This window comes from Lysinibacillus sp. NPDC097231, from assembly GCF_044761885.1.
In the GTDB taxonomy this organism is placed as follows: Bacteria; Bacillota; Bacilli; order Bacillales_A; family Planococcaceae; genus Lysinibacillus.
Genome location: NZ_JBIWDH010000035.1, coordinates 1 through 54,581 on the forward strand (window position 1 = coordinate 1; position 54,581 = coordinate 54,581).

Below are 54,581 nucleotides of genomic sequence, written 5' to 3' on the forward strand. Positions count from 1 at the left end.
CGTTCGTCCTGAGCCAGGATCAAACTCTCCATAAAAGAAATTTGATTAGCTCAAATTGTTTTGCTGGCATCTTTATGATGTCCAAAATTTGTTTTATTCACTAACTCAAGGTTAGCTACTAAAAACTTTATTGATTACGTTTTGCTTGTTCAGTTTTCAAGGTTCATATCATTATCTTGTAGTGACAACTCTTATATCATACAACGCAAAAGCTTGTGTGTCAATAAGATTTCAAAAGTTTTTTTGGAGCGGGTGATGAGAATCGAACTCACGACATCAGCTTGGAAGGCTGAGGTTTTACCATTAAACTACACCCGCAATATATTTTATAAAAAATGGCGCGCCCGGCAGGAGTCGAACCCACAACCTTCTGATCCGTAGTCAGACGCTCTATCCAATTGAGCTACGGGCGCATATATTTAGTGAATTGGTTTGGTGCGGCCGAGAGGACTTGAACCTCCACGGGGTTGCCCCCACTAGGCCCTCAACCTAGCGCGTCTGCCGTTCCGCCACGACCGCATTCAATTAGTAACTTTTTTATTATACTATAATAATCATAAAAGTCAACTTTCTTTCTTAAAGAGATGAGCCATGAAGGACTCGAACCTTCGACCCTCTGATTAAAAGTCAGATGCTCTACCAACTGAGCTAATGGCTCGATTTAAGAATTGAATGGCTGGGGTACTAGGATTCGAACCTAGGCATGACGGAATCAAAATCCGTTGCCTTACCGCTTGGCTATACCCCAATAAGTGGCGGTCCCGACCGGGATCGAACCGGCGATCTCCTGCGTGACAGGCAGGCATGTTAACCGCTACACCACGGGACCAACGTTGCTATATTTTCATAAATAAAATCAATGAAATGACCCCTACGGGATTCGAACCCGTGTTACCGCCGTGAAAGGGCGGTGTCTTAACCACTTGACCAAGGGGCCATGGCTCCGAAGGCAGGACTCGAACCTGCGACAACCTGATTAACAGTCAGGTGCTACTACCAACTGAGCTACTTCGGAATAATCCATATATTTCGTCGTCGTTATCTTGTCGACTTTTACTATTATAGGGACATCTCCAACAAACGTCAAGCCCTTTTATTAAGTTTTTTTATTCTATTAGTTTCAAACGTCCTAAACACTTGCTACAGCAGTATTTCTCCACATTCATTCTAATTTTTCTTACATATAATTGTTGGCATTTCACACATGTATATGTATAAAGACTGCGCTGTTTTTTTTGAGAAGCTTTAGGTGCTTGTAATACTGAGCAAAAACGAGGTGCATTCACTTTTATTAATAACTCTCGAAAATCTTTGTCTCTATGCTGATACCCCTTACCTTCCATATGTAAATGATAATGGCATAATTCGTGTCGAACTATTCCCTCTACTTCTCTAATTCCATACAATTCATAAGCTTTTGGATTAATTTCAATATTATGCGATTGTAAAAGATAACGTCCACCCGTTGAACGTAACCTTGAATTGAAATATGCTTGATGCATAAATGGCTTCTGGAAACTTTCTAACGATATTCTACTAACAAGCTTTTGTAGTTCCTCGTTGTTCATATCAAAATCACCTCGTACAACAAGAATACCACACTGCCTAGTATAGACAGTGTGGTATTAATTTATCCCACTTTAACGGACAGTAATTTATTGAAAACGAAGCGACCAGATATAAGACTCCCACCTTAAAATTTGGCACAAGAGAAAAACTGCCCGTAAAAGCGCGATTGGTAAAGACTAATAATCAGTGGGGGATGAAGAAAATCCCACTGATTAAAGTTTCACTTTATTACACTTCGATAGTTTGATCTTTAGGAGGAAGCATTGTTAATGAAATGCGCCCTTTATTGACATCTATTTGTTCTACCCAAACCGTCACAATGTCACCGAGTGCTACAACCTCTAATGGATGCTTAATACGTCTTTTTTGTAATTTTGAAATATGCACAAGCCCATCCTGCTTCACCCCAATATCAACAAATGCTCCGAAATCAACTACATTTCTCACCGTACCTTGCAATTCCATTCCAACTTGTAAATCTTCCATTTTTAATACATCTGTTTTCAACAAAGGCTGAGGGAATGCATCACGTGGATCTCGGCTTGGTTTCATTAATGTATCTACAATATCTTGAATCGTGATAACCCCAATATCTAAAATCCCGCTTAAATTTTGTACGTTTAGAGATGCAATAGCTTCCTCTGCCTTTTGCGTCCCAAGCTCTGCTTTCTCAATATGTGCTACCTCTAAAATCCGCTCTGCTATATTGTAACTTTCTGGGTGAATACCAGTCGCATCAAATGAATTTTTTGCTTCTGGGATTCGTAAGAAACCAATTGCTTGTTCATACGTTTTGGCACCAAGGCGTGGTATCTTCTTTAGTTGTGCACGGGTAGAAAATTGCCCGTTATCTTCTCGCACCTTCACAATATTCTCGGCAACTGTTTTCGATAATCCTGAAACATATTGCAGTAGTGAAGCTGAGGCTGTATTAACATCTACACCAACTTGGTTAACAGCTGTTTCAACTATAAACGTTAAGGACTCAGTCAATTTTTTTTGAGAAACATCATGCTGATATTGACCTACTCCTACTGCTTTTGGTTCAATTTTTACTAACTCTGACAACGGATCTTGTAAGCGTCGTGCAATAGAAACAGCACTACGTTGCTCTACTTGTAAATCTGGAAACTCTGCACGTGCAATATCAGATGCTGAGTAAACAGATGCCCCTGCCTCATTGACAATTACATAGGCTACATCTGTCTCAACCTCATTTAATACATCTGCAATAAATTGTTCTGTTTCGCGCGAGGCAGTACCATTACCTATAGCAATTATAGAAATCGGATATTTTGCTAAAATCTGTTTCACAACAGCTTTTGATTTTGCTACATCTGGCTTTGGAGGGTGTGGATAAATGGCTGTAACCTCTAACATTTTCCCTGTTTCATCTACAACCGCTAGCTTACAGCCGGTGCGGTATGCAGGATCGACACCCAACACAAACTTCCCTTTCATTGGAGGCTGTAGTAAGAGATTGCGTAAATTCTCCGAGAAGATGTGGATAGCCTGCGCCTCTGCCTTTTCTGTCAGCTCATTTCGTAACTCTCTTTCAATAGAAGGCTGGATTAGACGCTTGTACGAATCCTCAATTGCTAGCTTCACTTCAGCAATAGCTGGAGAGGAACCAGTAGCAGGAATCCATTCCTTCCACATAATCATTAATACTCGATCTACTGGTACATGAATAGAAACCTTTAAGATTTCTTCTTTTTCACCACGATTTACAGCTAAAATACGATGTGGGACAATTCGATTGACCGGCTCTTCGTATTCATAATACATTTCGAAGACGTTTTTTTCGTCTGTCTCTGCATTTTTTACACTTGTTACTAGTACTCCATCTTTCCATGAATACGTACGAATTTTCTCACGGATTGCTGCATCATCAGCAAAGCGCTCTGCTAAAATATCACGTGCTCCAGCGAGTGCATCCTCTACATCGGTAACTTTCTCCCCATCTACGAAATCCACCGCTAATTGTTCTAGTGCAACACTACGATATTCTAATAGAAGATTCGCGAGAGGCTCAAGCCCTTTTTCTTTCGCTATCGTCGCCTTGGTTCTACGTTTTTGTTTATAAGGTCGATATAAATCCTCTACACGCTGTAAAACAGTTGCTGCTCGAATAGCTTGTTCTAATTCAGGAGTTAGTTTATCTTGTTCTTGAATTAATCGAATAACCTCTTCTTTGCGTTGCTCAAGCTGCTGTATGTAGTGATAACGATCCTCTACGGCTTTAATCTGCACCTCATCAAGGGAACCAGTAGCTTCTTTTCGATATCGTGCGATGAACGGCACGGTGTTTCCTTCTTCTAATAATTTAATAACTGCCTCGGCTTGGCCTGGCTTAATAGCTACATCCTTTGCAATGAGCTGTAACATCTGCTTTTGTTCCACATCATCACTACCTTTTTTCTTTTCATTTTACCATTACACTTTACTAAAAATGCAAAAAAATAGTCTACTCTGAAAGAAGAGTACACCATTTCAATCAAAATAAGAGACGTTTATTACTTTTCGATAGCTTATAGCAATAAACGCCTCAATCTAAAATTTTAGAACGAAACACTACCGCTTGCTAGGATAACTTCCTGTAATTTCTTTATTGCTTTCCTTTGTATTCTGGATACATGCATTTGAGAAATCCCCAATCGTTCTCCAACTTCTTTTTGACTAAGTTGCTCTAAATATGTAAGCTTAATTATTTGTTTTTCTCGGTCATTTAAAACTTCCATCGCATCAGATACGATCATTCTTTGGTTGGTCATTTCAAAACCGTCATCATTTTTTCCAATAATATCAAATAACGTTACTGTACTACCGTCAGAATCCGACTCTATTGAATGATTCATAGAAAGAGCCTGATAACTACGGCTCATCTCCATAGCCTCTAGAACTTCTTCCTCTTCAACTTCTATTTGATCTGCAATTTCTTTAATAGAAGGAGAGCGTTGCAATTCTATAGTTAGCGCTTCAACAGTTGTTTTAATTCGCGGTCCTAACTCTTTTATCCGCCTTGGTACGTGAACATCCCATGTTTTATCTCGTAAAAAGCGCTTGATCTCTCCAACAATAGTTGGCACAGCAAATGCTTCAAAGCTTCGACCAACATTAGAATCAAAACGTCTGATTGCACCTAGTAAACCCAACATCCCAACTTGAACAATATCATCATAATTAGATTTACCATTCGAATATTTACGTGCAATGGACTCAACTAAATATTGATAATGAATCACTAATTTTGTTTGTGCTTCATCATCCTCCGTTGACTGGTACAATGCAATCCATCTTAGTACTTCTTCCTTGGATGAAGATTTATGTAGTGATTCTTTCGACATTTTTTTTCACCTGCTCTCTAGTGACATACTTTGTCATGAAAACAGTTACGCCACCATCGTTATTTATCATCACCTCATCCATCAAAGTTTCCATTAAATAAAGTCCTAAACCACCTTCGCGTAGTCCCGCAATACTCTCGCCAGCATGATACGGACCAATTTTTGACCTAACCTCTTCAAAATTGAAACTATTGCCGTAATCTGCAACCATCATTTCTATTTTATTGTCATACAGGGCACAACCAATGACGATTTCTCCTTCTTCCTCATCCTTGTATGCATGATGCACAACATTCGTTATCGCTTCACTTGCTGCGATTTTTAAGTCTTCAATATCGTCATAATTAAACCCAATCCGGCTAGCTAATCCAGAAACAGTTAAACGAATAACACTGACAAATTGCGGTTTTGCAGGAACCCTTATCTCAATATAATCAAATTCCTTCATCTTCGTAATTCCACCTTTATATCAGTTTCAATATCCATTATTTCGCTTAAACCAGTAATTTCAAATAATCTTTGTAATCTATTCGATAAACCAACAAGCTTTACTTTTCCATTTTCTCTTAATGCTCTTTTATAAAAAGCTACAAAAATTCCTAATCCTGTACTATCCATATAATTAACCTTTGATAAATTAAGCTCTATCTCTAATCCTTCAGTAATTTTCACAGCCTCTAATTCTTCTCTTAAGCCAGAAGCAGTAAAGGTATCTATTTCACCCTCGACAAAACCATATAATTTATTATTGATTTCTTTGAAATGTATTGTTACGTCCATACAGCACACCTCCACCATATTTGTTAGACTATTCTTCCTTTCCCGTAATTGCCAAAACTTAAACCTTTCATCTATTTTTTAATAATTACAACTGTAAAATCATCTGATAGTTTAAAATCCTGTATTTTCTCAATTTGCTTATAAAGAAGATTACATAATTGTTGCGCAGATAAATGCTTATTCTCGGATATTAATGATGTGATGACCTCTCGTGAATTTAATTCATCCCTCGATCTAAATTCTGTAACACCATCCGTCATAATTATGATGATGTCATTTTCTTCTAAAGAGATTTCCTTATACGAATACTTTATTTCAGGCATCACCCCAAGTAATAGTCCTTTCGCTTCTAAAGGAAAAAATGTATCATGTTTAGCACTATAATACAGCGCTGGCTCATGACCTGCAGAAGCAAAGGAAAAAATACTCTTTTGAATATCTAAGCAACCATAAAACATGGAAACAAACATACTGTCGTCCACACCTTTTTCAATTACTCGGTTGATGACCTCTAATACATATGAAGGATCTTTATAAGCGTATTCTAATGTTTCAAGGCCATATTTCACCATGGACATACATAATGCTGCTGGAACCCCTTTACCTACCACGTCTGTCACAGCTACACTCAAATAATCCTCTCGGTCATATAAAAAATGTACATAATCTCCATTCATCTTGCGGATTGGAATCGATATCATTCCTATATCGATGCTAGAAAGTTTTGGTACAACTGTTTTAAGTATTGTTTTTTGAATGTTTGTAGCGATTTTCATCTCCATTTCATACTCGGCTTGTTTTTGAAGCAAACTTTGATGCTCTCTATGCGCCATGCCATAATGCACCATTACTTCGATTAGAAAATCATATGCAGGTTGTTCCTCAATCATCCTATTTGGAAAAATTTTCTCGACTGCATTTTTATGAATACTTACAACATCCTCTGGCGAAATATTCTTTTGGATTAACTGACGAGTGAAGTTTTGAGCAATATACAAATTCTTTTCAGTTTGATCAGCCATATAATCCGATAAAATCTTCTTATATTGAGATTCTAATTGTTTCAATATTTCCACATCCTAATTCAGCCATTTTTCAGCTCTTATCGTTGTACCTTCTCCGATAACCGATTGAATGGTCATACTATCCATCAATCTGTTTACGCCTGGTAACCCTGCTCCAAGTCCTCCTGAAGTAGAGTAACCATCCTCCGTCACTTTTCGAACATCTTTTATTCCAGGGCCTTGATCAGTTGCAATTATGACAATTTTCTTTTCAGTGTCCGTCTCAACTCTTTCAATCTCAATGACGCCTATACTTGCATATAAATATATATTTCGAGCCAATTCACTAATAGCTGTGGTAATTCTAGCCTGATCAACAATGCCAAATCCAAGTGCCTTTGCTACATTGCGCCCCAGTTGTCTTGCTGTCACTATATCCCATTCAGTAATAATTTCAACCGAAGACTTAAATGTCACTGTTGTCCCCCCAATTTCTTTCGGAGTCATACTCTTACACTTTTATTCGACCCGATTGACTATCATTTATACCTTTATTTAATTTAATATTCTATGTATATTTTCTTAAACCTCTCAATAAACTTTTTAAAAATCTATTCCCAATATAAATCTTGTGTTTATCCTGTACCCCCTATTGATTCGGGACAATAGGATGTTGGTCATAATAGTATTTTCAAGGTTTTAGCTTGTATTCCTTTATCTATTTTTGGGATGATGGGCACCCCACCAATTGATACTTATCTTAAGTGTATTAATACCATTTTTGCAATGCAAATTCAATTTTATGGTAATGTAGTGTTAAGGCAATACAAAAAGCATCGAGATGAAAACTCATCCCGATGCCTCTATACACATATGTATATCAAAATTTTACAAGTCCTAAACTAATCATCAGTGCACCATCAACTTTCTCCATCACAGCATGATCAAGTTGCGTAATACGATCTGTCAATCTTGACTTATCAATCGTTCGCACTTGCTCTAGCAGAATAACCGAATCACGTTCAAAACCATACTTTTCAGCATTGATTTCAACGTGCGTCGGTAACTTTGCTTTTTGAATCTGTGCAGTAATAGCTGCGATGATGACAGTCGGACTAAATCGATTGCCAATATCATTTTGAATTATCAGCACTGGTCTAGTTCCCCCTTGCTCGGATCCAACTACCGGCGATAAATCTGCAAAAAAAACGTCACCACGTTTTACATTCAAAGTGTCATCCCCCGCTAACGAGACGCTCCACCGTATGTTGTGCTTCATATTCTGCATGCAAGCATTCACTCGCAATCATCAGGTTAATATGAGACATTTCAACATATCCTTTCATCATAGCTTCCCGTATTTGATTTGGTTGCTCCTGCATTAAAATTTTGCGCGGCAAAATGCGCACAAAAGATTCACCTTCAATTACTTCCTTTGTTTGTAGAAATAGTCTGTCTTGAACAACAATTGTAGCTTCTCTTAACTTTTTCTCGTACACAGCAAGCACCTCCAACGGGACCTTCCATTTTTCATTACTACCCATTCTACCATTGAAAGATATTGTTGAAAAGACATGAAATGACAAAATATCTGACAATTAAAAGTACAGATTGTAAAAATATGTTGGTTGTCGAAGGTATATGACGATTCATTCACCTTACTATGTAAATTGCTTAGTTTCATTTCTTGGTCAATTAAGATGGTTTATTCACCAGAATCTATAGTTTGCTTTAGTATTAAACATTAGGCTAACTATACAATTTCACTTCAGCATTGTGTAGAAGTAACTTCCTCTTAAGCTAAAGTCAAACGTATATTCTAGGAACTCTTGCTGTAATAATACATGGTACTTCATAATTAATGGTTTCAAGCTTTGCTGCCCATTCATTCATTGAAATAACATCCTGACCTTGACCACCAATGAGTGTTACTTTCTCACCTATAGCATATGCTTTTGGCAAGGCAACCATACATTGGTCCATACAAATTCGTCCAACTATCGGCATTCTTTTTCCATCAATCAACACTTCTTGTCCACCTAATTTACGAATTACCCCATCAGCATAACCTATAGGGATTGTCCCTATCCACATATCTGTAGGGGCCACAAATGTAGCTCCATAGCCAACCGAATCACCCGTTTGTAATTTCTTCACATGCACAAGCTCACTCTCAAGTGAAAATGCTGGCTGTAATGAGAAAGGTAAAATACCTTCCACATAAGACGATGGTGATAATCCATACATTGAAATACCATATCTAATGGCGTCATATTGCAATCGGGCATCCTTTACTAAGGAGGTAGCCGTATTGGAAGCATGGACTAGTCTTGGCTTTTCAGGTAATGCAGATACACATTGCTCAAAGAAGTAAACCTGTTTATCGAAATACGATGTATCCTCCTCATCTGCTGTTGCAAAGTGTGTGAAGATACCATCAAGCTCTACATTATCTGCAGTTTGGATTGTTTGGTATAGATCCAATAGTTCTTGTTCAGAACGAACGCCTATCCTACCCATTCCACTATCTACTTTTATATGTAGTCGTAAAGGATTTGCTTCATTAGCTATGAACGGAATAGCTTGCTGTACCCATTCACTAGCGAAAGCAGTAAGAATAATACGCTGTTGAGCTGCATAGGGTACAAACGACAGTGGCGAGGCACCCAATATTAGTATGTCTGGTTCTTCAAAGTTTGCTCGAATATGTAATGCTTCGTCGGGCGTTGCTACGGCTAGTATTGTTGCGCCAGCCTCAAGCGCCGCTTTTGCAACCGCTAGATCTCCATGTCCGTATGCATTTGCCTTTACTACAGCAATGATTTGAACTTTGGGTCGTAATAGCTTTTTCAAGTTTTTTATGTTTTGTTGAATTGCTTTTAAGTCTACAATTGCTTTAGTTGGTCTAAAATGCTGCTGTGTCTTCATTAGAATACCCTCTTTATTTTTTATTAAAACATTATGTATTGCCAAAACTGCTTTTAACCATTCTAGTACACAAGTTGTTCTCATTTAGACTATGTTCTGAGTAACCTCTATAATAGAATATACAACTTAACACTTTCTAAACAGTGTTAAATTACTTCCTCAACTAGGAGGAACCTACCATTTTTTTTATAAGCCACAGCTTTCTAAATAACAGAAAGCTGTAGCTAAAAAGATTACTTCATACTACTTATCGTCATAGAAGTGGCAACTTCTATCATTTCTTCACGAGATAATTTACTTGAAGCTACAAAGAATTCGACGCCATCTTTTTCCCAGCTAATAGATGTATCTGTAATAGCGCCAATTGTAAAGCCTAAGTCTACTGGATCACCAGGTGATGATACTGGTAACATAGACGTCTCTTTGGTAACCGGTTGTTGCATTACTGTAAATGCTTTATCACCTTGGAATGTTAAGATGACACGGTTAACTCCACCTTCTTGAATGACTTTTTCATCTGCCATCTTCGTATTCTCCCAATTTACAACAGGGTAATGTGTTTGGAATTCTTTATTTTCAATCTCTGCACCTAAAGCTTCTTTACCATCTTTTTGTTCTTTACCGTCTTTACCATCTTTTTCTGTAGGAGCAGCTTGTTCACCTTTTGTTTCATCTGTTTCCGTAAATTGCTCAACCGCATACTCTTTGGCTGAGTGCTGGACACCTAATTTTATATTTTTAAAAGTAATACGGATTTGTTCTTCCTTCACATCATTCATAATTACTACGGAAGTTGGGAGCAAAGTTTTCTTATCTACTGTAATAACTTGATGAGGCATACTATTTTTATAGCTATTTCTAGTAGCCGCTTCAAATATATATGCTTTACCTTCTTCTTTCATGACTAAATTTTTATCTTGAGCTAAATCTTCTGCTAGCGCACCGATTAAATATGCTTGACTATTTTTCTTAGGCCAATCACTTTGGAACTTATACATCTTGTTTAATGTAGGTGTAACAACAAAAACTCCATCTGCATTCCGTACTATCATTTGTGAAACGTCTTTCCCACTCTCTACTACTTCCACTCGATAGAAATCAGGTTTCGTATGCCAAACTGTAACATCATATTTTCTTGGCTCTCCACCAGATTTAATCTCCATCGCAGCGTTCAACTCATAACCATTTGTCTCTGCCCATTTACCATTAACTTTCTTCAACACTTTTTCCTGTGAGGCTGTACCACATGCCGACAGAAGTAATATCGTACAAAGTAAGACGAGCCATTTAACTATACGGTTGCCCACGCTTCCACCCTTTCTTCTTTCAAATCCACTACGACAATATATGAACCGTATTTGTCAGTTATGTCATTTGAAGAAAAGGCAATATATTTTCTTTACTGGGCAGATTATGTAATGAAAGTATAGCGGCTTTATAATATAGCGCAAAGCGTCTTATCATTGCTTACAATAGTAATATTACTTGTGCAGCCGCGTATTGCTTAGAATGTGTAATACTAACAAACCCATTTACAAGTTCTCCTTTGAAATATAAAACAGGATTACCAGCTTCCCCTCTTAAAATTTCAATATCATGAAGCTTACATTCTTCACCGATCCCTGTTCCAAATGCCTTAGAAAATGCTTCTTTGGCAGCAAATCTCCCAGCCAAAAATTCTATTCTACGAGTTTCTGAATGTGCTTCAAACAAAACTCTTTCCTTTTCAGATAAAATGCGGTCTTTAAATTTTTTTGTCCTCATCATTGCTTTTGCAATTCGGTCGATTTCTACAATGTCGAGACCAATTCCTTTAATCATTCGAACTTCTCCTTTTCCTATTTCCAAAAAGCCATGTATAATAATTGTAAATTGAGGTGGAGCCATGTTTAGTAGAACAGAAAATTTTAAGCAATATACAAAGTATTACCCTATCGTTTCAACGTTAATAGCGATTAATTTAATTCTTTATGTACTGACCCTTTTACCTGGAATAGGAACACTTGTATTGAATTACGGAGTCCATGCGAACTTCCTTATAGAAAATGGTGAATTTTGGCGTGTTTTTTCTTCAATGTTTTTACACGCTAACTTCATGCATGTGTTTTTTAATATGTTTTCCCTGTATTTATTCGGACCAGAGCTTGAGAAAATTGCTGGGAAGGCACGTTTTATTACGATTTATTTATTTTCGGGTATTGTAGGAAACATGGCAACCTATCTTCTTAATGATAGTAGTTATGTGAGTCTTGGTGCAAGTGGGGCGATTTTTGGAATTTTTGGTGCTTTTGGGGCACTTGTATATTATACTCGCCGCACAATGCCTATGTTGCGTAAACTCATATTGCCAATCATCGTTATCAGTGTCGTTATGACTTTTCTACAGTCAAATGTGAATATCTATGCTCATTTAGGTGGGTTAGTGGCAGGGTTCCTGCTGGGTCTAGTGTATTTACACCCAAAAAGAATTTTAAGCTGGCGTAAACAAAAGATGGCAGGTAAGTAGAAGCTACAAAGAGAAGCAGCCTAACGATGATAAATTATCACTGTCGACTGCTCCTCTTTTTAGCATACCTCTTCTTCAATTTTTACCATCATTAACTGACAGTAATTTATCTGTACCAAAGCGAAGCGTCAGGTACAGAACTCCCACCTCAAAATTCAGTGAAAGCAAGAAGATAGGTGGGAGATCAACTGCCAGTAATAGCATGAAAGGTTGAAGGAAAAACCCACTGATTAAGTTTCACTTTATTTCATAGAGCAATCATATTCTCTTTCGCATTCTTTATTTTTTTCCATTCAGCTGCAGTTAAGCCATAGACAACCTGGTCTACGTGATGATCATAAAGCCACTCTGCATCTCTTAAGCGTCCTTCTTCATTAAAGCCAAGTACTTTAGGGATTGTGCGGCTCCGAATATTTCCTACCGCTACACGTACTTCAATGCGATTTAATTTTAGATAACTAAAAGCATAATCAATAAATGCTTTCATAGAATTTGTGACTAACCCCTTGCCAACAAATTCGTTTCCTAACCAATATCCAACGCTTGTCCATTTATGCTGCCAATTCACTTGGTGATAGCCAATCACACCAGCAAGCTTCCCCTCATAATATATCCCCGCTTGTATGCCATTATTATTAGCATACTGTTGCATTGCATTTCGTACAAAACGCTCCGTATCCTCTACTGTTTTCACATCATCTACAAAGGGTAACCACTCTCGTAAAGTCTCCCTTGAACGATCAGTCAAAGCAAATAATTCATCTACATCACTTAAATCTAGCAATTTCAAATACGCATTCTCATTAATAATATATTTAAACAAATTACCACCCCTTTTGTTTAGTTTATTCTATTATAAACAGCATTTTTCTATATTTATAGATAAAAAAAGCTAACCCTTACTATTAATTGTAAGGATTAGCCAACTGTTCTAATTTAATGTTCATACCAGGATAATATTGTTTCAGTATCTTGCTGCTCTAAACTCGGTACATTCCCTGTCATACCAGTCATTCCTGACATTACTGTCGCTTTTACAGACATAACATTTTTTCTTTTTTGAAAATACGTTTGTGTACTTTCAATAGATTGTATACGTTTTTTCTCCATAAAAAATGTTATGCGACTGAAAACTCTATATTGCATAGTTAGTTGCTTTCCATCAATCATATAACCAGCTGTTTTATGTTGCCAAATACCAAGTATTATCGTGATTGGTATTAACAGCAACGAAAGTAGTCCATATGGATAAAAGAAATAACCACACGCAACAATTATAGGTGTAAGCCAAACAAAATCTATTCGATAAAAAAACGGACGAGCTCGTTTTGGTGATCGGATAAATTCTGGGTGCCAGTTCATATCTGGAAAAAGCTGTTTTAACGTGTGCTGACATTCCTGCTTGTGAATAAGTGGAAACAAGGTGATTTTTTTATCTTTCCCCTCTTCACCGTTTCCTCCTGCACTCTCAACAATAACAGTTGCAAAGCCAAATAATTGACGCACTGGATTCTCTACAATTCGAATCGCTTGTATTCGATTTAAAGGCAATGTAATTCGTTTTTTCTCAAGCAGCCCCTTTGTAATAATGAGCTTTTCATCCTCAATGCGGACTGTATATTGATAATAATTGATAAGTGTGATTACTACTGACACAACCCACGCTACAATGAGGATAAGCATTACTGTAAGTGCAACTAAAAATGCACCTACTTTTACAAAGTCAGCTAGCTCATGGAATAGCGCTTCATACGGGATTATATCTGAAAACTGAGAGGCGATTGCTGCAAGCCCGGACAGCACGACCCCAATACCACCTGAAGTTGTTGCCAGTAAAAGTAAATCGCGCATTGACATATGGTAAAGCGTCGGCATTAATACTTCCTCTGCTAGTGGAAGTGAGTGCTCATCATTAGCCTGTTCAATTACTTGATTTTTTGCACGACGCATTTCTAGCTCTATAGCATCTGCTGCTGCCTTACGTATTGCTGTTAACTCAACCTCAGGTTTTCTATCCTTCCCCCCCGCAGTTTCAACCTGAACCTTTACTAAACCAAATAAGCGATGAAAAATACCCTCATTGTAATTTAAGCTTTGTATTCGTTCAAACGGGATGTAACGCTTCTTTTTAACGAACAAACCGTACTTTACACGTAGTTCACCATCTTCAAACCAATATACAAAGGTACGCCATTTAACAATACCACTAACAAGTGCAAGTAACGTCGCTACTCCCCATCCACCAAATAAGAAAATCGTCCGCCAAAAATTATCACTATGGAAATTTAACGAAAAATTAAAACCATTCGTTACAGCAATAATCGCCAAAGGCAAAATCATACTTTTTAATGCTTTGGCACTTGTAATAATAGCAGATACTGGATGTAAACGATTAATTTCCTTAGACATCATCTTCCGCCACCCTTGCTAATTCCGATATACGAGCACGAAGTCCATCAGCCTCGTCCATCACAAGTGCAGGAATTGTATGTACCGTTGCTGCTGTAGATATTGAAATATTACCTAAACCATATTTTTTTAATATCGGCCCTTGTGTCGTATCAACATGCTGCACGCGCACCATCGGTATAAGCGTTCGTTTAACAACAAATAAACCATGTTGCACTTCTATTTCATTCTCACGTACCTCATAGCGCCAGCGTTCCCATCTTATTTTTGGAAATAAATAGGCAGATAAGATAGCACTAAGTATAACTACAGCAACTGCAATGATGTAAATAAATGGTGGCCATTCAAAATAATATGTGCAGTAGCATACTACAGCAGCTATGATCAATAGTAATAAAGTTTGTAATAAACCATATAAACGCCACACTGTTAACCCTTTTCGAGAAATTTTATGAATTGGTTCTACTCTCAAAGTCGTTCCCTCTCTTTCCATACCTTCGTATACGTAATCAGTAATCGTTTTGTTTCAATATATACGAAAAAAACCTTACAGTCACTTTGACTGTAAGGTTTAATCATTTTGATGAAGAAAAATTTAATCTTCGTGACGACGAGGAGCGCGAGAACGACCTTGTCCACCTTCACGACGACCTCCGTCACGGCGTCCGCCATCTCGACGATTTCCACTTCCTCCATTTCCTCCACGACGATCTCCGCCACGTCCGCCATCTCGACGTCCGCTAAAGTTACGGTTACCGCCACGTCCACGATCTCCACCACGACTGTTAGAACGCTCACGACGCATTGGTAATGGTCGCTCTTCAGTAATTGTTACTGGCGAGTCATCTGGCTCTTTTGTTAAAGCACGAAGTGCAGCAGCTACCACATCGATTGCCTCATGGTTTTCAAGTAATTCTGTCGCAAGTGTACGATAATCACCTAAATCGTTGTTCGCAATAAGACCTTCTAGTGTCTCCACAGATAGGCGTTGTTGTCCCACTAAAGCTTCGTCCGATGTTGGTGGTCGAAGTGGTGTCATACGTTTTTTCGTTGTTTCTTCTACAATACGTAAGTAGCCCATTTCACGAGGTGTGACAAACGTTACTGCAAGACCTGATTTACCTGCACGGCCTGTACGACCAATACGGTGAACATAAGACTCAGGATCTTGAGGAATATCGAAATTATAAACATGTGTTACACCAGAAATATCAAGCCCACGAGCAGCTACATCTGTTGCCACAAGAATATCAATTTTATTTTCTTTAAATTGACGTAATACGGAAATACGTTTCGCTTGGCTTAAATCACCGTGAATCCCTTCTGCTAGGTAACCACGGATTGATAACGCTTGTGCTAGCTCATCCACGCGACGTTTTGTACGTCCGAAGATAATCGCAAGTTCTGGTTGGTGAACGTTTAATAAACGAGATAAAATGTCGAATTTTTCACGCTCAGCAGATTTCACAAAATATTGATCGATGTTATCAACTGTTAATTCTTTAGCCTTAATTTTTACGATTTCTGGATCACGCATAAATGTCTCAGCAATTTTACGGATTGCTGGTGGCATTGTTGCTGAGAACAATAATGTTTGACGCTCAGAAGGCACGTTTTCTAAGATTGAATTAATATCATCGATAAAGCCCATATTTAACATTTCATCAGCTTCATCAAGTACCAATGTTTGAACATCTTCTAATTTCAAAGTACGACGATTAATATGGTCAATGATACGACCAGGTGTACCTACGATAATTTGAGGTTTATTTTTCAGCGCACGGATTTGACGGCCGATTTCTTGACCACCGTAAACTGATAACAATTTTACACGTTTATCATATCCAATTTTATATAGCTCTTCTGAAACTTGAATCGCTAATTCACGAGTTGGTGCAATTACTAATGCTTGGATATTTGGATTTTTTGGGTCGATTTTTTCGATAAGTGGAATCCCAAAAGCGGCAGTTTTACCAGTACCTGTTTGCGCTTGACCTAATACATCACGGCCTTCAATGGCAAAACGAATAGTACCTTCTTGGATTGGTGTTGCTTCTTCAAATCCCATACGCTTTACAGAACGTAATGTAGATTCGCTAATATTTAATTCTGAAAAATTTGTCAAACTTCTCAATCTCCTTTTTTTCCTTTTAAGTTGACAAATGGTTACATTTTCAGATGAAGTTGTCGGCAAATTCGAGCCTGTGTTGTGGAACGTTTCCGTTACTTAAAAATTTTCTCTATATGATGGTCACATAGAGCTCTCTTATATGAAAAGGAAAGCCCGGTCTTTACCGAGCGGTTCGATTCTGTCGTAATTATTCACTATAGAATAAAACCGTTGTGTTCAAAAAAAAGTACTCTTCAACCAAATATGAAGAGTCTTCGCACAAAATGTATCCATTGCTTACACTAGTCTAACATGGGATTAAACCGTATGCAACGATAACGCATGAGTCGTAATAATCTGACTACTTTACGAACTCTTTAAAAATGACATGACTGGAAAAAACCACTCAGAACAATTCTTGTCATAACATATATGATGCTTACCATTATCAGAAAAATACAAAGTTTTCTCATTTGAAGTTAATTCATCGTATAGAAATTGAGCCGTATGATACGGTACTATACCGTCTAATTTCCCTTGTACAATAAAAACTGGAGTATTAATATTTTTATAATATGGCTCCACGATTCGAACAAGCTTCATAAATTCTATTGTTGACGATAGTGGTACATTGTTAAACTTATGACGGTATCGTAAAAACAGCTCATTATTAGAGAGATTACGATGGTATGCCTCAGTAGCAAGCATTTTAAAGTCTTTGACCAATTGCTTAGGACTCACATATTTGGCAGCTGCACTAAGTAATACAAGCTTCTTCACTTTATAACGCTTGGCTAAATATAGCGCTATAATGCCACCCATCGAAAACCCAACGACTATTACTTCATCTACCTTTTTGGCAAGAGCACGAAAAGCAAGCTCGGCATCCATTAACCAATGCTTAGCGGTGAAGCCTCGCATATGTAATTCCTCCCCGTGGCCTGACAAAGTAGGCTCTTCAATTAGCCAACTAGTATGCATACGTAAATAAGTTGTAAAAGGTTCTATTTCATAGGGCCCGCCTGAAAATCCATGTATACATAACACACCTACCGACATTACTTTCACCTCTAAATGTGTAACTCATTTGACTTTAGTCATTTTAATGAAGAAGTCGGTGAGAGAGCATCCCACCGATTCCTTGTTTCTCTTTATGACGTAAAAGAAGTTAAAATAGTTTCTAATTTCATACCACGAGAGCCTTTTAATAAAACAATGGACCTGTCATTAGCTTGCTGTAGTTTTTCGATAATTGGCGTATAATCGTCTTCAACATATAGCAACCGATCCGTATCAAAACGCAGTTTCAATACCTCATTTAAATAAGCCATGCGAGGGCCAAATAAGCATACATAAGCAATTTCTTCTGCATGAATAGCATCCGCTAACTCTTCATGGAAGTTCTTTTCATTCGGTCCAAGTTCAAGCATGTCACCTAAGACAAGCCATTTCTCTGGGCGAATCGTTGACGACGCTATAAATTGAATAGCTGCCTTTACAGAGGTTGGTGCGGCATTATATGCATCATTAATAAACAACGCACCATTTGTTCCCTGTACTTGTTGCATACGCATATCAGTAAGGACCACTTGTTTTAAGGATGCACGAATTTGATCATTGTTTAAACCTAGCTTCTGAGAAATTAACATGGCTACTAGTGTATTTTTTACCTGATGCTTGCCAAGAACCGAAATAAAGAAGTCTCCCTCAATCGCACCATGAGTTGTGAAGCTACTACCATCTGTAGTTGCTTCAATATTGTCAGCATACAAAAGGTTGCCACGCTCTAAGCCAAATGCTACTGCATTTAACTGTTTCTCTTTTGTAACTAGCTCCTGAAGCAATGGTTCATCTCCGTCATAGAATAACACTCCATCTGCTTGCATTCCTTGAATAATTTCAAATTTTGCCTTTGCAATTCCCGCACGCGAGCCTAAGTCTTGCATATGAGCCTCACCAATATTAGTAATGACTGTCATATGCGGACGAGCCAAATTCGTTAAAAATTCTATTTCTCCAAAACCACTCATACCCATTTCAAGCACAGCAACATCGGTATCTTCATCTAGCTGTAAAACCGTAATTGGTAACCCTAGCTGATTATTAAAATTCCCAATTGTTTTTTGTACTTTAAAAAATGGTGCAAGTGTGCCTGCCAAAATATCTTTTGTTGATGTCTTACCATTCGAACCAGTAATTCCAATAAATTTCGCTTTATGCTCACAGCGGTAGGCACGTGCCATTTGCTGTAGCGCTAGTTCTGGATCATCTACAAAGAGTAATGGAACACCTTGTGGTGGATTTGGCTCATCTTTCTGCCAAAGCGAAGCGCCGGCCCCTTTTTCAAAAGCCTGCAGTACAAATTTATGTCCATTTGCCTTGTCACCACGAAATGGGACGAATAGGTCCCCTTGTTGAATTGTTCTTGTATCAATTGAAATTCCAGATATAACTGTGTCACCAAAAGCCGGTACTTCATCATTTAACCATGCAGCTAACTGCTTTAATGTTTTTTTCACAATAATCCCACTCAGTCTTTTTTATAGTGAAGCTGTTGTTTTTCTTCAAAACGCTCAATAGCAAGCACAATCAAGCGATCGATAAGTTCTGGATAGCTTACATTTGTATGTTGCCATAGAAGCGGATACATACTTACAGGTGTAAAGCCTGGCATTGTATTCACTTCATTGATATATATGTTATTTTCGGCTGTCACAAAAAAGTCTGCACGAACTAAACCACTTCCATCTATAGCTTTAAACGCACGCTTTGCTAGCTCCTGTAAGCTTGTTACAGTATCAGTTGGAAGCTCTGCTGGAATAATAAGAGCTGTTGAGCCATCTTTATATTTAGAATCATAATCATAAAACTCAGTAACTGGTTTTATTTCACCAGGTACAGAAACTTCAGGGTAGTCGTTTCCTAGCACCGCTAGTTCAACTTCACGAGCCACAATACCTTGCTCCACTACAATTTTACGGTCATACTGCAAAGCTATGTCGATAGCCTTCACTAGTTCATCACGATTTGTTGCTTTGCTAATCCCTACACTGGAACCTAGGTTTGCTGGTTTTACAAACATCGGCCAATTCAAATTCTCTTCACAACGAGCTAGGATAGCTTGCTGTTCGTTCGTCCACTCGCTACGAATGAAGTACGTATACGGCACTTGTGGTAAGCCGGCAATTTCAAATAATTGCTTCATGATTACTTTATCCATGCCAGCTGATGAAGCTAACACACCATTTCCTACATACGGCAAATTAAGAACCTCAAGTAAACCTTGCACAGTTCCATCTTCCCCATTCGTACCATGAAGTAATGGGAAGATCACATCGAATTGCACAGCGTTCCCATTTTTATCGATTAAGAAATCTGTAATATTATTTTCTAAAACAGTGACATCATCACCATATTGTAATTCTTCAATTGTACTTGCAGGTTTTTCTAGACGCTCACCTCGGCGCCATTCCCCTTCAAGTGTAATGAAAATCGGATATACTTCATACTCCTCGAAATTCAAAGCTCCAGTGACAGCACGTGCTGTCGACAATGACACCTCATGCTCTGCTGACTTTCCTCCGTATAATAAACCGATTCTTTTTTTCATTTTTGTGCCCTCCACATACTTCTTGAGTATTATTAGTTTATCATGAAACGTCTTGACAAATGACATAAAAATCTCACCGTGTTTTGACGGTGAGATTTGATAATGTATATTCATTCTACGTTTAAATTGAATATATGGTTAAATAATAAAAATCAATTCATCGTGCTCATTTTTCAAGATTGTATTTAAATCATCCCACACTTCATCGGGGAAAGAATATTCCGATAGATTGCGAACTTCGATACCATAGGCTACTTTAGGCTTTTCAATTCGATACAAGGACAGTAGTGCCCCATCTTTAGCAAAAGAACGATAAGAACGCAAAAATTCAGGTGAGATAGACGGAATGCTTGCTTTTACTTTCCTGCGCCAAAAACCTGTGCTACGTTCCTTTTCGCGAATTAAACTATTTAAAACATTGGCAACAAGTAAATCCGAATCACTTAAATGGCGGAAATAAACTTTAGTCATTTTCTCTAAGTCTGAAGAATAGTAGACAAATCGATTTTGCAATTTATTAAAAAATGGTGAGGTAATAGCTTCTTTTTTATGACTTATGTAAAGCAATTCTCCCTGTTCCATCGGTGTTAGTTGATCTAGCCTCTTTTCATCCATAAAGTCTACCCAACACAATTCTTTAGATTCAGCAGCTTTTTTTGCAAAAAGAGGTACTTCCTCATCTGGTATATAATCAAACTGTGTATGCATATTAAAAGAACCGTCTTCATATGAATGTTTCAACAACAGTAAGTGATGTAGTGGTTCAAATGCAGCCACAAATTGTGAGAATTTAAGCCCACTAAAAATAACAAACTTATCGACATCATTCATATGAACATAAATATGATACATAAAATCTTCAGCTGACTTCAATTTTTTAGCCACAACCATCACCCCGTTCTTCCCTACATTATAAGACTAATTACGATTTTTTTGAAACATTTTATGTTAAATATCGTCATAACAATATTCACAGGCGTAAAAGTATTTTTTGCGTTATAATATGAATGTTATATATGCGATTACGTATGTGTTTTAACTACTCTAAATGAGCTAAGTTCCTTGAATAAATTCCATTAGGTAGCTTATTACCTAATTGTAGATAAAACGGAATTGATTTGAATAACAAATTCACTCATGAAGAGATACTATTTTAATATAGGTGGCTTGTATGGAAAATAAACGAAATTTCGCGAATCGTTTTGACTGGACGCTCGCTTTTATACTTTTAACCTTCCTAGTCGTAAGTTTGTTAGCCATTGCGTCGGCACAAACATCTGGTCAATATGGCACTAACTTTGTTCCCAAACAATTGCAATGGTACGTCATTGGCGCAGTTATTATTGGGATAGTTATGTTTTTTGAACCTGACCAATATAAAAAAATGTCTTGGTATATGTACGGTGCAGGAATCGCTTTATTAGTACTGCTTATCTTTATGCCAGAAGGAACAGGACAAATCGGTGAAAAAATTAATGGTGCAAAGAGCTGGTATCATACACCTCTCGGAAATATTCAACCCTCTGAGTTTATGAAAACCTTTTACATTTTAGCCCTTGCTCGGCTTATTAGTAAGCACCACGAAGTTTATTCTTTTAAATCAATAAAAACAGACTTCATATTGCTAGGTAAAATCGCCGCTACGCTGTTAATACCTTTAGCTTTAATTATGAAGCAGCCTGACCTTGGTTCAGCATTAGTGTTCTTCGCCATTACGGCTGCTATTATCATTGTAGCAGGTGTATCATGGAAAATTATTTTACCAACTTTTTTAGGTGGCGCTATAGTAGGTGGTTCTCTATTATGGATGGCACTCTATATGCAAAGTTTTTTAGAGAAAACATTCGGCTTTAAACCATATCAATTTGCTCGAATCTATTCTTGGTTAGATCCGTATTCATATTCTTCTAATGATGGATACCATTTAATTACTTCCTTAAATGCGATTGGTTCAGGTGAGATTTTCGGTAAAGGTTTCCGAGGCCGTGAAGTTTACGTTGCCGAAAACCATACCGATTTTATTTTTACAGTTATCGGAGAAGAATGGGGTTTTATTGGCGCTAGTATCGTTATTTGTCTTTTCTTCTTATTAATCTATCATTTAACAAAAACTACACTATTATTAAAAGATCCGTTCTCAACATATGTATGTGCGGGTATTATTGCCATGATTACGTTCCACGTATTTGAAAATATTGGTATGACTATTCAGTTATTACCTATCACAGGTATTCCTCTACCTTTTATCAGTTATGGAGGAAGTTCACTGATGGGGAACGCCCTAGCCATCGGTCTTGTTTTCAGTATGCGTTTCCACTATCGTACTTACATGTTTACAACGCATGATGATGATGATTAATGAATTACTTTGGAGTAAACGTATAGATATAGAAAATGGGTAGTCTCAATACTGAGACTACCCATTTTCTTTTGTAAACGAGTTAAGCTTGAACTTGCGGAGTTTGCGTTGGTGGTGTGAGCACTTTTAAAAGTTCAAGTCGAGACTTTGTTACAGTAGCTGTTACACCCAACTTAGATAAATTCGAAACAATCTTTTTCAAATCTACTTCTTTTGTCATACATTCCACCTCAATCTTTCCTCGAATTTATATAACGTTTAATTTCCAAAAAAGTTTCATTTTTCTATGTGTATGATGTCTGACGAGCTTTTGCTTTTCATTTCCTATCATACCATTTAACTGGTCTTTAAATTTTTTCATTTTTGTTACAATGTAAATTTTTCTTTACTTCACTATTTACCACCAATTATTAAGAAATTAAACCTAAATAATTTTAATACAAGCTTCATTAGATAAGTCATTTTACAAACCATTAAAGATAAGCTTTAGTGTCCATACAATTCAGTATTAACCGTTTTGATTTTTTTATACAACTAAAATGTACTATTATATAATGTGCTAAATATATTGAAATCACTTTTGGCGTATCAACCAGTGATTTACCATCCGTTTCTTGTAATAGCAAGAATAAGAGAGGTAGAATATACATACTGAAATATCATATGAAAGCAGGGAACTGTATGAAAAAGGCAATTTTATTATTAATGACTGTTCAATTCCTCGTCTACCTGGGGTTTGGGATTATTATTCCTGTCTTACCAGAGGTTATTGTTCAGCAGGGCTGGGATAATATACACGTTGGCGGCTTACTGACAGTGTATTCACTCGCAAGTTTCTTCACTGCACCACTTTGGGGCATGCTGTCTGATAAGGTAGGACGTAAACAACTTATTTTAATGGGCCTAGTTGGTTTTAGCCTAAGCTTTGTTATTTTCTCATTATTTATAGATAATTTAGTGATTTTATATACCTCACGTGTTGTGGGTGGTTTGTTTTCAGGCGCACTGTATACAGCTGTAACAGGCTTCATTGGTGATATTTCTAATGAAGAGGATCGCAATAAATATATGGGTCTAATGGGCATGTCCATCGGGCTCGGTTTTATTTTTGGTCCAGCAATTGGTGGTATGCTGGGTCATTATAGCTTACAATTACCATTTGTAACTTCTGCAATATTAATTGCACTATTATTTATTTATGCGAGTTTCGTCTTAAAAGAACCTAAAAAACGAAAAGATACAACTAAACGTGCAATAGTGCCAAAAGGTGCTGGCAAAATGTTGCAATATCGTGTGCGTTATTTATTTATGTTCTCATTTTTAGTTACGTTCATGCTGGCAGGAGTAGAAGCTACTTTCCAGCTTTTCCAAATTGAACGAATTCAGATTACACCACTACAAATCGGTTATTTATTTATGTTTAGCGGCTTTGTTGATGCAGCTATTCAAGGCGGCGTTGTTAGACGCATTAAAAATGGAAGCGAAACAACTTGGTTAATAGGTGCACAAATTGTGACAGCTATAGGTATGCTTTTATTCACTTTAACAGCTAATCTATTTATGGCAGGTCTTGCCCTATGTGTCTTTACAGCCGGTAATGCTCTTGCAAGAACGTGTGTCGTATCACTTTCAACTAAAGAGTCAGGTGGGCAATACGGAACGGCTGCTGGCCTTTCCTATTCCATGGATAATTTAGGGCGTATTCTCGGTCCGTTATTCTTCACTTGGTTATTTACAGTTCATACTAGTCTTGGTTATTATACGTCAGCAGCAATAGCCGTCGTATCAATTACTCTCATTTTCATTTTTAAAGCATCAAATAAATCTTTACGGCTTGAATAATTTTCTGATAAAAAGCCGTAACTTACTAGTAATTGAAGGTATATAGAACATGTTATGGAAATTGACTGCTAAAGCGAAATAACGGAGGGCTCTGCATGAACAAAACAACAAACCTTTTACTTCCAAAAGAGCTAGAATCATTTCGTTTTGAAATTGAAGACACCCTTCTTTCAGCGATGATGATCACACCATACAAACGTTCAACCACGTTCACAGAAAGTAAATTTGCTGGGGAACCTTATTTACCCTTTTATCAGACATATCCGAAAGATGTTGCGGGTGAGCCTATGCGTTTATTGGCTCAAATAAATTTTGCGGAAATGCCACCGCTAAAAGATTTCCCATCACAGGGTATTCTACAATTTTTTATTTCATCTAATATTTTCATGAATGCAGATCATTACCACGAGGATATTTTCCAGCAATTTTATAAAATACGATTTTACCCTACCATTGGTTCTGAAGAGGCAGTTCCTAACCAGGAGTTTTTAGCGCAGACAGCAAATGATTGGTTCCCTATTCACCAGGAGTTGGCATTAAAATTCCACCCAATACAAGAACCTGTTTCTGCTCTAGATTATCGCAGGATACACTACTTACCTAATCTAATATCTTTACGGGAAGATGTTGATTTACACGAGATTTATCTACAACATTTTTTAGGGGCTGGAGCTAAAATTGGAGGCTATGCTTATTTTATAGACGAAGATATCCGTCAGGAATCACAGCTACTCCAACGATATGATGTATTGTTGCTCCAAATCGATTCTAATGACGAAATTGGCATTATGTGGGCAGATAGTGGTGTTGGTAAATTTTTTATAAATCGAGAGAAGCTTCTTCAAAAAGATTTTTCAGATATTTTATTTCAATGGGAGCATTACTGATTATTTATTTTGGATTACCTCGTTCCGCCTTACGAGGTAATCCTTTTCCATGCTTACTGACAAATTTCTTATCTTCATTCCATATATAAAGTAAGCTATACTAAGTATATTGCGAAAATATAGTAAGGGCAGGTGTATGAATGAGCATTTTTACATATGTTGGATATTCGGTACCTTTGATTATGTTTATTAACATTTTAGCAGCAATGGTCATAATTTTTTTAGAACGTAAAGATGCTACTTCTACATGGGCATGGATTCTTGTACTATTTTTCATTCCATTAGGTGGATTTATTTTATACTTGCTGTTCGGACGACAACTACGAAGAAAGCATTTGTTCCGTTGGGAAGGACGCAAGGATATTGGTATAGACAACCTCATTAGCTATCAAAAAGAAGCGATTCGAGACGATACGTTCGAGTTTCGTATTGATAATGCGGAACATTACAAAGAAATGATCTATATGCATCTTACAACAAATAATGCTGTGTTAACTCAGGATAATCACATAGAGATTTTTGATGATGGTGCAGATAAATTTGAGCAACTTCTTAAAGATATTGAGGCAGCGAAAGATCATATTCACATTCAATATTATATTTTCCGTTTAGACGATCTAGGTACACGCATTATTAATAAACTTATTAAGAAAGCAAAACAAGGGGTAAAGGTACGTCTCTTATATGATGAGATGGGCTCTCGAAGTGTTAAAAAGCGCCATTTTAAAGAATTGCTTAATGCAGGTGGTGAAATTGAAGTATTTTTCCCATCAATTTTCCCACTTATAAATCCTCGTTTAAATTTTAGAAATCATAGAAAGATCGTTGTGATTGATGGCCGTGTTGGTTATATCGGTGGCTTTAATGTTGGGGATGAGTATCTTGGTCTACAAAAGAAATTTGGCTATTGGAGAGATACACATTTACGTATTGAAGGCAGTGCCGTACATCCATTACAAACACGCTTTTTACTTGATTGGAATCAAGCGAGTGCACAACAGAAAATGGGTTACTCAGATCGTTACTTCCCCGCTATCCCCAAAAAGGGTGATGTTGGATTACAAATAGTTTCCAGCGGTCCAGATTCTGACTGGGAACAGATTAAAATTGGCTATTTAAAACTTATTAATATGGCAAAAAAATATATTTATATTCAAACACCCTATTTCATACCTGATGTTAGTTTTTTAGATGCAATTAAAATTGCCACGCTATCAGGCATTGATGTACGGATAATGATTCCAAATAAGCCTGATCATATATTTGTTTATTGGGCTACATATTCATACGTAGGTCAATTATTGCGTGCAGGAGCAAAAGTTTATATTTATGAAAAAGGCTTTATTCATGCTAAAGCAATTATTATTGACGATGAAGCGTCCACAGTGGGTACTGCAAACCTTGACGTGCGAAGTTTCAGCTTAAACTTTGAAGTGAATGCATTCATTTATGACACAACGATTTCACATCAGTTAGCTGAGATATTTGAAAAGGATATTTTTGATTGTACTGAGTTAACTTGGGAAATGTACAAAAATCGTTCCACATTGATTAAGTTTAAAGAATCTATTTCACGCTTACTAACGCCTATATTGTAGAACACAAAAAGGAAGAGAGCTAGTCATATCAAATTATGATTAGCTCTCTTCCCTTTCTTATTTCACACCTAAATATTCTTCTAAAGTTATATTTTGTTTTTTAATTTCTTTTGCTATGTCAAGACCAACATAGCGGTAATGCCATGACTCATACATATAACCTGTAATACCCTCTTTATCTTTTGGGAATCGTAAAATAAAGCCGTAGTCCTGAGCATGTGTCAATAACCATTGACCTGCTGGTGTTTCACCAAACTCTTCAGTTAGCCATAAATTATCTTTTCCACGCTCTCCAATATCAAATGCTAAGCCAGTTTGATGTTCTGAGTAGCCTGGTCGAGCACTATAGCGATCAGCAGCAGCCTGTCCATCACGATTAACATAGTTATTATATAATGTTGTTTGGTAATCAAAAGATCGGTAGCCACTAAATGCGACTAAATCAAAACCTTGTTGTTTTGCCTCAGCCAGCATTTTATCTAGAGCTTGGCGTGCCTCAGGATTTTCTCCCGGCGCAAAGGTAGATGGTAGCGGATATATCTTATTTGCCAATAAGATGCCTTTAATATATGTTGGTTCTGTTGGTAACGTTTGGTTTGGTAAATAGCCATTTTCATCTGGCTGCTGCTCAGGCTTCACAGGGTTTTCCGTCGTTATTGTAGGTTCTTCCTTTGCAGGCGAGTCTTTTTTAGTTGGTTCTGTTGTTGGTTGTAGTTCATCTGATGCATCACTTCCTTGGTTATTTTTATAGTTAAATACTATAAAAATAGAGACAATTAGCGCCACAGAAATAAAAGCACCAACGATGATTGGTAAACGATTTTTTTTCACTATTTTTACCCCTTTTGAAGTTATCCAGTACTACAGGTTAAGCTCCCTATTGGTTATCAGGAAAAACAAGGCCTACAGTAAGTATCAATTATAGTTATACTTTATTGGTATAGTCTCATTTTAGCACTGTTCACAATTTAGGGTATAAGTTTTCGCCTTAGATTTTTAAATTAGTCTGTTAGTCTGCGAGAATAATCATAAGCACTACTATCGAAGCAATCGTGAAAAAAATGGCCATATACTTCATCCATTTTGCTTCTTTTATATAACCTTGCTCCTTAAAACTTTTAGCTCTAAAGCCATTCGATAATGCAAACATAATAGTCATTGCAAGTACTGCAAAATTAAAATTACCCATGATGATTAATACAATAGCTGCTATACTAAAGATCGCGACTAGAATAGATGATAACCACTTTATGTTCATCTTGTTGTCCTCCTAAAAAAATCGAGGCAACATAGGTGCCTCGACATGAATTAATTTATGAATTTGCTTTTGCTTTTTCTGGATGCTCGGAATAGTATTTTCGACCAATGTATGTTTGAATAATCAGCAATGCACCGCTGACAGACCAGTAAAGTGGTAAAGCTGCCATAGAGGACATAGAGATAAAGACAATCATAATTGGTGAAATATAAATAAACATTTTCATTTGAGCTTTCTGTTGCTCTGGTACTGTCCATAATGACACCCGAGCTTGAATTAAATAAACAATACCCGCGATAATTGTCATAACGATATCAGGTGAACCTAAGCTAAACCATAAAAACTCATGTGATTTCACATCTGCAGAATATAAAATTGAGAAATAAAGACCCATGATGATAGGCATTTGAATTAACATTGGTAAACAGCCCATGTTTAGTGGATTGATACCATGTTTTTGATATAATGCCATCATCTCTTGTTGATACTGCGTTTGCTCTTCTTTTGTCTTTGCTTCCTTCATTTTTTTCTGAACTGCTTCCATTTCAGGCTTGAACGCATCCATCTTCGTTTTCATCGTTTGCTGCTGACGGTAGTTTTTTAACATAATCGGCATTAGGACTAAACGAATTAGAACCGTAATAGCAATGATTGCTAAACCATAGCTACCTGAAAACATAGTCTTTCCGAAAAACTCCAGTAAAAATTCCATAGGTTTAACAAAAATACTATAGAAAAAACCTTCTTTGTTTTGTACAGCTTGACAGCCACTAAGAACAAAAACAACTAGTCCAAGCATTGAAAATAGCTTCAAATTTTTCATTTTTCCACCTACTATTTTTTATCAACTAAAGTGAAGTATACATTATTGGGTATATCTTTATCAAATAGCAAGTGCTACTAATTCATCAAGGTGATTTATTGTTATTCTCACATATTGTTTGCAAGAAAAAAGATGCGAGCTTAGCATCGCTAATACGTCCGCATCCAATTTATTCATCTTAACAATTAAGCACAATTTTGGCTTACTTTAAACGCTTTGTAGCTCAGTCTCCGCCATTTCAAAACGGTAAAACTCGTGATGCAACTCATCTCGGAAATGTTTAGGTGTGACCCCAGTGTATTTTTTGAAAATACGGGTAAAATAGCTTTGGTTACAGAAATGGAATTGATCTGAAATAGAAGTAATACTTTTATTTGTATGTCGAAGATAGTATTGTGATTCTTCTACTCGACGAACATTTAGATATTCAACTAATGTAATACCTACATGTTCCCTAAAGATACGTGATAAGTGACTAGTACTTATATGGAAGTTATTTGCGATACTTTCCACCGTTAAGTCATTTTCCAATTCATCATTTATATACATAATCACTTTATTAACGGTCTGGTGACGGAAGGTCGGTTGCTTGCGATCTGCGATAAAATAAACAAAGAAATCAATTAAATCATCAGCAAATTGTAAAAATTCTGCGTCCTTCATCTGATTTTCAATCATATCATTACAAGCAATGTTGAAAGCAAAGGCTTTCTTCGAAGGTACTTGATTGTCTAGCAATTTACGAGCAACAATTGACGACAAAACAGAAAAATAACTTCTAACAATTTTAATGACTTGTTTGCCAAAACGTATTGAAAGAATATCGATTAATTCATGCAAAGATTTCTTAGCCTTCGCAGATTCTAAATGGTAAATTTCAAATATTAATTTCGACTCAATATTAAAAAATTCTTCTACACCGATGTATTGGTTAATATTATCGATTTCTTGGAAGTATCTTTTTGATATCGTTTCTGACATAGAATGTTGATGTAGTTGCATAATCTTCCCCATCTTTCCTCAGATTGCACGAATTACTTTCACAAAATTGGACATCAATCTACACTTTAAAAATAAGAAAATAGTATTTACTTATTTATCGTATGAACTGAGTCCTATTTCACAATTATATATTGAATATAATATAAAAATAACCCAACTAAAACACCAGTTATAAAAAAAATAGACTATACAGTGAATTTTACCATATTTTGCGATTTTCTTTCAACCACATTTTGTCCACGACTCTAGTTCTAATTTATCATGTATGCATAGTAGAAACCTCGTAAACTCTTTTCGCACAATTAGATTTTACCATATACATATTAAAAAAAATTAGTAATTAATTAAATTTCGTTACAAAATATGTAAGCCGTTTTTCATCTTTATAATTCATCAATCGACATTTCTCTTTTTTATTCCGAAATCTTCTCTATATAATTTATACGAATATGTAGTAATATAGATGATAATACTATTTTTAAAAGTTTAGATGAGGTGTTAATAGTGGAACCAAAACAAATAGAAGAAATCATGGAGATTATTAAGGAGTTCTTCCCCGAGAATACTTCAATCGCAATTTCTGACACGAACGAATACTTGTATTACCAACCAAGCAAAAAAGTTGATTTAAAGATCAAGCCTGGTGATCCAATTAAAGAAGGCTCGGCTGCACACAAAGCATTAAGCTACGGACAAAAAATAAGCTCTTACATTGAGCCTGATGTTTTTGGAGTTGCTTACTACGGCATGAGTATTCCTTTAATGGAGGAAGGCGAAACTAAGGGTGCTATTACTGCTATCTTCCCACAAAAGCCATCAGCATTTTTAACGAACTACATTACAATCAAAATTGATGATTGCTGGTACCCAATCAAACATGATCAAGTTATTTATCTTGAAACACAGCTCCGAAAAACATTTGTTAAAACAATGAGTCGTGAAGGTTATCATCGCTTAAATCTAAGTGATCTTGAGTTATTTTTAGCGCCTGACTCATTCATTCGTTGTCACCGCTCTTATATCGTTAACATTGACTACATTGATGAAATTCAACCAGACTCGCATTCAACGTTTTTATTAATCATGAAAGACGGTACTCGTATTCCTGTTAGCCAACGCTATGCAAGTTACTTCCGTCGTTCTTTAGGTTTCTAAATAATAAGTAAAGTACAGCGAGCATTTTCTTTAAATAGTTCGCTGTACTTTTTACTATAAAGCCTCGTTAAAGATGCTACTTCCAAACGCTTCTGTAAGAGAGCAACTTCCCTCCATATTTTCCGTTCATACATTGCTACAAATACGATATTCCTTTAGTGGGTAGAGTCAATTTATCAGGAAATCTTTAAAAAATATACAGCTCTACATTAAAACGTTTTCTCTGTCGAAAATTCATTTTTTTGCTCGTATTTTCTACTTTTTCTCACTTTAATGCTTTTCCTAAAGTTTTTGTGACAAATTGGTGATAGTATTAATCAAATGGTTGGAGTCATACTACAACTAAATAAACAGAAAATTCTTACAGGTTTTTTCTAGTTTTGTAATCGGTTTCCATCAAAACTTTTTAGGGGAGGATTTTTTTAATGGATGCAATTGTTCAAAAACGCCTAGGTTTAAAAGAACTTGAAAGTAAAATTGTTACTGCTAATGAAGCTGCAGCACTTATCTCTGACGGTGATGTAGTAGGTATGAGTGGTTTCACTCGCGCTGGGGACGCTAAGGTTGTTCCAATGGCTTTAGTAGAACGCGCTAAAAATGAAAAATTCAAAATTGATGTATATACAGGCGCTTCTTTAGGTCCTGAGGTAGATAAATATTTAGCTGAGGCTGGCGTTATCCGTAAACGCGGACCTTTCCAAGGCGATGCAGGTATCCGTAACCTTATCAACTCTGGTGATATCCAATATGTAGATGCTCACCTTTCTCATAACGCTGAATTAGTTCGTCAAGGAATCATGGGACCAATTAAGTATCTAATCCTTGAAGCTGTTGCTATTACAGAGGATGGATTAATTATCCCTACAAACTCTGTAGGTAACTCACCTATCTTTGCAGAGTATGCTGAAAATATTATTATCGAGTTAAATGTTTCTCACCCAGAAGCTTTAATCGGTATTCATGACATTTATGTACCTGCTGCACAAGGTGAACGTGAAGCAATTCCAATGACTGATGCTACACAACGCATAGGTGAAATTGGTATTAAAGTAGATCCAGCTAAAATTAAAGCAATCGTTATTTCTGAAGAGCCAGATGCGCCTTCGTTAATCGTTCCTCCAGATGAAGAAACACAAACAATGGCGAACATTTTATTAGACTTCTTCCGCGATGAAATTAAAGCTGGTCGTTTAACTAATAAATTAATGCCATTACAATCTGGTGTAGGTTCTGTAGCAAACGCTGTACTTGATGGCTTTGCTGATTCAGAATTTGAAGATTTAGTCGTTGCTTCTGAAGTACTACAAGATGCTGTATTCAACTTAATCGATGCAGGTAAAGTTAAATTTGCAGCAGCTACTTCCATCACACTAACTGAAGAATTACAGAAAAAAGTATATGGCAATTTAGAGAAGTACGCAGATAAAATTTGCTTACGTCCACAAGAAATTTCTAACCACCCAGAGCTTATCCGTCGTTTGGGTCTAATCTCAATCAACACTGCTCTTGAGTTAGATATCTATGGTAACGTAAACTCAACACACGTATCAGGTACTCGTATGATGAACGGTATCGGTGGTTCAGGAGACTTCGCACGTAACGCTCGTCTTGGTATTTTTGTTACAAAATCGTACGCAAAAGGCGGCGCAATCTCTTCAATCGTGCCAATGGTTTCTCACGTAGACCACACTGAGCATGATGTTGATGTAATTGTTACTGAGCAAGGTATCGCTGACTTACGTGGTCTTGCACCAAAAGAACGTGTACCTTTAATTATCGAAAACTGTGCACACCCAGATTACAAAGAGCAATTATGGGATTACTATAACCGTGCTGTTGAAGCAACAGGGAACCAACAAACACCTCATATTTTAGAGGAAGCTCTTTCTTGGCATGTAAATCTTGCTAAAAACAAAACAATGAAAAAAGAAGTTTCAAAAGCTTAATTAATTTAGGAACGCCTTATAGGTCAAAAACTTATAAGGCGTTCTTTTTTGTTGAAAATGGTATAATACGATTAATATTCATTCTCACTAAATACATAATTCCCCATAGGAGGAGCTATGAAGAAGTTTATCTATCTGATTATATTCTTTTCATTTTTTGACCTATTTACCCAGCTTCCAATCATGAGTACATATGCTGAATCGTTAGGAGCGTCAGCCTTTTTAACTGGCCTAGCTGTTGGTACATATTCCCTCTCCAATACATTTGGTAATATTATTTCTGGCTTTTCAACAGATCGTAAGGGACCCTTCTCTATTTTAATTCTAGGTCTTTTAACAACAGGGATTTCTTTATTATTTTATAATTTAGTAGATGAGCCTATCGTTCTATTAATAGTTCGTTTTATACATGGATTAGTTGCTGGCCTTATCGTCCCTGCTGCTTTCACATTTTTAGCTAATGCAACTGAGCAAGAAAAAAGAGGTAAAGGTAGTGCTATTTCTGGAGCATTTGTTGGTATTGCTGCCATAATAGGCCCAGCATTTAGTGGCATTTTAGCAAGTCATACTAGCGTACCATTTGTTTTTAATATAACAGCAGGCTTTATGATTTTGCTTGCTATACTAGCCTTCTTTTTACTAAAATCAAATCAAGTTAAAAAAGAAAAGTCTAAACCAAGTACATATATTCCTATACGTTTATTTTTTAATAATACAGGGACATTAAAAGCATTCTCCGGAGCATTCTTTTTAATGTTTTCCCAAGGGGTTATTGCCTATCTACTCCCTCTAAAAGTGCAGTCTTTGGGCTTTGATTCCCGATTAAGTGGGACCTTAATGAGTACATTTGGAATTATTGCAGTACTGGTATTTATTTTGCCAACTAACCGTATTTTCGATAAAATTGCTCCAATTAAAACATTGTCGTTTGGTATAGGTTTAATGGGGTTAAGCCAATTATTAATTGGTCTAGCTGATACAGGCACGTTACTTTATATTGCGATGGCCTGCTATGGCATAGGCTTCGGCTTCTTATTCCCATCAGTAAATTCGCTTCTAATCGACTCTACTACTACTGAAATTCGTGGAAAAGCGTATGGTTATTTTTATGCCTTTTTCTCACTTGGGGTTGTCCTAGGTTCATCATTGCTTGGCTGGCTTTCACTAGGTATCGTCAGCGGCTTTGTATTTACCGGAATTGTATTATTCATATTTGGTAGTATTATTCTAATACCGCACAAAAAACCTTCTCACGCAAAATGAGAAGGTTTTTTTATTATTTCTCTTTTTCTTGAATTTCTCCATTGTAGTAATGGACCCCTGTATGTCCTCCACCTTCAGCAACCATTTCATTTGAAGCTATTTTCGTTGGAGATGTTCCAGCTTCTGTCGCTACTTCAGTAGTTATCCGTTCTGTAATTCTTTTGTCCATCTCCATATTCGGAGTACTACGATAAGAATCTAATTTAGATATTGCATTGTTAAACATACTTAATGCTTTATCACGGTTTTCTTTTTTACTCAAATAAGATGCTGCTAATCCAGCTAACCCTGCAATCACAACACCTGTTCCCTTACGTTTTGCCATTATAAATCCCTCCCAAAAATATAGAAACCGGCTATGTATTATAGCTTTTCCCTATTCTTAGAGGACTAAACATTATTTTTTTGCATGATACAGCATATCGATATGAGGTAAACTATCATATATATAAGGTTCTGACACTTGTGTGAATCCAAAAGCTCCGTAAAACTCTTTTAAATATTCCTGCGCCTAAATAAAAACATCTGAGCCTGTCCATTCCTTCTCAATAGTATCTAAAGCTATTTTTATCATATCTTTTCCAAGCCCAGTTCCTCGAATTTCCGGACTCGTTATAACACGTCCAATAGAAGCCATGTCAAATTTCTCACCAGGCGGTAACAAACGTGAATACGCGAATATTTTCCCATTTTTAACATATGATAAATGTATAGAGTTTTGATCATGATTATCTAAGTCTTCATAGCAAGTTTGTTGTTCCACAATAAAAACATTTACTCGTAACTGAATAATCTTATACAGTTCTTCTGTCGTTAATTCATCGTACGTCTGTATTGTCCAAGACATTTCTTATCACTCCCCTACTAATATTATTGCACAATTCTTAATTTTTTTCGTAAATCATTATAGTTTTGTAACAATTTATGATTATCAAGAACAACATAAGGGAATTAATGAATTAATACTATTATTAGGAGAGTGGTTGTATGAAAGATTTAGACTTAATATATGATTGGGTAGATATGGCCTCATTACTAGGTGGAGCAGGCTTCCTAACGGTACTAATTTATAGCGTAATTCAACTATGAGGAGCATCGTAAATAGTTTATAGAAAATAAAAAGGCAATCCGCTTTCAGTAAGCGATTGCCTTTATTTTTATTGTTTTACATCATCATATGCATTAGATTTTTCAAACGCTGCAACTACATACGAGCAAACAGCTTGCATTTTATAGGCATGTTCACGTGCATAAGTAGCGGCATAATCTAACAATTTTTTGGCTATTCCTTGACCACGGAGTTTGTCTGAAACATATGTGTGATCCATCACCATTACTTGACCATTTTGCTGCCATGTAATTTCTGCTAATTTTTCCCCTTCTTGCTCATAGACAAAGGCAAGTTTATTTGCCGCTATTTGCTGTAATTGGAATTCCATTTCCCACCACTCCTTTTTTTCATAGTACCATAGCCTTTTACATTTTTACAAAGATAGCTGATGGAATTCACACCTATTTTTTGAAAGACCTTGTTGTATAGTAAAATAAAAGACTCTGCTTGCTTTCAGCAGATTCCCTAACATTTAAAGCAACAATTCCTTTTGCCCCATGCCTAATTAAACCAAGATGAAATTGTATCCTTTAAATTGGCAAAGAAATTTTTCACACTCGTCCAGAAACCTTTATCTTCCATAAGCGAGCCGAACTTTTCTTGTATTGTATTGCTAATATCATCTAATTGTTCAGACCATTTACTAAAATCAATGTCTAGTTTACTAATTTTGTCCATCAAATCCACTAGCAATTGACGGTCCTTTTCACTTAAATTAATTTCAAGTTTATTTAACTGCTCTTGTACAATCTTTTCAACATCTTCTCGAGTTGCTGGTTTTAATTCTGCAATTTGCTTTTTGATTTCTGTTAGTAATTCTGCAGTCTTTGCATCATCCACTCCTGCTGATTGCGCAATTGTAGTTGCTACTGATAGTTCTTCATTTGCAACATCTGTACGATCAATATCAAGTTTTTCGCCTGTCGTTACCTCGTAAGCTTTATAAATTCCCACAAGTGCGGAATGACCTGTTACCGCCTTTGGAGCAGCCACCTGTACAGAAGCATCTTCAATCCCTGCTGTTAGCATTGCGTTTGCATACATTTCAGACGTTACTTGTGTAATATTTGATGGTGTAACAATCTCAATAACTAAACCTTCTCCTGCATTTTTACGTGTAATTTTGGCAGAAGAATACATGCGGGAGCTTGAATTACTATCTTTGATGTATTTTACTAAGTCTTCACCTGACACTGTAATTTCTTCAATTTCAGGTTCTTCGTTTACTTTTAAAGATTTTTTTACTGACTCCTTTTCATCCTCTGATAAGTTTGCACCATATACAACGATCGGTACGCCTAGCTTTTCATCAATCGCTTTAGCTTGCGTGTTATCGGCTGCAAAACCTTGTGCTGGTGCCATCACGCCAAATACTAACATTGTCGCGGTTAGTATTTTCATCCATGTTTTTTTCAAAATTGTGTGACCCCTTTCGCTAGAAAACCCTGTATAATGTATGCCATCATACAATAATTAGTACGAAAAAAAGACGAGAAGGTTTCAAAGGTGTCTCTCGTCATTTGCTTTCACTTCATCTAGCAGTTATTCACCATATCTTAGATAAATGAATGTACCCTGCACTAAATTTCCTCTGTCCAACCATTTTGCTGTTTCACCTTACCAGCTTTCAAAAGTGTACCTAATGCACGTTTAAATGCAGCTTTACTCATATTAAACATTTCTTGAATTTCTTCTGGTGAGGATTTATCTCCAAATGGCATCTTGCCCCCAACCTCTTGTAGATAATTTAAAATTCGTTGTGCATCGCCTGAAATACGCTCATGTTTACGTGGTAAAAGAGAACCATTCATGGAGCCATCTTCTTTAACATCAATAATACGCACTACTACGTCTTGTCCAATTCGTGGCTCTGCATTACGCTCAGATTCATGTACAAAAATACGGTAAGGAATTTCTACACCTAGCAAAAATGAGCCAACAGGTAGCAAGCGATAAGGACGTGCATTAATGTTTTTATTGTGCATTTCTTCAAAGGCACCCTCGTATAATTCTGAAATTTTTTCTTCAGTTGCTAAACGTCCAAATAAATCACCATTGCGATCTGTACGTAATGTCATAAATAGATGGTCGCCTGGTACGGGCCAAAGCTCGTTTAATGCAGGTAAATCTTCGGCTTTTACAAGCACCTCACGTGAAGTACCGATATCTACAAAAGCCCCTTCACGCTCTGCTACTCTTAGGACACGAGCCCAACCATATTCACCCTGTACGATAGCCGGGATAGCTGTGGTAGCAGCTAAATCGCCTCGACGATCTGCAAATAAAAACACTTCAAGGCGATCACCTATTGCAAGCGGCTCTGTCACCTCTGAAGCATTTAAAGGCAGTTCGTTAACGCCATTTGTTAAGATCCATTTTGATGCTTGTTGCTCTAATACAGTTAACGTAACAACTTCACCTGATTTTAATTCGTTCATATTGTCTCCCTTTCCTCCACACCATCATTTTCGCAAAAAAACTTTTAAATGTTGTGTTGTGTCCTAGAGGTCTCTAATTTTTTTGCAATGTCTGGATTCTCTTCCATTACCTGTACAAGATCCGCAATTCGGTCGATTGAATTCCAACTTAAATGATGTTCAATTCCCTCTACATCATTGTAAATACGCTCTTCATCTACACCAATGATTCGCAAAAATTGCTCTAGAAGCTCATGGCGCTGCACAAGACGTTTACCAAGCTTTTCTCCCCTTGGCGTCAATGTAAGACCACGGTATTTTTCATAAACTAAATAACCATCTTTATCTAATTTTTGAACCATTTTTGTAACAGAAGAAGGAAGAACAGATAATGCTTCAGCAATGTCAGACACACGAGCATATCCTTTATTAGCTATTAATAAGTATATTTGTTCGATATGGTCCTCCATACTAGGTGTTGGCATATCTTATTCCCTCTCTTTCCTTTTCTTACTTTCTAGTTTACTACAAGCTTGCCTTAAAAGTTAACTGAAAATACATATGCCAGAAAAACACTACATGTACAACATAAATTACGTCTTGGCCTAACTACCGCTGTACTTCGCTTTCGCGCAGATAAAAAGAGCCTACTTCATATAGAAGTGGGCTCCACTTTATGTCGAGGATACTTATTGACCACATGTAATGCATGAATAATCTCTTTGTTAATTCGTTCAATATTTTCAGGAGTATTCATCACTTTAAATGCTTCATCTCGGGCTTCCATAGATGTAACATACTTACTAGGCAATGCATTTAGTGTAAGTGCCACTGTGTCAAGTTCACAGATTTCACATTTACAAAATGTTTGATATTCCGGTCCTCGTAATAGAAAGCTTACTAACCCACGCACAATTTCCTCTGTAATATTTACTAAAATAGGATCTGACATACCCAAACTTTCGCCTCATTTATATTTAATTGTTACATTGTTCCTGAATCCATAATAGCGTTAACTGTGCTTTTTTTCAAGAATCGCTAGTAGCATCTATACTAATAAAAACCAATAGTTGCTCAGTAAGATGAATTTCCTATATATTGTTACCGATTTAAATCTTATTTACTAATTCTTAGACTTAATTAATCGTAATGAGTTAAAAACAACTAATAATGTTGCACCCATATCTGCAAAGATTGCAATCCATAAAGTTAGCCACCCTGGAATAACGAGTAACAGAGCTATTACTTTTAAGGCTAGGGCAAATATAATGTTCTCTTTAATAATGCGTAATGTTTTTCTGCTCAAGCCGATTGTATAAGGAAGCTTCGTTAAATCATCACCCATTAATGCGATATCAGCAGTTTCGAGTGCCGCGTCTGTGCCAGCACCACCCATAGCAATACCAACGTTTGCTGAGGCAAGTGCTGGGGCATCATTGACACCATCTCCTACCATGGCCACTGCACCAAATTGTGCACGCAAATCTTTAATGGCCATTAATTTTTCGGCTGGTAATAAACTTGCACGCACATCTGTCATTTTTAAAGAAGCCGCAATTGCTTGAGCTGTTGGTTCCGCATCTCCTGTCAGCATAACTGTATGCTTTACTTTTAAGTAGCTTAATCTATTCAAAACATCTTTACTTTCATGACGTAATTGATCTGCAATTCCAATCAATCCAATAAAGTGATCATTACTAACAGCTGCTACAACTGTTTTACCCTGTTTTTGGAGTTCTTTAACCTGTTCTTTTATGATTTCATCAATAGTAGTTAATGTAGCAATCCATTTTAAACTTCCGACATAGACTTTTTGACCATCGACTGTTGCATAAGCACCCTTACCTGTTACTGATTGAAAGTCTGACGGTACAAGCTCAGGTAAATTTTTATCATGTAACGCCTCTAAAATAGCTTTAGCTAATGGATGCTGTGATTGTTTTTCAACTGCTGCTACTAGCTGTAAGACATATTCCTCAGACATCTCTTTTGCTGTAAAAATATTCGTTACAGCAGGTTGACCTTTTGTCAGTGTACCTGTCTTATCAAAAGCAATTGCTTCTATATGACCCAACTGCTCTAAATGAATACCACCTTTAATAAGGACACCTTGTCGAGCGGCATTTCCTATGGCTGTAACAATAGCTACTGGCGTTGAAACAACTAGTGCACAAGGACAACCTACAACAAGAACCGCTAACCCTTGGTAAATCCAATGTTGCCAATCACCAACAAATAATGGTGGAATAACAGCTACAAGTAAAGCAACAATCATTATTGCAGGTGTGTAGTATTTAGCAAAACGATCCACGAACTGCTGTGAGGGTGCTTTTTCTGCCTGTGCTTCTTCAACGAGATGAATGATTTTTGCAATTGTTGTATCCTCTACTCGCTTTGTTACACGTACCTCTAAGGCACCTTCTTCATTTAAAGTTCCTGCGAACACTTCATCATCGACTGTTTTATTAACTGGAATAGATTCACCTGTAATCGCTGCCTGATTTACAGCTGACAATCCACTAACTACAATTCCGTCCATAGCAATCTTTTGACCAGGTTTAACAATTAAAATATCGCCAATTTCGATTTCCTCCGTTGGTAGCTCCATCTCATGGAAATGCTCCCCATGTGCTCTCCTTATTGTAGCGGTTGATGGGGCTATATCCATCAACTGACGAATCGATTGACGGGCTTTATCCATTGAATATGCTTCAAGCGCCTCACTTACAGCAAATAAAAAAACTACAACAGCTGCTTCTTCCCATTCTCCTATAATGGCTGCACCTATTACTGCAATAGTCATCAGTGTTTTCATGTCAAATTCAAAGCGGGCCAGATTACGGAAGCCTGTTTTGAAAATCCCCATTCCCCCAACTAGAATGGCGATAATAAACATCCCAATAGCTAGTGGATCTGTTTCACTACGCAAAGCTCCTATCATGTAGCCGAGCACTACAAATAACAGGGAAATTCCAGCTAATATATTTTCCATCTTTCGATAAAAAGGGATTGATTTTTCAAGTGATTTTGCTGTTGATTGGGAAACTTTTATACCATCAAAAGCGCCTGCTTTCTCAATCTCATCAATGCCGATATTTCCAGTAATTGTTATTTTAGAAGCACCAAAATTGACTTGTGCATCCTGTACCTTTGGAATAGCCTTCACATTTTTTTCGAACTTTGCTGCACAGCTGGCACAGGACAAGTTTTGCAGTCTATATTCTTGTTTAGATGGTGTCGCTGCCATTCTCAATCCCCTCTTCCGTATGTTCATAGGCAACCGTTACTATTTGATACACGTGCTCATCTGCTAAAGAGTAATACATTTGCTTACCTTTACGCTGTGACTTCGCTAATTTATTATCTTTTAAATATCGTAAATGATGCGATGCCGTTGCTACTGACGAGCCAATAATGGAGGCAACATCACAAACACATAATTCTTCTTCAACCGTTAAGGCATAAGCAATTTTCAATCTTGTTTCATCAGATAACGCCTTTAAAAATTTTGCTACACCTGATAAATCCGGCATTTGCTGTTGTATTTTTGTGACCGCTTCTTCATGAACTTGAGTTATCTCACATACTTCCTTCGGCATTTCCTCACCTCATTCAAATGTTTGTTTGATTGTTTTCACTATAGCATAATATTCCATCATATTCAAACTAACATTTGAATGTATATGATTTATATCATGAAAACTAAAATAAATATAAAAAAATCAGCGCACATAATTGTACGCTGATTTTTGTTTATCGTGCTTTTAATAGTAAAGTTTTACCCTTAATATCCTCTTTTCTCACAAATGTTTGATGGTAATCTCCATTCGCCCAATCCATTACTTGATCTTGGTACCAATCGGATTTCACATGTCCGCTTTGCCCCGGTCCAACGATATGATAGGCTGAGCTTAAATCACCAACATCTACAACAAAGCGCCACGATGCCCCATGATCTACATTCCCAGCTGAATCATTATCAGCTGCCTGAACAGTAACCTTGGAGCCACCAATAGGAACCTTTTTAGCATTAAAATATGCAGCAAGGATTGGTGAAGCATTCCCTAATGTATGGTCAAAGGTAAGCTGATGGAAGTCTCCCCATCGCCACTTCGATACATTTTTCCCAAATTGACCTTCTATTTGTGAGATAGTAAGTTCTAGTGCTTTGTAAACTGTTACATCAACGCCACCTTGCTCCTCAATCCATATACTCTTGCCACCTGCATATGCTGTACGTAATAGTTGATCTGTAATATTAAACTTCCCAGACATTAAATTATACATATCTTCTGGCATCTGATCTTTGAATAACACTTCCTGTAACTTTAACATTAAAGTATGGAACACTAATGGTGCACCTGAATCTTTTGTATCCACCAGATCCCAATCCTCTAACAATTTAATAACATCTGCATACTTTCCATCTTGATCTTGTACTTTTATGGAAGTTAATAAATCCGGCAAAAACTCACGAGCATACAGATTATACTGATCCATTTGTAAATTCATCATGTCTTCTACTGTTAATGAATCATTTGCTTCTAATACTTCTTTAATACGTTCAAAGCGATAAGGCTGTGCCCAGAAATCCGTTATATGATAAGAATATTCTTCACCAACGACTTCATTATTTGCCGTTGCAATAAAGCCTTCTTCTGGATTGACTACAGTCGGTAACTCATCCCACGGGATAAAGCCCTCCCAGCCGTAGTCACTGGAATCACCTGGTACGGGTAAAAGCCCATCCCCTTGCTTACGAATCGGTATTTGACCATTGGCTTTATAAGCAATCGTGCCATCCTTTGAGGCAAAGACAAAGTTTTGTGCCGGTGCTTTAAAATCTTCTAACGCTTTTTCAAAGTCATTCCATGATTTTGCCTTATTAAAGCCTAATACTGCTCTTAACTCTGCTGTCGACTGAAGGGCAGTCCACTGCATCGAAAATTGTGCTGTTGGCTCCGTATCCTTAAATGCTAAATCTGTCATGATAGGGCCATGTCGTGTGACAACGACATCAAAGTCTACCGTTTCTTTGTCCTTTACCTTGATGGACTCATCACGCACCTCCGCTTGCTCCCACTTGCCATCATAGCGGAATTGCGTTGGATTATCCGGATTCGGTATTTCAATATATAAATCCTGTACATCTGGACCAACATTGGTAACTCCCCATGCAATTTCATCGTTGTGTCCTAAAATAATACCCGGAATACCTGCGAAAATTACACCACTTACGTTTTGCTCAGGCGATTGTAAGTGCATTTGATACCAAATAGATGGTGTGCTTAATCCTAAATGTGGATCATCTGCTAAAATCGGCGTACCATTTTTTGTTTTACTACCTGAAACAACCCAGTTATTACTGCCGTTAAATTCATTTGGTAACAGATCTGCATTAAATTGCCCTTCCACTGCTACGGGATTTTCCTTATTTGCTTTAATAATAGAGGAAGCGTTTTCAGGATATGTTATAAATAATTCTTTAGCCTTTTCTTCGCCAAAGCTTTGTAATGCCCAATGACGGAACGCAAGCATATTCCAATTGCCACCCAAATCATAAGCCATATATTTTCCAATTGTTAAAGAGTCTATAACTGACCATTCCTCTGGTTCATAGCCTAGTAATGCAAACTCATAGCTTAAAGTATTATTTTCCTTTGATTCTGTAATAAAAGCATTAACACCTTCTGCAAACCACTCAAGTACCTGCCTACTTTCTGAATCATAGGCAGCTAATGATTTTTCAGCTGCATCTCGTAAACTAAATGTTCGAAAATGCTTATCGGTATTAATAGTTGCCTCACCAATTATTTCCGACAAACGGCCACTAGCCTGTCTACGTGCTAAATCCATTTGGAACAGTCGATCTTGCGCTTGTACATAGCCCTGTGCGCGATACAAGTCTGCATCCGTTTGAGCAAAAATATGAGGGACCCCCTTGTCATCCCTTGTGACGGCTACATCCTGATCCAATACGTTTACCGCAAGTTCCCCATCAATGACTGGTTTCGATTTATTCATAAACCACGTAAACCCGATATATACCACAATCGCGACTACCGCTAAAAGCCCAGTGATAGCTAATAGCCACTTTTTCCACGTAAACCCCCTCACATAACAACCCCCTTTCTTGCAATATATTCTGGCTTACGTTTACCAAATCCTCTTAAAAGTAAAATATTTAGCGGAACTCAGTCTTTTATGCTATAAAAAAACCTGAAAACATTATAAGAAGCTTGAAACATACCATATTACTGAGGAATATAAAAAAATCGTATTTCCTATATCAGAAAATACGATTTTTTAAGAAACTAAATATTAAGCTGCAATTCGATTGGACAATGATCACTTCCCATAATATGCGGATGAATACTTGCCACATCAATTTGTTCCTTTAATCTTTCAGAAACAATAAAATAATCAATACGCCATCCAATATTACGTTCACGTACTTTATTCATATAAGACCACCATGTATAATGATCTGTTGTATCTGGATTCATGTGGCGGAAGGAATCTACAAAACCACTTGACAATAGCTCTGTCATTTTTGCACGTTCTTCATATGTAAAACCTGAATTACCAATATTCGACTTTGCATTTTTTAGATCAATATCCATATGCGCGACATTTAAATCACCACAATATACAATAGGTTTCTTAGTATCTAGCTCTTTTAAGTAAAGCGCTAAGCGATCCTCCCACTCTAAGCGAAGAGATAGTCTAGCTAAATCACGCTGCGAATTTGGTGTGTAGACATTTACTAAGTAAAAGTCTTCATACTCTAACGTTATAATTCTCCCCTCTTCCTGCGATTCGTCCTCACCAACACCATAACGAACTGAAAGTGGAGTATGTTTTGTAAAAACAGCTGTACCTGAATAGCCCTTTTTTTGTGCGTAATTCCAATATTGCTCATAGCCCTCTAGGGAAAGCTCTACTTGTTCAGCCTGACACTTTGTTTCTTGAATACAGAAAAAATCAGCATCTACCTTATCGAAAAAATCTAAGAAACCTTTGCCCAAACAGGCTCGGATTCCATTGACGTTCCATGATATGAATTTCACTTTCTATTCACTCCTTAAAAAACGCCCTTCGCCAATAGCGAAGAGCGTAGTATCTTATAAGTCATCACCAACGATTTTTACTTCCGTCTCTAGATCAATACCAAACTTTTCTTTCACCACTCGTTGTACCATTTGAATTGTTGCAATATAGTCAGAAGCCGTTGCATTTCCTTTATTGACAATAAAGCCTGCATGCTTTGTTGATACCTCTGCACCACCTACGCCTTTTCCTTGTAAGCCGCTATCTTGAATTAGCTTGCCTGCAAAGTGACCTGGTGGGCGCTTAAAAACACTCCCAGCAGATGGGTATTCTAACGGCTGTTTAGATTCTCGCTGAAGCGTTAAATCAGCAATTTTAGCATCAATTTCTTCCTGCACACCTTTAGCTAACTGAAAGTCAGATGATAGAACATAGTAACCTTTTTTGGCAATAATACTTTGACGATAACCGAGTTTAAGCTCTTCTTTAGATAAAATTAAAATGTCGCCCTCTTTTGTTAATACTTTGGACGAAATAATAATATCCTTTATTTCGCCACCGTATGCGCCTGCGTTCATTGCCATAGCTCCACCAATTGAGCCAGGAATACCACATGCGAATTCAAAGCCCGTTAAAGATGCCGCTGCCGAAAGCTTTGATACATCCTTTATAAGCGCACCGCTTTGGGCGTTAACATGGTCGCCATTAATATGAATTTCATCTAAATGTGAAAATGTTACAACAATCCCTCGATGACCGCCATCACGAACGACCATATTGGATCCATTACCTAACATTAATAATGGTATATTATTCATGTGAGCATAGCGAATAACGGCTACTGCTTCGTTCTCTGTTTCAGGGAGAACAAAAACATCCGCTCTACCACCTAATTTTGTCATTGTATAATACTGTAATGATTCATCTAATTTAATGTTGGCTGGATTAATGCTCTGTGCTAAATCCGTAGCCCATTGTTCTTTTGTCATGAGAGCTAATTCCTTTCTAACGTCCTTCTTACTCTACACTAGTATGGATTTAGAACCCCAATTTGACAAGTAAAATGAAGGGTATTTTTATCTCACTTTGTCGGGTAACGAAACACCCTATGCTGAAACGATGAATATTATAAAAAAAATTCATCGTCATCCCAAGTTTACGCATATGCCTGATGTTCATCTACAGACCACACACTTTATAGCCAGTTAGTTGCCCATGATTCAATATTGCGTATAGCTCCTTCTAACGCCCGCCCCTTATCCGTTAAAGAATATTCGACACGCACCGGTACCTCCGAATACACTTTTCTTTCAACAAGTCCTTCTTTTTCTAGCTCTTTTAAACGTTCCGATAATAAACGTCCACTTACAGGTAATGCAGATTCAATTTCATTAAAGCGCTGTGGTCCATCTAATAATTGATATAAAATTAGCCCCGTCCAGCGCTTTCCTATTAAATCCATTGCTTTAGCTAAACGAGGACATAAAGTTGTCTCACTCATTTTTTTCACCTCTTATATACTCTATTGTAACGATTATTTTAAGAAAAGTAAATTTGAAGTAACTTATTTACCTATTGTAATTTGTTTATTAATATATATTTAATTACTAAAAGTAACTTTTTGTTTAAGATTTTATCAATTATGGCACCTGTGTACACACAAGGCTAATTATGACATAAAAATTGACCATGGCGTCCAATGGGAAGGTAGTCATGGTGATCAATATGATACGGTATATAACAACTTCTTACTATATAATGCGCTTGGTTTAAATATTATGACTGTTTTTTATGCCAGTATGTGTATAGTCTGGGCAATAAGAATAGTTACATTTAGTTTAATATTCAAATTAATAGATGACCGTTTTTATAATAATTTTAATTATTCACAAATTGAACTTTTATTAGTGTCATATTTTCTAATTTTTACTAAAGATCCATTGAATCAGTAAATTATTTACTCTATCATTCGTTGTAAGATACTGTTTTTAGGGGGACTTTCCAATGAAAAAGTATGCAGTTGATTTTAGTCACTCAACTATCGGCTTTTCTGTACGACATATGATGCTATCAAAAATACACGGGACATTTGAATCGTATAAGGCAGAAATAGCTGTGTCCGATATTGAGCAATTGGAGGATGCAAACATTTTATTCACGATTGCAGTTGCCAGTGTTTCCACCAAAAACCTTGATCGTGATGTTCATCTTGTATCTCCTGATTTTTTCGATGCTGACATCTATCCAAAAATTATATTTACATCTACATATATTGAAAAACTAGAAAAGCAGAAGTTTGCTATTCACGGTGATTTAACAATTAAAAAAATAACAAAGCCTATTGTATTTACAACAGTATATACGGGAAATGGTGTAAATCCATGGGCTCAAGAAGTATATGGATTCCAAGCAAAAGCAAAGATAGACCGCCGAGATTTTAATTTAGTGTATAACACAATTCTTGAAACTGGCGGGGTACTAATTAGTGATGAAATTGATGTTGTAGTGGATCTTGAAATAAATCCTTTATAATGACTCCTAGTTCGATTAATCTTGGTTTACAAACATTTCAAGGAATACGGCATCATACATTAGAACAACACAAAAAGGAGAGTAGCGAATAATCGCTCTCTCCTTTGCTTCAATCATTATTTATTATGCATTTACAGTTTGTAAAGATTGAGCTACTTTTTTAACAGCTTCTAGGCCATTCGCAATAATTTCTTGCGCTTTATCTTGTGAAGCATTATGACCTTCAATGATAACTTCTTCGATAATTTCCATACCGAATACGCCACCAACAACATTTTTGATGTAGTTAACTGACATTTCCATTGGCTGTGCTTCCGGTGCTGAATAGTATCCACCACGAGCATTTAAAATAACCGCTTTTTTGTCAGTCATTAAGCTTACTAATTGACCGTTTTCATCATATTTGAATGTGAAGCCAGCTTGGTATACGTAGTCAATGAAAGTTTGTAATGTCGCAGGAATTGTTAAGTTCCAAAGCGGGAAAGCAAATACGACTACGTCAGCTGCAGTTAAAGCATCCATAGCTTTTTGTTTAGCAGCTAAAAGGCGAGATTCGATGTCAGTTAATTCTTCACCGTTTTGCACTTTGCCAAATGCGTTGAAAAGATCTTGACCGAAGTAAGGCATGTCTTCTGCGAACACATCATAAGTCGTCACATTTACACCTTGTACATTTTCCATAAATGTGTCATACATTTTTGTTGAAATACCGTCAGGACGGTTGTTAGCTTTTACTACTAATACGTTCATTATATAAATTCTCCCTTAAAATCAATAGTCTAATATCTCGAATTCAAGATATATGAATATATTAAAAAATTTTCAGTCAAAAGTCAACGTTAGTAGATTCAGACTTTTGACTGAAATATTAAAACGTTTATATATTTAACTTTCAGAAGCTTCTTTGACGCACATTTTCTACAGAATTAAAATTTACAGCTATCATCTGTACAAACACCAGCATCCCCAGAGCCTGCCATCCTCAATCCCGGTTGTAACCCTTCTTCCTCCGCGACTTTCCGTAAAGTTTCTTCAAATACTTCTTGAGGTTGCGCTCCAGATATTCCATACTTGCGGTTTAAAACGAAGAAAGGTACACCTCGTACGCCCAATTGGAGTCCTTCTTGTATATCAGTCTCTACTTCTGACTTAAAATCATCACTAGAAAGTACCTTTGCCACTTCTTCACGACTCAAACCTACTTGCTCAGCAATTTCGATTAAAACATCGTCCTGGCCAATACGCTTTGCCTCGATAAAATAGCTGTGTAATAATGCTTCAACAAGCACTGTAGCATCCCCTTGCTCTTCTGCCCATTTTACAAGACGATGCGCTTTTAATGTGTTTTCTTCCATTAGCTTGGCGAAATTATAGTCTAGACCAACTTCTTTCGCGCGAGCAGCAACACCTTGCGTCATTTCCTTTGCTTTATCTAACGACATCCCATACTTTTTCGCCAAAGATTCATACGTAGATACATTTGTATCGTCAGGTGTTGTTGGATCAAGTTGATAGCTTTTATAAACGAGTTCTACCTGTCCCGCAAAACCTGTATCCTGAATTGCCTGCTCTAATTGTTTTTTACCAATATAACAAAATGGACATACATAATCTGACCAGATTTCAATTTTCATAGCTCCACACGCTCCTTTTGATACATTGTAGCGATAGCCCTAACAACAAGGCAATTTTTATGCTTCATTGCATAAATTTTCAAACCAATCCACATACTGAACATAAAAACAATGTGAGGGCTATGTATGACACAATCTCTTTGGCTTGCAACAACTGATTCCGTCTCTTTAACATCTCTGACTGCATCAACAACTTGTGATGTATGTATAATCGGTGGAGGCTTGACAGGACTATATACAGCCTATGTCTTAGCAAAAGCAGGCGTAGATGTTGTATTGCTCGAAGCAAATTCTCATATCAGTCATGGTACGACTGGTCATTCAACAGGAAAATTAACTGCACAGCATAGCTTAGTTTATGCAAATCTTTTAGAAAAACTTTCTTTAGATGAGGCAAAGCTCTATTATCAGCTTAACCAACTTGCTGTAGAAAAAGCTTTACAGTTACTCCCTAAGGAAAGTATTCAACAAGTAGATTCATCGCTTTATTGCCAAACAAAAGAAGGTTATTCCCAATTACTAAAAGAATGGAATGCCTATAAAGTATTAAATATTAAGGCAAAAATCACTTCTGATATCGAGCTGCCTTTTCCAATTACTAAAGCGCTCAGCATGTCCCAACAGGCTCAAATAAATCCTGTAGAGGTTAGTAATTTCCTTGCAAAAGAGGCAGTATCAATGGGGGCAAAAATCTATACAAACACTCGTGTTCAGCAATTAAACATACCACAAAATAACTTACATACCGCAAATGAAATGTCGGTTCAATACAAGAAGCTTATTTTGTGCACACACTATCCCATCGAAGCCTTTAAAGGGCTACAGCTCTTTAAACTTTCTAACAGCCGTTCCTATATGGTTGCCAGCAAATTTTCTGAAACAATGCAAGGACAGTATTTATGCGTAGATTTCCCTTCTCGCTCTATTCGGACGGCAACTATTAATAATGAGCATTATTTAGTGCTAGGTGGAGCTAACCATATTGCAGGTGAAACAGCCAACACGGAGCCCTATTATGAGGCCATTCAAAAGGAAATGAAGGAACATTTCGATCAGGAGCCAATTTATCGATGGTCAGCACAGGATATTGAAACACCAGATATGGTGCCTTATGTCGGTAGGATTACTCAGTCTTTACCTAATGTTCTTATTGCAACTGGCTATCGAAAATGGGGAATCTCCAATTCCTTTGTAGCTGGAGATATACTATCCTCCCTCATTACAGGATCTAGGAGTGAGGATGGTGCGCTTTCTCTCTATTCGCCTGCACGTACAAAATTTGGGGCTCAGTTTATGCAAATGCTTAAGGTAGGTGGCTTCGTAGCTAAAGAATTTGTGACAGGCTATATGAGACATGCAAGTGCACCAACTTGCACACATTTAGGCTGTAAAACAAAATGGAATGAAGCTGATGAAACTTGGGATTGCCCTTGTCATGGCTCCCGCTTCAATGCTAAAGGAGAAGTGCTTGAAGGCCCTGCTGTACACCCGTTAAAGCTGGATTAAAAAAGAGGTTGTCTTTTTTGAAGACAACCTCTTTTACATTATTTCAAAGCGTCAGTTAACACTGGTACGATTTGTTTTTTACGTGATACTACACCTGGTAAAATTACGCGATTATTTACAAGCTCAGCACCAAATCCTTTTGCTGCAGCCTCTGCTACTTGTCCAATTGCAACTGCTGTTGAATCATTGTTTAAAATATCTGTCACAACGAAGAAGAATAAATCTAAGCCATTTTCAGCTACATTTTTGTTTAATAAAATTTCTAATTCCTCTTGGCGACCAAGTACATCATTAATATCAACTGCATTTACTTGAGCAACTACAGACTTATATTCACCGAATTGGAACTCTTTCGCATCTAAAGATAAAAGATCTTCTAAAGATTTATCTGATAAGTCAGCACCTGCTTTAAGCATTGCTAATCCGTATTCAGCAACATCAACACCTGCAATTTTCGCTAACTCCTCACCAGCTTTTACATCTTGCTCTGTGCAAGTTGGAGATTTGAATAATAATGTATCTGAAACAATAGCAGAAAGCATTAATCCAGCAATGTTTGCAGGAACTTCTACACCATTTTCTTTGAAGATTTTGTTTAAAATCGTTGCAGTACATCCTACAGGTTCTGCACGGTAGTATAATGGATCAGCTGTTTGGAAGTTAGCAATACGGTGATGATCGATGACCTCTGTAATTTGTACTTCTTCAATGCCTTCAGCTGATTGTTGGAATTCATTGTGGTCTACAAGAATTACCTTTTCTGCTTCCCCAGCTACTGATGTAATTAATCGAGGCGCTTCAAAGCCGAATTTGTCTAATGCAAACTGGGTTTCATTATTTACTTCACCAAGGCGTACCGCTTCAGCGTCTACCCCAATTTGTTGTTTTAAATATGCATATACAAGCGCAGATGTAATTGTGTCTGTATCTGGGTTTTTATGTCCAAAAACTAAAACTTCACTCATCGAATTTATTCCTCCTAAATGGCACTAACATTTATATTTTATTTTATCATACCTTATGAACTATCGTTATATCAATTTCGCCTTGGCGTAATTGCGTCCGGATTTTGAATTGTGCACGCACAATTCATTCCTTTGAAAATCCGTGACATCCGCCGGAGGCTTTGAGCCAACATGAAGTTGGTCACTCAGTCGTTGCCACAAGACGTGGCGTTCTTAGACTGAGGTCCTCTATTGCAGTAGGTGTTTGGACACCAACTGAAAAAGTAATCAAAATCGCATTCATCTCACCACCTATAGAGGTGGGAGTCTTCTGCTGAATGAAGATAAAGTGTAAGTTTGTTTACAAGGAGGCTTCAATTTGCTGATGAGAAAAAAATATTACATTTTCCAATCTATTTAGTTAACACTAAGAACTTGATATTTATCTATTTTTACCATCCTATTTTTAACATACGATAATAATATTATATAATTCATTAAAAACAATCACTATAAGTAGATATATAGTTGCGTTTTTATATTTAATAAACCATAATTTTATGCTATTATCAGGTAGTCTATAATTTAGGATATACAGGAAATGGGGATTATCTATGACGAAGAATATGGAAAAAAAGTATATTCCTTTAGCAAATTTTTTTGAAGTAGCTTTACAACGAGAAATTACTTTATCCTTTGGCGAACTAGAAAATATTATGGGACAAGCCTTACCAAATGCAGCTTATTTGAATAAAAGCTGGTGGAAAAAAACCAAGCCCCCACTTACACACTATTTGTCTTGGACAAATGCAGGTTATTATGTTATTGACGTTAAACTCGGCACCAGTGTAACTTTCTCACGTACACAAATGAAGACAACAACGAACTCTATTTCAGAAAATGACGAAAATCCATCTGCATACATAATTAGAGCAATTGAAGCATCAGATGCTAGATCATTTATTCATTTGCAAGAAGAGGTTTTTCAGCAAACTGACTTCATGTATAATGTGCAAAATGAATTAGATTTAACAGTTCAACAACTGCGCAAAAATTTAACCTACTGGAAACAACTAAAAAACCGCACTATTTTACTTTGTGTACTAAATGGTATTTTTGCTGGCTATGCTGTTATCCATGGTTACAAGCACTCTAAAGCTAAGCATGTTGCATCAGTTCGCTTAGCTGTGAAAGAAGAGCATCAAAGAAAAGGTATTGGTTCAGAGCTTATGAAGGCAGTTGAAAGCTGGTCTACTCAACGAGGTATCTCACGCTTAGAATTATCCGTTATGGAGCATAATGGTGTTGCTTTAGATTTGTTTAAAAAACTAGGTTTTCAACAAGAAGGTATTCGACAAAACGCTATTAAGTTAAATGATAACTATATTAATGAATACAGCTTAAGTAAAATTCTATAAGCTTCTTTTTCAAGGATGTCTAAAACTTATTTGGGCATCTTTTTTTATGGGCATCTAGCTTTTAGATAAAGACAAATTCCAATGAGTGATTTTCTTCACCAACCATTTGAAAGAGGCACATAAGCTACAAACCTCACGTCTTATAAAATGGGAGTTCTACTGCCCCTTTATCGACAAATAAAAAACGCATAGATCAGTATTATATCTACGCGCGATAATTCTCTAGAAAACTTGCTTTTCTCTTGCAACATCTAGGAATAATAAATTATTTTCTACTTGCTCATACGATTGCTGATACTTCTCATATTGAGTTTTATCCTGACTAACCATTTCCTCAATTAACGCATGTAGAAACGAAAACAAAACTGGAACAATATCTAGTGAAGATTGGTTCTTTAGACCAAGTGCAAATAATGCGCTTGCATATTCACGAATGGGCGACAATGCTGAGCCAGTAATTGCAATTATTTTTACTTTTTTCATCTTTGCAATTTCAACAATTGTTTTTATATCGTTTGTATGTTTGTCACAGGAAAAAACTATTAACGTCGTATGCTCACTCATACTATTAATTTGTTGTACAATATCATCTGAATCTGAACGAAGTTGCTTCACATTTGAACGTAATGTTTTCAGTGTATACGATAGCCAATTTGCAATGGACGCGGCTTGGCGAGTACCTAATATATAAATATTATCCGCTTCATGTATCCACTTTGAGCTTTTTTGAAGCATTTTATCATTAATCAAACGAATAGAATCTTGAATATTCTGAATATCGCGTTGCATTACTTTACTAAAATTAGAATTATTATTCTTACTTGGAGTATATGTAGACTGAAGAGTCGTCCCATTTTGAGACATTAAATAACTTCTAATTTCTTCTTGAAGCTCTACATATCCAGTTAAATCCATCGCATAACAAAAACGAATAACTGTAGACTCACTAACATTAGCCTGTCTCCCAACTTCTGCCGCTCCGTTTCCAATTACAGTTGTGGGGTTATCCATAACAAATTGTGCAACTTTACGCTGTCCCTTCGACAGCCTTACAAATCTTCTTTTTATATCCTCATTAATGCTCATCCCTAACAACCTTTCTTTCAATGAATTTATCACGAATGGAGATTGTTTCTTACTGACTCTAAATTCGATTAAAAATACAGTATCACGATTGCAATTTGAATACAATGACTTTTCTGAAAAATCTTTAATGCATTAACTTACTAATGTGATAGTTCGTAATAAATTGACATAAAATCGTTATATTTTCATTATCCATAGTATCTTTATCAACTTAGTCTTTTAAATTGTGATATTATATTGATTTATAATTTTAACAGATTTATAAGAATATTTGCATAAAAATTTATAAATACTTATTTTTATGTATCCATTAACCATAATCAAATTATCTTCACCATATTTTTTTGCTCTCGCTGTTACTTTCCTGCAAAGCAAATTCTTCAAAGATAAATGAGGCTGGGACAAAACTAGCTGATATTCAAGAAAAAAGGGAAATCGATGTTATTCGATTTCCCTTTTTTCTTGTTTGACCCTATTTCTCGGTTAA

General features: G+C 36.7%; 53 protein-coding genes, 8 tRNA genes and 1 pseudogene. 12 read left to right on the top strand and 50 right to left on the bottom strand.

Annotated elements, in window-relative coordinates; all coding sequences use genetic code 11:
- Positions 1-244: 244 nt before the first annotated feature.
- The 20 genes from ACIQXF_RS18135 to acpS all read right to left on the bottom strand — a co-directional run bounded on the left by ACIQXF_RS18135 (position 245) and on the right by acpS (position 11,449).
- Positions 245-318 (bottom strand) — tRNA-Gly (locus ACIQXF_RS18135).
- 18 nt (positions 319-336) lie between these two features.
- A tRNA-Arg gene (locus ACIQXF_RS18140) sits at positions 337-413 on the bottom strand.
- 20 nt (positions 414-433) lie between these two features.
- Positions 434-519 (bottom strand) — tRNA-Leu (locus ACIQXF_RS18145).
- Positions 520-585: 66 nt separating this feature from the next.
- A tRNA-Lys gene (locus ACIQXF_RS18150) sits at positions 586-658 on the bottom strand.
- A gap of 15 nt (positions 659-673) precedes the next feature.
- A tRNA-Gln gene (locus tag ACIQXF_RS18155) sits at positions 674-748 on the bottom strand.
- Between the two features lie 5 nt (positions 749-753).
- A tRNA-Asp gene (locus tag ACIQXF_RS18160) sits at positions 754-829 on the bottom strand.
- Between the two features lie 36 nt (positions 830-865).
- Positions 866-937: transfer RNA gene (locus ACIQXF_RS18165), tRNA-Glu, on the bottom strand.
- Between the two features lies 1 nt (position 938).
- A tRNA-Asn gene (locus tag ACIQXF_RS18170) sits at positions 939-1,015 on the bottom strand.
- A gap of 91 nt (positions 1,016-1,106) precedes the next feature.
- Positions 1,107-1,568 (bottom strand): SprT family protein, encoded by a 462-nt coding sequence (locus ACIQXF_RS18175; RefSeq protein ID WP_402785594.1) that lies wholly within the window; start codon positions 1,566-1,568, stop codon positions 1,107-1,109.
- 229 nt (positions 1,569-1,797) lie between these two features.
- The gene (locus tag ACIQXF_RS18180; protein ID WP_402785597.1) at positions 1,798-3,972 is read right to left on the bottom strand and encodes a Tex family protein; all 2,175 of its coding nucleotides are present in this window, start codon (positions 3,970-3,972) and stop codon (positions 1,798-1,800) included.
- Between the two features lie 158 nt (positions 3,973-4,130).
- Positions 4,131-4,916 carry an RNA polymerase sigma factor SigB gene (gene sigB, locus ACIQXF_RS18185; protein ID WP_402785600.1) on the bottom strand — a complete coding sequence of 262 codons (786 nt, stop codon included), beginning with the start codon at positions 4,914-4,916 and terminating at the stop codon, positions 4,131-4,133.
- Complete coding sequence (gene rsbW, locus ACIQXF_RS18190) at positions 4,894-5,364, bottom strand: anti-sigma B factor RsbW (protein ID WP_402785603.1); 471 nt, start codon at positions 5,362-5,364, stop codon at positions 4,894-4,896. The genes sigB and rsbW overlap by 23 nt, the downstream gene beginning before the upstream one ends.
- Positions 5,361-5,696 carry an STAS domain-containing protein gene (locus ACIQXF_RS18195; RefSeq protein ID WP_402785605.1) on the bottom strand — a complete coding sequence of 112 codons (336 nt, stop codon included), beginning with the start codon at positions 5,694-5,696 and terminating at the stop codon, positions 5,361-5,363. Before ACIQXF_RS18195 ends, rsbW begins: the two co-directional genes overlap by 4 nt.
- A 71-nt stretch (positions 5,697-5,767) precedes the next feature.
- Complete coding sequence (locus ACIQXF_RS18200) at positions 5,768-6,763, bottom strand: PP2C family protein-serine/threonine phosphatase (protein WP_402785608.1); 996 nt, start codon at positions 6,761-6,763, stop codon at positions 5,768-5,770.
- Between the two features lie 12 nt (positions 6,764-6,775).
- Positions 6,776-7,177, bottom strand: a complete 402-nt coding sequence (locus ACIQXF_RS18205) for an anti-sigma regulatory factor (RefSeq protein WP_402785733.1) — start codon at positions 7,175-7,177, stop codon at positions 6,776-6,778.
- 403 nt (positions 7,178-7,580) lie between these two features.
- On the bottom strand, positions 7,581-7,931 hold the full coding sequence (locus tag ACIQXF_RS18210; RefSeq protein ID WP_008177055.1) for a type II toxin-antitoxin system PemK/MazF family toxin: 351 nt from the start codon (positions 7,929-7,931) through the stop codon (positions 7,581-7,583).
- Between the two features lie 4 nt (positions 7,932-7,935).
- Positions 7,936-8,199, bottom strand: a complete 264-nt coding sequence (locus tag ACIQXF_RS18215; RefSeq protein ID WP_402785611.1) for a hypothetical protein — start codon at positions 8,197-8,199, stop codon at positions 7,936-7,938.
- 307 nt (positions 8,200-8,506) lie between these two features.
- Positions 8,507-9,628, bottom strand: coding sequence for an alanine racemase (alr, locus tag ACIQXF_RS18220; RefSeq protein WP_402785613.1), 1,122 nt, complete (start codon positions 9,626-9,628; stop codon positions 8,507-8,509).
- 233 nt (positions 9,629-9,861) lie between these two features.
- Positions 9,862-10,935 (bottom strand): LolA family protein, encoded by a 1,074-nt coding sequence (locus ACIQXF_RS18225; RefSeq protein WP_402785616.1) that lies wholly within the window; start codon positions 10,933-10,935, stop codon positions 9,862-9,864.
- A 160-nt stretch (positions 10,936-11,095) separates the two neighbouring features.
- On the bottom strand, positions 11,096-11,449 hold the full coding sequence (gene acpS, locus ACIQXF_RS18230) for a holo-ACP synthase (protein WP_402785619.1): 354 nt from the start codon (positions 11,447-11,449) through the stop codon (positions 11,096-11,098).
- 64 nt (positions 11,450-11,513) lie between these two features.
- Here acpS and ACIQXF_RS18235 point away from each other — a divergent pair, with 64 nt between their 5' ends.
- Positions 11,514-12,134, top strand: coding sequence for a rhomboid family intramembrane serine protease (locus ACIQXF_RS18235; protein WP_402785622.1), 621 nt, complete (start codon positions 11,514-11,516; stop codon positions 12,132-12,134).
- Positions 12,135-12,381: 247 nt separating this feature from the next.
- Here the strand turns inward: ACIQXF_RS18235 and ACIQXF_RS18240 are convergent, their stop codons facing one another.
- From ACIQXF_RS18240 to ACIQXF_RS18275, 8 genes are all read right to left on the bottom strand, one after another.
- Positions 12,382-12,957 carry a GNAT family N-acetyltransferase gene (locus ACIQXF_RS18240; protein WP_402785625.1) on the bottom strand — a complete coding sequence of 192 codons (576 nt, stop codon included), beginning with the start codon at positions 12,955-12,957 and terminating at the stop codon, positions 12,382-12,384.
- A gap of 113 nt (positions 12,958-13,070) precedes the next feature.
- Complete coding sequence (locus ACIQXF_RS18245) at positions 13,071-14,543, bottom strand: PH domain-containing protein (protein ID WP_402785736.1); 1,473 nt, start codon at positions 14,541-14,543, stop codon at positions 13,071-13,073.
- Entirely contained in the window at positions 14,536-15,015 is a 480-nt protein-coding gene (locus tag ACIQXF_RS18250; protein WP_402785628.1) for a PH domain-containing protein, read from the bottom strand. Before ACIQXF_RS18250 ends, ACIQXF_RS18245 begins: the two co-directional genes overlap by 8 nt.
- 123 nt (positions 15,016-15,138) lie before the next feature.
- Positions 15,139-16,668 carry a degradosome RNA helicase CshA gene (gene cshA, locus ACIQXF_RS18255; RefSeq protein WP_402785631.1) on the bottom strand — a complete coding sequence of 510 codons (1,530 nt, stop codon included), beginning with the start codon at positions 16,666-16,668 and terminating at the stop codon, positions 15,139-15,141.
- 351 nt (positions 16,669-17,019) lie between these two features.
- A complete protein-coding gene (locus ACIQXF_RS18260; protein WP_402785634.1) occupies positions 17,020-17,712 on the bottom strand; it encodes an alpha/beta hydrolase in 693 nt (230 codons plus the stop codon).
- A 92-nt stretch (positions 17,713-17,804) separates the two neighbouring features.
- Positions 17,805-19,172: a UDP-N-acetylmuramoyl-tripeptide--D-alanyl-D-alanine ligase gene (locus tag ACIQXF_RS18265; protein WP_402785637.1), complete on the bottom strand. Its 1,368-nt coding sequence runs from the start codon at positions 19,170-19,172 to the stop codon at positions 17,805-17,807.
- Between the two features lie 11 nt (positions 19,173-19,183).
- The gene (locus ACIQXF_RS18270) at positions 19,184-20,263 is read right to left on the bottom strand and encodes a D-alanine--D-alanine ligase (protein WP_402785640.1); all 1,080 of its coding nucleotides are present in this window, start codon (positions 20,261-20,263) and stop codon (positions 19,184-19,186) included.
- Between the two features lie 138 nt (positions 20,264-20,401).
- Positions 20,402-21,154 (bottom strand): hypothetical protein, encoded by a 753-nt coding sequence (locus ACIQXF_RS18275; RefSeq protein WP_402785643.1) that lies wholly within the window; start codon positions 21,152-21,154, stop codon positions 20,402-20,404.
- Between the two features lie 280 nt (positions 21,155-21,434).
- Between ACIQXF_RS18275 and ACIQXF_RS18280 the strand changes: the two genes are divergently transcribed.
- Complete coding sequence (locus ACIQXF_RS18280; RefSeq protein ID WP_402785646.1) at positions 21,435-22,622, top strand: FtsW/RodA/SpoVE family cell cycle protein; 1,188 nt, start codon at positions 21,435-21,437, stop codon at positions 22,620-22,622.
- Between the two features lie 82 nt (positions 22,623-22,704).
- Here the strand turns inward: ACIQXF_RS18280 and ACIQXF_RS18285 are convergent, their stop codons facing one another.
- Positions 22,705-22,842: an Lmo0850 family protein gene (locus ACIQXF_RS18285; RefSeq protein ID WP_004232019.1), complete on the bottom strand. Its 138-nt coding sequence runs from the start codon at positions 22,840-22,842 to the stop codon at positions 22,705-22,707.
- Positions 22,843-23,303: 461 nt separating this feature from the next.
- On the opposite strand from ACIQXF_RS18285, the gene ACIQXF_RS18290 reads away from it, so the two are divergent.
- The 3 genes from ACIQXF_RS18290 (at position 23,304) to cls (ending at position 26,949) form a co-directional block, all read left to right on the top strand.
- A complete protein-coding gene (locus ACIQXF_RS18290; protein WP_402785649.1) occupies positions 23,304-24,464 on the top strand; it encodes an MFS transporter in 1,161 nt (386 codons plus the stop codon).
- A gap of 95 nt (positions 24,465-24,559) precedes the next feature.
- The gene (locus tag ACIQXF_RS18295; protein WP_402785652.1) at positions 24,560-25,351 is read left to right on the top strand and encodes a YwqG family protein; all 792 of its coding nucleotides are present in this window, start codon (positions 24,560-24,562) and stop codon (positions 25,349-25,351) included.
- Positions 25,352-25,491: 140 nt separating this feature from the next.
- Positions 25,492-26,949, top strand: coding sequence for a cardiolipin synthase (gene cls / locus ACIQXF_RS18300; protein ID WP_402785655.1), 1,458 nt, complete (start codon positions 25,492-25,494; stop codon positions 26,947-26,949).
- A 57-nt stretch (positions 26,950-27,006) separates the two neighbouring features.
- Here cls and ACIQXF_RS18305 read toward each other — a convergent pair whose 3' ends face one another.
- The 4 genes from ACIQXF_RS18305 to ACIQXF_RS18320 form a co-directional block, all read right to left on the bottom strand.
- Positions 27,007-27,780 (bottom strand): M15 family metallopeptidase, encoded by a 774-nt coding sequence (locus tag ACIQXF_RS18305; RefSeq protein WP_402785658.1) that lies wholly within the window; start codon positions 27,778-27,780, stop codon positions 27,007-27,009.
- Between the two features lie 178 nt (positions 27,781-27,958).
- Positions 27,959-28,207 carry a hypothetical protein gene (locus tag ACIQXF_RS18310; RefSeq protein WP_402785661.1) on the bottom strand — a complete coding sequence of 83 codons (249 nt, stop codon included), beginning with the start codon at positions 28,205-28,207 and terminating at the stop codon, positions 27,959-27,961.
- Positions 28,208-28,262: 55 nt separating this feature from the next.
- Complete coding sequence (gene yidC / locus ACIQXF_RS18315) at positions 28,263-29,030, bottom strand: membrane protein insertase YidC (RefSeq protein WP_402785664.1); 768 nt, start codon at positions 29,028-29,030, stop codon at positions 28,263-28,265.
- Between the two features lie 207 nt (positions 29,031-29,237).
- Positions 29,238-30,032, bottom strand: a complete 795-nt coding sequence (locus ACIQXF_RS18320) for a helix-turn-helix transcriptional regulator (protein WP_402785667.1) — start codon at positions 30,030-30,032, stop codon at positions 29,238-29,240.
- A gap of 504 nt (positions 30,033-30,536) precedes the next feature.
- Between ACIQXF_RS18320 and ACIQXF_RS18325 the strand changes: the two genes are divergently transcribed.
- The 3 genes from ACIQXF_RS18325 to ACIQXF_RS18335 all read left to right on the top strand — a co-directional run bounded on the left by ACIQXF_RS18325 (position 30,537) and on the right by ACIQXF_RS18335 (position 34,396).
- The gene (locus ACIQXF_RS18325) at positions 30,537-31,187 is read left to right on the top strand and encodes a LytTR family DNA-binding domain-containing protein (protein WP_008177095.1); all 651 of its coding nucleotides are present in this window, start codon (positions 30,537-30,539) and stop codon (positions 31,185-31,187) included.
- Positions 31,188-31,612: 425 nt separating this feature from the next.
- Entirely contained in the window at positions 31,613-33,133 is a 1,521-nt protein-coding gene (gene scpC / locus ACIQXF_RS18330; protein WP_402785672.1) for a succinyl-CoA:acetate CoA-transferase ScpC, read from the top strand.
- 117 nt (positions 33,134-33,250) lie between these two features.
- Positions 33,251-34,396, top strand: coding sequence for an MFS transporter (locus ACIQXF_RS18335; protein ID WP_402785675.1), 1,146 nt, complete (start codon positions 33,251-33,253; stop codon positions 34,394-34,396).
- Between the two features lie 13 nt (positions 34,397-34,409).
- Here the strand turns inward: ACIQXF_RS18335 and ACIQXF_RS18340 are convergent, their stop codons facing one another.
- The 13 genes and pseudogenes from ACIQXF_RS18340 to ACIQXF_RS18400 all read right to left on the bottom strand — a co-directional run bounded on the left by ACIQXF_RS18340 (position 34,410) and on the right by ACIQXF_RS18400 (position 46,475).
- Positions 34,410-34,721 carry a hypothetical protein gene (locus tag ACIQXF_RS18340; protein ID WP_402785678.1) on the bottom strand — a complete coding sequence of 104 codons (312 nt, stop codon included), beginning with the start codon at positions 34,719-34,721 and terminating at the stop codon, positions 34,410-34,412.
- A 186-nt stretch (positions 34,722-34,907) separates the two neighbouring features.
- Entirely contained in the window at positions 34,908-35,243 is a 336-nt protein-coding gene (locus ACIQXF_RS18345) for a GNAT family N-acetyltransferase (protein WP_402785681.1), read from the bottom strand.
- Between the two features lie 310 nt (positions 35,244-35,553).
- Positions 35,554-35,841 (bottom strand): annotated as a pseudogene (locus ACIQXF_RS18350) (GNAT family N-acetyltransferase); the annotation flags it as partial.
- A 167-nt stretch (positions 35,842-36,008) separates the two neighbouring features.
- Positions 36,009-36,923, bottom strand: a complete 915-nt coding sequence (locus ACIQXF_RS18355; protein WP_402785684.1) for a DUF1002 domain-containing protein — start codon at positions 36,921-36,923, stop codon at positions 36,009-36,011.
- Between the two features lie 164 nt (positions 36,924-37,087).
- Entirely contained in the window at positions 37,088-37,945 is an 858-nt protein-coding gene (locus ACIQXF_RS18360) for a CvfB family protein (RefSeq protein WP_402785687.1), read from the bottom strand.
- A 44-nt stretch (positions 37,946-37,989) separates the two neighbouring features.
- A complete protein-coding gene (mntR, locus tag ACIQXF_RS18365; protein ID WP_402785690.1) occupies positions 37,990-38,409 on the bottom strand; it encodes a transcriptional regulator MntR in 420 nt (139 codons plus the stop codon).
- A gap of 167 nt (positions 38,410-38,576) precedes the next feature.
- Complete coding sequence (locus tag ACIQXF_RS18370) at positions 38,577-38,876, bottom strand: late competence development ComFB family protein (RefSeq protein WP_402785739.1); 300 nt, start codon at positions 38,874-38,876, stop codon at positions 38,577-38,579.
- A gap of 171 nt (positions 38,877-39,047) precedes the next feature.
- Positions 39,048-41,171, bottom strand: a complete 2,124-nt coding sequence (locus ACIQXF_RS18375) for a heavy metal translocating P-type ATPase (RefSeq protein WP_402785692.1) — start codon at positions 41,169-41,171, stop codon at positions 39,048-39,050.
- Positions 41,152-41,523, bottom strand: a complete 372-nt coding sequence (locus ACIQXF_RS18380) for an ArsR/SmtB family transcription factor (RefSeq protein ID WP_402785695.1) — start codon at positions 41,521-41,523, stop codon at positions 41,152-41,154. The genes ACIQXF_RS18375 and ACIQXF_RS18380 overlap by 20 nt, the downstream gene beginning before the upstream one ends.
- 154 nt (positions 41,524-41,677) lie before the next feature.
- Complete coding sequence (locus ACIQXF_RS18385; protein ID WP_402785698.1) at positions 41,678-44,041, bottom strand: penicillin acylase family protein; 2,364 nt, start codon at positions 44,039-44,041, stop codon at positions 41,678-41,680.
- 197 nt (positions 44,042-44,238) lie between these two features.
- Complete coding sequence (locus ACIQXF_RS18390) at positions 44,239-44,994, bottom strand: exodeoxyribonuclease III (RefSeq protein WP_402785701.1); 756 nt, start codon at positions 44,992-44,994, stop codon at positions 44,239-44,241.
- A 54-nt stretch (positions 44,995-45,048) separates the two neighbouring features.
- Positions 45,049-45,963 (bottom strand): UDP-N-acetylmuramate dehydrogenase, encoded by a 915-nt coding sequence (murB, locus tag ACIQXF_RS18395; protein ID WP_402785704.1) that lies wholly within the window; start codon positions 45,961-45,963, stop codon positions 45,049-45,051.
- A 206-nt stretch (positions 45,964-46,169) separates the two neighbouring features.
- On the bottom strand, positions 46,170-46,475 hold the full coding sequence (locus ACIQXF_RS18400; protein ID WP_402785707.1) for a winged helix-turn-helix transcriptional regulator: 306 nt from the start codon (positions 46,473-46,475) through the stop codon (positions 46,170-46,172).
- Positions 46,476-46,978: 503 nt separating this feature from the next.
- Here ACIQXF_RS18400 and ACIQXF_RS18405 point away from each other — a divergent pair.
- Positions 46,979-47,506: a YceI family protein gene (locus ACIQXF_RS18405; protein WP_402785710.1), complete on the top strand. Its 528-nt coding sequence runs from the start codon at positions 46,979-46,981 to the stop codon at positions 47,504-47,506.
- A gap of 123 nt (positions 47,507-47,629) precedes the next feature.
- Here ACIQXF_RS18405 and ACIQXF_RS18410 read toward each other — a convergent pair whose 3' ends face one another.
- Complete coding sequence (locus tag ACIQXF_RS18410) at positions 47,630-48,256, bottom strand: FMN-dependent NADH-azoreductase (RefSeq protein WP_402785713.1); 627 nt, start codon at positions 48,254-48,256, stop codon at positions 47,630-47,632.
- 176 nt (positions 48,257-48,432) lie between these two features.
- Positions 48,433-49,140, bottom strand: a complete 708-nt coding sequence (locus tag ACIQXF_RS18415) for a DsbA family oxidoreductase (protein WP_402785716.1) — start codon at positions 49,138-49,140, stop codon at positions 48,433-48,435.
- A 126-nt stretch (positions 49,141-49,266) separates the two neighbouring features.
- Here ACIQXF_RS18415 and ACIQXF_RS18420 point away from each other — a divergent pair, with 126 nt between their 5' ends.
- Positions 49,267-50,646 (top strand): FAD-dependent oxidoreductase, encoded by a 1,380-nt coding sequence (locus ACIQXF_RS18420; RefSeq protein ID WP_402785719.1) that lies wholly within the window; start codon positions 49,267-49,269, stop codon positions 50,644-50,646.
- A gap of 38 nt (positions 50,647-50,684) precedes the next feature.
- Here ACIQXF_RS18420 and ACIQXF_RS18425 read toward each other — a convergent pair whose 3' ends face one another.
- Positions 50,685-51,611 carry a manganese-dependent inorganic pyrophosphatase gene (locus tag ACIQXF_RS18425; protein ID WP_402785722.1) on the bottom strand — a complete coding sequence of 309 codons (927 nt, stop codon included), beginning with the start codon at positions 51,609-51,611 and terminating at the stop codon, positions 50,685-50,687.
- A 161-nt stretch (positions 51,612-51,772) separates the two neighbouring features.
- Between ACIQXF_RS18425 and ACIQXF_RS18430 the strand changes: the two genes are divergently transcribed.
- Positions 51,773-51,928, top strand: a complete 156-nt coding sequence (locus ACIQXF_RS18430; protein WP_402785724.1) for a hypothetical protein — start codon at positions 51,773-51,775, stop codon at positions 51,926-51,928.
- A gap of 276 nt (positions 51,929-52,204) precedes the next feature.
- Entirely contained in the window at positions 52,205-53,008 is an 804-nt protein-coding gene (locus ACIQXF_RS18435) for a GNAT family N-acetyltransferase (protein WP_402785727.1), read from the top strand.
- A 222-nt stretch (positions 53,009-53,230) separates the two neighbouring features.
- Here ACIQXF_RS18435 and ACIQXF_RS18440 read toward each other — a convergent pair whose 3' ends face one another.
- On the bottom strand, positions 53,231-54,094 hold the full coding sequence (locus tag ACIQXF_RS18440) for a MurR/RpiR family transcriptional regulator (protein ID WP_402785730.1): 864 nt from the start codon (positions 54,092-54,094) through the stop codon (positions 53,231-53,233).
- Positions 54,095-54,581 lie beyond the last annotated feature (487 nt).

Bases quoted from the DNA above. Each gene is read 5' to 3' on its own strand.
- sigB (WP_402785600.1), bottom strand. From the start codon at position 4,916: ATGTCGAAAGAATCACTACATAAATCTTCATCCAAGGAAGAAGTACTA.
- ACIQXF_RS18380 (WP_402785695.1), bottom strand. From the start codon at position 41,523: ATGCCGAAGGAAGTATGTGAGATAACTCAAGTTCATGAAGAAGCGGTC.
- ACIQXF_RS18235 (WP_402785622.1), top strand. From the start codon at position 11,514: ATGTTTAGTAGAACAGAAAATTTTAAGCAATATACAAAGTATTACCCT.
- mntR (WP_402785690.1), bottom strand. From the start codon at position 38,409: ATGCCAACACCTAGTATGGAGGACCATATCGAACAAATATACTTATTA.
- ACIQXF_RS18275 (WP_402785643.1), bottom strand. From the start codon at position 21,154: ATGGTTGTGGCTAAAAAATTGAAGTCAGCTGAAGATTTTATGTATCAT.
- alr (WP_402785613.1), bottom strand. From the start codon at position 9,628: ATGAAGACACAGCAGCATTTTAGACCAACTAAAGCAATTGTAGACTTA.
- ACIQXF_RS18175 (WP_402785594.1), bottom strand. From the start codon at position 1,568: ATGAACAACGAGGAACTACAAAAGCTTGTTAGTAGAATATCGTTAGAA.
- ACIQXF_RS18405 (WP_402785710.1), top strand. From the start codon at position 46,979: ATGAAAAAGTATGCAGTTGATTTTAGTCACTCAACTATCGGCTTTTCT.
- ACIQXF_RS18420 (WP_402785719.1), top strand. From the start codon at position 49,267: ATGACACAATCTCTTTGGCTTGCAACAACTGATTCCGTCTCTTTAACA.
- ACIQXF_RS18340 (WP_402785678.1), bottom strand. From the start codon at position 34,721: ATGGCAAAACGTAAGGGAACAGGTGTTGTGATTGCAGGGTTAGCTGGA.
- ACIQXF_RS18320 (WP_402785667.1), bottom strand. From the start codon at position 30,032: ATGCAACTACATCAACATTCTATGTCAGAAACGATATCAAAAAGATAC.
- ACIQXF_RS18245 (WP_402785736.1), bottom strand. From the start codon at position 14,543: ATGTCTAAGGAAATTAATCGTTTACATCCAGTATCTGCTATTATTACA.
- ACIQXF_RS18345 (WP_402785681.1), bottom strand. From the start codon at position 35,243: ATGTCTTGGACAATACAGACGTACGATGAATTAACGACAGAAGAACTG.
- ACIQXF_RS18370 (WP_402785739.1), bottom strand. From the start codon at position 38,876: ATGTCAGATCCTATTTTAGTAAATATTACAGAGGAAATTGTGCGTGGG.
- ACIQXF_RS18270 (WP_402785640.1), bottom strand. From the start codon at position 20,263: ATGAAAAAAAGAATCGGTTTATTATACGGAGGAAAGTCAGCAGAGCAT.
- ACIQXF_RS18280 (WP_402785646.1), top strand. From the start codon at position 21,435: ATGGAAAATAAACGAAATTTCGCGAATCGTTTTGACTGGACGCTCGCT.
- ACIQXF_RS18335 (WP_402785675.1), top strand. From the start codon at position 33,251: ATGAAGAAGTTTATCTATCTGATTATATTCTTTTCATTTTTTGACCTA.
- cls (WP_402785655.1), top strand. From the start codon at position 25,492: ATGAGCATTTTTACATATGTTGGATATTCGGTACCTTTGATTATGTTT.
- ACIQXF_RS18410 (WP_402785713.1), bottom strand. From the start codon at position 48,256: ATGAACGTATTAGTAGTAAAAGCTAACAACCGTCCTGACGGTATTTCA.
- scpC (WP_402785672.1), top strand. From the start codon at position 31,613: ATGGATGCAATTGTTCAAAAACGCCTAGGTTTAAAAGAACTTGAAAGT.
- ACIQXF_RS18290 (WP_402785649.1), top strand. From the start codon at position 23,304: ATGAAAAAGGCAATTTTATTATTAATGACTGTTCAATTCCTCGTCTAC.
- ACIQXF_RS18375 (WP_402785692.1), bottom strand. From the start codon at position 41,171: ATGGCAGCGACACCATCTAAACAAGAATATAGACTGCAAAACTTGTCC.
- ACIQXF_RS18400 (WP_402785707.1), bottom strand. From the start codon at position 46,475: ATGAGTGAGACAACTTTATGTCCTCGTTTAGCTAAAGCAATGGATTTA.
- ACIQXF_RS18195 (WP_402785605.1), bottom strand. From the start codon at position 5,696: ATGGACGTAACAATACATTTCAAAGAAATCAATAATAAATTATATGGT.
- rsbW (WP_402785603.1), bottom strand. From the start codon at position 5,364: ATGAAGGAATTTGATTATATTGAGATAAGGGTTCCTGCAAAACCGCAA.
- ACIQXF_RS18295 (WP_402785652.1), top strand. From the start codon at position 24,560: ATGAACAAAACAACAAACCTTTTACTTCCAAAAGAGCTAGAATCATTT.
- ACIQXF_RS18360 (WP_402785687.1), bottom strand. From the start codon at position 37,945: ATGAACGAATTAAAATCAGGTGAAGTTGTTACGTTAACTGTATTAGAG.
- murB (WP_402785704.1), bottom strand. From the start codon at position 45,963: ATGACAAAAGAACAATGGGCTACGGATTTAGCACAGAGCATTAATCCA.
- ACIQXF_RS18425 (WP_402785722.1), bottom strand. From the start codon at position 51,611: ATGAGTGAAGTTTTAGTTTTTGGACATAAAAACCCAGATACAGACACA.
- yidC (WP_402785664.1), bottom strand. From the start codon at position 29,030: ATGAAAAATTTGAAGCTATTTTCAATGCTTGGACTAGTTGTTTTTGTT.
- acpS (WP_402785619.1), bottom strand. From the start codon at position 11,449: ATGATTAAAGGAATTGGTCTCGACATTGTAGAAATCGACCGAATTGCA.
- ACIQXF_RS18310 (WP_402785661.1), bottom strand. From the start codon at position 28,207: ATGAACATAAAGTGGTTATCATCTATTCTAGTCGCGATCTTTAGTATA.
- ACIQXF_RS18260 (WP_402785634.1), bottom strand. From the start codon at position 17,712: ATGTCGGTAGGTGTGTTATGTATACATGGATTTTCAGGCGGGCCCTAT.
- ACIQXF_RS18415 (WP_402785716.1), bottom strand. From the start codon at position 49,140: ATGAAAATTGAAATCTGGTCAGATTATGTATGTCCATTTTGTTATATT.
- ACIQXF_RS18440 (WP_402785730.1), bottom strand. From the start codon at position 54,094: ATGAGCATTAATGAGGATATAAAAAGAAGATTTGTAAGGCTGTCGAAG.
- ACIQXF_RS18285 (WP_004232019.1), bottom strand. From the start codon at position 22,842: ATGACAAAAGAAGTAGATTTGAAAAAGATTGTTTCGAATTTATCTAAG.
- ACIQXF_RS18435 (WP_402785727.1), top strand. From the start codon at position 52,205: ATGACGAAGAATATGGAAAAAAAGTATATTCCTTTAGCAAATTTTTTT.